We start from the raw sequence: 54,038 nt of genomic DNA, 5'->3' as shown, positions 1-54,038 counted from the left end.
CAGCGCCTGGAATGCTATGACATCAGCCACTCCAGCGGCGAAGCCACGGTCGCCAGCTGCGTGGTGTTCGGCCCGGAGGGCCCGATCAAGTCGGATTACCGCCGCTTCAACATCGAAGGCGTCACCGCTGGCGACGACTATGCCGCCATGCACCAAGCCCTGACCCGTCGTTATGGGCGGATCAAGGACGGCGAGGGCAAGTTGCCCGATGTGCTGCTGGTGGACGGCGGCAAGGGCCAATTGAACATGGCCCGCGAAGTGATGCAGGAGTTGGCCTTCACCGACCTGACCCTGCTTGGCGTGGCCAAGGGTGTGACCCGCAAGGCCGGCTTCGAGACCCTGTACCTCAACGATGTGGCCCACGAGTTCACCCTCAAGGGCGACAACCCGGCGCTGCACCTGATTCAGCAGATACGCGATGAAGCCCACCGTTTTGCCATCACCGGCCACCGTGCCCGACGTGGCAAGGCCCGCCGCACCTCGAGCCTGGAAGACGTTGCCGGGGTAGGGCCCAAGCGCCGCCGCGACCTGCTGAAACATTTCGGCGGCCTGCAGGAGCTCAACCGCGCCAGCATCGATGAGATCGCCAAAGCCCCCGGCATCAGTAAAAAGCTTGCCGAGTCGATTTATGCCAGCCTGCATAGCGAGTAGAATGCCGGGCTCAACCCGCAGCCAGTCGTACCGATGAATATTCCAAACCTGCTCACCGTTCTACGCGTCCTGCTCATTCCGATCTTCATCCTGCTGTTCTATGTGCCCTACCACTGGAGCTACATGGCCGCCAGCACGGTATTCGCCATCGCCGCCGCCACTGACTGGCTGGACGGCTACCTGGCGCGTCGGCTGCAGCAGAGCACACCCTTCGGCGCCTTCCTCGACCCGGTGGCTGACAAGCTGATGGTGGCCGTGGCCTTGGTGCTGCTGGTGCAGGTGCACGCGAACTTCTGGCTGACCCTGCCGGCGGCGGTAATCATCGGCCGCGAAATCGTCGTGTCGGCGCTGCGCGAGTGGATGGCCGAACTGGGGGCGAGGGCGCACGTGGCAGTGTCCAACCTCGGCAAGTGGAAGACAGCAGCTCAGATGCTGGCGCTGGTGATTCTGCTGGCCAACCCGCCGGTGGTGAGCTTCTGGGTGGTGCTGGGCTACGGCCTGTTGCTGGTGGCGGCTGCGCTGACCCTGTGGTCGATGGTGCACTACCTGGTGGCCGCCTGGCCGCACCTGCGCGAAGGCTCGGAACAAAAATAAAAGTTTTTTGAATCAAGGGGTTGACGCCGTTTCAGATATCGCTAGAATGGCACCCATCACGACGCGGGAATAGCTCAGTTGGTAGAGCACGACCTTGCCAAGGTCGGGGTCGCGAGTTCGAGTCTCGTTTCCCGCTCCAAATTGGCTTTATCGAAGTATTTCGATAGGGCAAGAAAGAAGACCCTTCGGGGTCTTTTTTCGTTTCTGGCTACTACGAAAATTCAGATTTTTCCCCTTCCTTGTAACCCATTTCCCAAAGATTCTCTTGCCCTCTGTGAGCCGACAGGTGTGCCGCCATGCACCCAGGCGCCATAGCAACATGGCAGATTGAGACTATAGTAACGTCTTAAAAACCGGGTCAGTGGGTGCCATGTCTACGATCGATCTGTCGTCCTCGCAAAGTCTTCGCAAACGCGTGTTGTTGGCTGGGGCACTGAATATCGGCTCCATCGTGGCTTCCCAGGTCATTCGCCTGGGCGGCAACCTGATCATCACCCGCTTGCTCCTGCCAGAGATGTTCGGCCTCATGGCCATCGCCACCACAGTGTCGGTGCTGCTGCTGCTGCTGTCCGACGTGGGCCTGCGCCAGAACATCATTCAAAGTCCGCGTGGCGACGAGCCGCTGTTCCTCAACACGATCTGGTCGCTGCAGATCATTCGCGGCCTTGGGCTGTTCGTGGTGATGCAGCTGGTGGCGCTGGCCTCCTGGGTGTCCCAGTACTTCGGCATGTGGCCGGCGCATTCCACCTACGCCGCCCCGGAGCTGCCGGCAGTGCTGGCTGTCACCGGCTTCTTTGCGATCATCTTCGCTTTCCAGTCGACCAAGATCGACGTAGCCATCCGTACTTTCCAGCAGAAGAAAGTCGTGCTGATCGAGCTCATTTCGCAAATTGCCGGCCTGGTGGTGATGCTGGTGATCGGTTATCTCACCCGTTCCATCTGGGCGCTGGTGGCGGCAGGCCTGGTCAGCACCCTGGTCACCACAGTCCTCAGCCATGTGATGTTCCCGGGACACCGGGACCGCCCGCAATGGGACCCCGCAGCGCTGCGCGAGATCGTCAATTACGGCCGTTGGGTGTTCCTGTCTTCAGCGGTTGGCGTGCTGGCCATGCAGGGCGACCGCATCTGGTTCGGCGGCAGCATGACGGTGGCGCAGCTGGGGGTGTATTCGATTGCCGTGGGCATTCTGGCCGCTTTCCAGCTCAGCCTGCAGCGGCTGGCCGGGGCAGTGGCCTTGCCGGCCTTCAGCGAGGCGGCCAGGACGGGTGACATGGATCGCCTGCGCCATCTGTATTTCCGCTTCAGGCTGATCTTCGATGTGCTGACCCTGTTCACCTGCGGCTTCCTGTTCACCGCCAGCCCGCTGATCATTCATTGGCTGTATGACGCTCGCTATCAGGACGCCGGGCAGATGATGGCGATCCTGTCGCTGTCGCTGTTCACCTTGCGCTATGGCCTGACGCAACAGATATGGATGGCCCTGGGGCTGACCAAGTACATGGCCATGGACAACATCATCCGGGTGGTTGCGTTGTTCACCCTGATGCCGTTGCTGCTGGCCATCGGCGGGGTGACCTACGCGCTGTGGGGAGTGGCCCTGCATACGTTCTTCACGCTGTTTCTGGTCTTCAAGGTCAGCCACCAGCTGGGCATGCTGAGCATAAAGCGTGAACTGCTGGTGCTGCCAGTCATGTTGTTTGGCGCCCTGTGTGGCCAGTTCATCAGCCATCTGTTCGCCTTCTGACCGGCTGTTCCAAGGACCTGAACGATGAATGTGATCGACTATTTTGATCGGACTCGAATCATCAATATCCCGTCCAGAACGGACCGCCGCCTAGAAACCGAAGCCGAATTCGCACGTAACGGCTTTCAGATCGATGAGCAAAAAATCGGCTTTTTCCCGGCTGTGACGCCCGCCGCGCAGGAGGGTTTCCCCAGTGCTGGCGTGCGCGGCTGCTTCATGAGCCACATGCAGATACTGGAAGAAGCCATGCACCTGAATGTGAAAAACATTCTGATCATGGAAGACGACATCCAGTTTTCCAGGCGCATTGGCCCATTCGGCAAAAAAGCTATTGAAGCCCTGCAAGGCTTGGACTGGGACATTGCCTACCTGGGGCATTCATGCGAAGGCGACTCGGGCACACCCCGTTGGGCGCTGGTTGACCGGCCCATTCACCTGGCGCATTTCTACGCGGTGAACGGCAAGAGCGTGGGCAAGCTGCGGGACTTTCTTGCGCAAATCCTGCAGCGCCCGCCCGGGCACCCGGACGGCGGGCCGATGCACTACGACGCGGCCCTCAACACGCTGATCCACACCGACAAGAACATCCAGGCCTACTACTTCACCTGGAACCTGGGTTACCAGCGGCCTTCGCGCACCGACCTGCATGCCCTGTCGATCTTTGACCGGGTGGCCATGCTGCGGCCGGTGATGGCTTTGTATCGGCGCTTGAAGGCAGAAAAACTCAGGAGAACCCGATAGCGCTGGTACTGCGCGACCCTGCTAGCGCGTAGGGAAGTGCGCGCGCAATTGAAGTCGGTAGGGTGACTGGACACAAAACTGTCATGACCCACCGCTAGCCTGCCTCGACACAAATTTCCAAGCGTTACGGAGCAGGCGATGCACGAAGCACCCGGTCAAGACATCGAAGCTGAGCATGACGAAGAACCCACCCGCGGCCCCACACGGCGTGGGTTCCTGGGTGGCCTGGCGCTGTTGGGCGCGGGTGCCAGCCTGGCCGGCTGCAGCCCTGCCAACAGCAGTCCGGCCAACCCTGTCCGCCAGCAGCCCACTGGCGCCGCGCTGGACCGGGCGCTGCGCGAGAAGGTCAAGACCGTGGTGGTGATCTACGCCGAGAACCGCAGCTTCAACAACTTGTTCGCCGATTTCCCCGGGCTGCAGAGCCCGCTCGCCCAGCTGAGCAAAGACGCCTACGCCCAGCGCGACCGTGACGGTGTGCTGTTCGACACGCTGCCACCGATTTTCGGTGGCACCTTGCAGGTCGGCCCCCAGACTGTCGACGGCACGACCTACGAAAAGGACGTCGCATTCCAGACCGGGCTACCCAACGCACCGTTTCCCCTCAAAGGCCCCAAAGGAGAAGACCTGCCGCTGGGCCTGGTGACCCGCGACCTGTGGCATGTGTTCTACCAGAACCAGCTGCAGATCAACGGCGGCAAGAATGACGGCTTTGCCGCCTGGTCCGATGCCGGTGGGCTGACCATGGGCTACTACCCGCAAACCCGTTACAACCTGCGCTTATGGGACCTGGCCCGGCAGTTCGTGCTGTGCGACAACTTCTTCCAGGCGGCCTTTGGTGGCTCGTTCCTCAACCACCAGTACCTGATCGCCGGGCGTGCGCCGTTCTATCCGGATGCAGGCAGTTCGCCTGCGCGCAGTCAGATTGCCCAGCTCCAGAGCGACGACCCGCTGGACATCCGCCTCAAGCCCCTGGCCGGCTCGCCGAACAAGGCCCACGACGGTCCGCCGCAGTTCGGCCCCAGCGCCATCACCCCGGATGGCTACACGGTCAACACGCTGGCCCCACCGTACTGGCCGACCTGGCTGCGTGACCCGGCCCGCCCGGACTATTCCAAACCCGATCTGCCCAACGTGCTGGTGCCGCAGACCCACGAGCATATCGGCGACAAGTTGGCCAAGCGTAATGTCGACTGGGCCTGGTACGCCGGTGCCTGGCAGGCCACGCTGGATGCGTTCAAGGACGCTGGCAGCATCCCCAAGATCCCCAACTTCCAGTACCACCATCAGCCGTTCAACTACTTTGCACAGCAGGGGCCGGAACACCCCGAGGAGCGCCGCAAGCGCCTGCGCGACGGCGGGCTTGGCGAGGACCCGAGTACCAACCGCTTCCTCGCCGACGCGGCTGCCGGGCGCTTGCCGGCGGTGACATTCTACAAGCCCCAGGGCAACCTCAACCTGCATGCCGGCTACGCCGATGTGGCCTCGGGTGACCGGCACATCGAGCGCATCGTCAAGACCCTGATGGAAAGCCCGCAGTGGTCGAACATGGTGGTGGTGATCACCGTCGACGAGAACGGCGGTTGGTGGGACCACGTTGCGCCGCCCCAAGGTGACCGCTTCGGCCCAGGTTCACGGATCCCAGCATTGGTGGTTTCGCCGTTTGCCCGCAAGGGCACGGTTGATCACACGGTTTATGACACCACCTCGATCCTGCGCCTGATCACCCGGGTGTTCGACCTGGAGGCGCTGGAGGGGCTGCAGGCGCGGGACCAGGCAATGGCCGCTCGTGGGCAGGCGTTGCTGGGTGACCTGACCAACGCGCTGGACCTCGGCTAGCGAGAGGCCATCGGCATGGGGGCTTTGCTGGCGGGGTTGAGCGCGGGCGTCACGCGGCTGTAATGAGCGGCTGATAAAGTGCCGTTCCCCTTTCGTGGCACAAGGTGTGCAACACGGTGTATCCCGGCACGACCCGCAAGCAGTTCATGCTGCGCTCCAGCGACATGCGCAGCGATGAGTTCGCCGCCTTGTTCACGCAACTGTACGGCAACCTGTATGCCGACATGCCGCCGCTGGGCGAGGGCGTCGCCATTGGTGGCGTCTACGGCCGCTTCGACGGCATGAGCGTACGGCGCATGCAGTATCAGGGTGACTTCACCATCGTCCTGCCGGCGCCGCAGGACGAAATCACCTTCGTGCTGCCCACTGCGGGCAAGATCATCTTCGACCACCGTGGCGAGTCGATCGGCGGTGCCCAGGTCGGCCTGGCAGTGGACAAGCTCGACATCCGTTCGGTGCGCATCTCAGAGGGCCACGCCCAGTGCGGCATGTCGATCCGCCGAGGGGCGTTTGCCGAGCGGCTTTCGTCCCTCCTCGAACAACCATTGCCTGCGCCGATTCGCTTTGCGCCGCAGGTCGACCTGAACAACTGCGCATTCCAGGGCATTCGGGCCTTGCTCGAACTGGCAACCGGGACCGAGTTCGACCCGCTGATCAACGCCGGCCTGCTACTGCCAGTGCGTTTGCAGGAGATGCTGGTCGACGCGCTGCTCGAAACCTGGCCGCACAACTACAGCGAGGCGTTGCGCCGCCCGGCGCCGGCGATTGCGCCGCGTCATGTGAAACTGGCCATGGCCTACCTGCGCGAGTATCCGGCCAGGCCGGTCAGTGGCAGCGAGCTGGCGGGGTTGGTCAATGTCAGCCTGCGGGCGTTGCAGGATGGCTTTCGGCGCTTTGCCGGGACGTCGATCGTCGGCTATCAGCGGCAGGTGCGGCTGGAGCAGGCGCGTGAGGTGCTGGCGCGCGGGGAGGGCGGGTCGGTGGCGGAAGTTGCCTTGCGCCATGGCTTCAGCAATGCCGGGCGGTTTGCCCAGTACTTCAAGCTCGCATTCGGGGTCAATCCTGCAGATATCCGGCGCGATCACCGACAGTTGGGGCCGCTCTGCGGCCCTTCGCGGGCATGCCCGCTCCCACAGGGATAGCGTCAAGCTTGAGGGGCGCATATACCTGTGGGAGCGGGCGAGCCCGCGAAGGGCCACATAGTGGCCCCATTCAGGCATCAGAAGGCATAGCTGGCCTTGAGGCTGCCACTCACACCATGGCTGTCCCCACCACCCATGGCTGCCACATCGGCCCCTACACTCAGCGCCCCGAGGTTGGCCATCAGGTTCACACCGCCAATGAACTGGTCGCGGTTGTCGAACGCCGCGCGCTGTTCGACATCCAGGCCCAGCAAGTGGCCTTCGCTATCGACCTGATGATCGCCCAGCGCATGCTCGTAACCCACCTCGACCCCAGGCACCAGCTGCCAGCTGCCCATGGCGACCGGCGCGAAGGAGGCCTTGAGGTTGGCCACGGCTGCGCGTCGGGTTTGTTTCAGGTCATCCACCTGCAAGGCCAGTTCGCTGCCTTTTTCGGTGAAGCCGTTCAGGTCCACACGGCTGACCCGCAGCCCCAGGCTCGGCTCCAGCACCATGCTGCCGGTGGGCAGGCGATAACCCAGTGCCAGGCTGCCGCCGGCCAGGGTGCCGTGGCTGTCGCCCTTGGCCGTGCCCAGGCCACCACCCAGTTCGCGCTTGCTTGAGTAGTCGAGCCAGCCGGCGCTGGCATCGGCGTCGATGAACAGGCCTTGCTCCAGACCCTTCGGCGCGAAGCGCGCACCCAGGCTGAGGAAGGTCAGGTCGGTGTCCGCTTCGCCACCGGCCCCGCCGACATTGCCGTTGCTGTAGCCGAAACCGGCATGGGCGCTGAGCTGCTCGGAGAAGCGCTGGGTCATGCCGACCATCAGGCCCTGGCTGTGCTCGTTGCTGCTGGCGGCGTGGGACGAACCATCGGTGCCCAGGTAGCCGGCCAGCGCGGTGCTCCACAGGCGCGACTGGCCGACCTTGAGATCGCTGCCAGCGGCAAAGGGCGCGGCGGCACGGTCGATCATCGCACCCTGGCGCAGCAGGTAGCTGGCTGCGTCGGCATGCACCTGGCCACCCACGGTCGACTCGACCCCACCCAGCGTCCCGGCGTCGATGGCCGACTGCAGGTAGTAGTTGTAGGCGGTGTAGCTACCCGACAACGAGGTGTCCTGCAATTGCCGCAGCAACTGGGCGCCAGCAGCGGCGTTGCCCAGCAGGCCGGCTTCGCCTGGCAGTGTGCCGTAGCGCACCATCTTGCCGCGCAGCACATACAGGGTTTCTTGGGATAGACCAAGGCCTGTTTTCAGGTAATTGTCCATGGTCCCGTACTTTGCGGTGACTTCATCCAGGCCCGCCTGCAGGTAGCTGGCTTCGACCCCGAGCAGCGGCGCATAGATCGCGGCCATGCTCGTTGGCATGGCCGCCAGCGTCGCTGCCACGCGGGCGGCGGTGTAGTCATTGGTGGCCAGGTAGTTGTTCATGATGGTCGCATCGTCGACCCCGGCGATGCTCAGCAGCACGGCCGCAGTCCAGCCTGTGCGGTCCTTGCCGGCGGTGCAGTGGAACAGCGCGGCACCGTCGGCGTTGGCCAGTTCGTTAAACAGCACGCTGAACTGCCCTCGCATGCCGGCATCGCTGACGAAGGCGCGGTTGGTTTCCTGCATCATCGCCCGCGCCTGGGCAGCGCTGGTGAACGAAATGTTGGTGACATTCGAGCCCGAGGTAGTGCTGCCGATGATGTCGATGTTGGAGTAGCTGGCGCCGGCCGGCAGGGTGTCGGGCGTGCTGGCGATTTCGCTGGGAGTGCGCAGGTCGTAGACATCGCTGATTCCCAAGCCGTTGAGGATGGCGAGGTCGGCCGTCGTCGGGGTCAGGGCGTTGGAACGGTAAAACACCCCCGCACGCATCTCGCCATCATGTGCGGTGGTGTAGGCGCTGGTGGTGCCGGCGATATCACGGAAATTGTCTATGCCGGCCAGGCGCGGCGTGTCGAGCGCGTCGGCGGCATGGGCAGCAGAAATGGCCAGGGTAAGCAGGGATACGGAGCAGAACAGACGTTGCAACACGGAAGTAGCCTCGATCGGATGCGTTGGGCTGGCTACTGTCGGTGGGTAAGATGAAACTCAATGTTACAACTTGCAGCGCGGCACAAATGGCTGCGCGTTCTGTCTGCTGAGTGCGCTTTCTGTCTCGACCGTCTTGGTGACAGCGGCTCAGCTTCATCTGATCCGCTTTTTTTCCTCGAACCTGAATCTGTAACCGTATCAGCCTGAAGCCGACAATGCTCTTCATCCCGCTATCACACTGAAGAGGTTCCGATGGGCAAGCTCGCGCTGTTTCTGGGTGGCTTTTTGCTGTTGACGATTCTGATCGGTCTGCTCGGCACCATTCCGCCAAGCTGATTCATTTCCCCGCACCCTCCGGCCCGTCTATCCCGCTAGATGGGCCAGATTGCTGCCTGATTCTGGCAGATCCCCCCGGCTGTACCGCTGGACGAGTAATCGGTGCAAGTCGTTCTCAAGTGTAGCGTCCTCATGTAGTCTCCCGGTGCGTCATAATGGGTCGTATCCAACGGACCCGTTTTTTTTGCTTTTGGGGAGTCAGTACATAGATGGAATGCAAGAAGGGCACTTCAGCCATGCTGGAGTGGCGTAGCCGTTATCTCAGCGAAGGCATACTTGAAGAGGAGCAATACGATCAGGCGCTGCGTTGTGCCGAGTCTTTGGAACAGTCCGGGGTGATCAGCGCGCAGGAATGGATCGAGCTGATCAAGGCGGCGAATGCCGCGCTGCTGAGTGTGCGATAAGTCCTTCATTGCTTGGGGAAATCTGTCCACAAAAAACGTGGGTAGGTCTGTGGATAAAGTGCTGTAAGCCAGGATTTTTGCGGGCTCTGTTAAATTGAGCAGAATTTGAACAGCGCTCAACCTGCTCATTCAGCGGCGGCTTCGCCAGCTTGGCGCAATGCCAGCAGCAACTCACGCACCCGGGCGGGCAGCTCGCCGGAGGGGTACACCGCATGCATTTGCGGGTCCTGGCCGGTGCTTGAGGTCAGCCGGTAATCCGCGCACACCCGTACTAGGCGTCCAGCCTTCACCTGAGCTTCTGCCACCCAGTCGGCAAGCCGCGCGATACCGGCACCGGCCAGGGTGCTGTGGTAAATCGCGTCGCCAGAGCCCAGGCGCAATCGTGGGTGCGGTCGCAGGCTGGCGATCTGGCCGTCGCGGCTGAAGTGCCAGGCTTTGAGAATGCGCGGGGCGGTATGCAGGATCAGCGCGTGCCGGTCCAGTTGCTCGGGCCGCTCGGGCATGCCGAAGCGAGCGACATAAGCCGGGCTGGCATACAGATGGCGCTGGTAGCGCCACAGTGGATAACCAATCAGTTCGCTGGATTGGGGAAAGGCACCGCGTATCACGAAATCGAACTTGCCCTGCAACGGGTCGAGGGCCGCGTCGCTGTACTGCACATCGAGGGTCACTTGCGGGTGGCGCTGGCTGAAGCTGGCCAGCACGCCGGGCAAAACGTGTTCGCCGAGCAGTTGCGGCGCGGCAAAGCGCACCCAGCCTTGCGCGCTGCCGGTGAGCGCGGCCAGTTCGTCGGTGGCGTCCCGTTGCACATCCAGCAAGCGCTCTGCGTGTGGCAACAGGCGCTCACCGGCTTCGGTGAGGGTCACGGCGTTGGCGTTGCGGTTGAGCAGCTTGCACCCGCAGTTGTCTTCCAGGGTTTGCACCGCGCGCGTTACTGCGCTGGGTGAGCGGCCCAGAGCGCGTGCGGCGGCGACAAAGCTGCGCTTGTGCGCAACACTGACGAAGGCCTGGATTTCGCGCAGCATGTTCAACGCCATGGCAGGTTCCTGATTGCAGTTTTCGCAATATGGCATTTCAACACAAGTGGGCTGCTTTGATTAGCCTTGCAGTTTGTCTCCACTGCCTGGAACCGCGCCATGATGGATATCGCCGTACTTTCCCTGTTCGCTTTCGCTGCCGGCTTGATCGATGCCGCCGTCGGCGGCGGCGGGTTGATTCAGATCCCGGCGCTGTTCAACGTGCTGCCCACTGCGCAACCGGCAGCGCTGCTGGGCAGCAACAAGCTGGCTTCAGTGTGCGGCACGGCCTTTGCCGCACGCTCGTTCATTCGCAAGGTGACCCTGGACTGGGGGCTGATCGTACCGGCGGCGGTCAGCGCCTTCGTCATGTCGTTCGCGGGGGCGGCCACGGTTTCGCTGGTGCCACCCAGCGTGATGCGCCCGGCGGTGCTGGTGCTGATCGTGCTGATGGCGATCTACACGTTCTGCAAGAAAGACTTCGGCACCTTGCACAAGCCGGCCAAGATCGGCCGCCGCGAGCAGTGCCTGGCGGTGCTCATCGGCGGGGCGATCGGCTTCTATGACGGTTTGTTCGGGCCGGGGACCGGCAGCTTCCTGATCTTTCTGTTCATCCGCTTCTTCGCCCTCGACTTCCTGCATGCCTCGGCGTCGGCGAAGGTGGTCAACATCGCCACCAACCTGGCGGCGCTGGTGTTTTTCGTGCCATCGGGCAATGTGCTGTACGCCATCGCCCTGCCAATGGCCGCCTGCAACATCCTCGGTGCCCTGACCGGGACCTGGCTGGCGGTGCGCAAGGGCGCAGGCTTTGTGCGCGGGCTGTTCCTGATCCTGCTGTGCGTACTGATCGCCAAGCTGTCCTGGGACCTGCTGATGGGCTGAGTCAAATCACCTGGCGCTGCGGTTCGGCCTGTTCGACGCGGTTGCGGCCATGGGCCTTGGCCCGGTACAGCGCCTGATCGGCGCGTGCCAGCAGTTCGTCCAGGCTCGGGGCGAATTCGTCCGCAGCGCAGCCGGCCAGGCCAATGCTGACGGTGATCTTCAGGCGCGCATCGCCCTGGGCCGTATGCAGGTCCTGTACCGCGCGGCGCAGGCGTTCGGCCGTGAACTTGGCCTGTTCCGGTGCCTGCCCCGGGAGCACGATCACGAACTCTTCACCCCCCAGGCGCGCCAGCAGTTCTTCGTCGTGCAACTGGTCCTGCAGGGTGCGGGCGAACTGGCGTAAAACCTGGTCGCCCACTGCGTGGCCATGGCGGTCGTTGATCAACTTGAAATGATCGATGTCGAGCATCATCAAGGTCAGCGGCAACGCATGCTGTTGCCGGCTGTCGAGCAGTGCATGGGCGCGGCGCGTGAAGGCGCTGCGGCTTAGCAGGCCGGTGAGGTGGTCGATGGTGGCCTGTCGCGCCAGGCGCGCCAGCAGGCTGCGATTGGCCTGGCTGACGCAGGCCACCACCAAAGGCCCGAGGACGAGCATGGCGATACCCAGGCGTGCCGACATCAGGGTGGTGACCCCGGGTTCGCTCTGCGGCACGCTGAAGTGCATCAGGTTCTGAGCGACCGCCACGATCAGTGTGCTGCCGGCGGTGAGGGTCAGCAACGACACCAGGAACGGCGAGTAGGTCCAGGCACACCACAGTAGCGCGGCAATTGGAAAGGCGATGGCGCCAGGCCCACCGAAAGCGATGCTGAACGCCAGAGATGCCAGCAATACCAGCAAGGGCGCCAGGCGGATGGCCTGCGCGCCGCTGCGTACCAAGGCGCGGGCCGAAGGGGCGGTGAGCAGAATCGGCAGCACCAGCACGCTGGTGGAGAACTGTTCGCTGAACCAGGCCAGCCAGGTGGCCTGTAATGATTTTTCGAACCATGGCGCGGCCATCACACAGGCCATGCTGGCGGCCACCACGGCACCCGCTGCACAGGCGCCGAAGACACTGAGCACGCCATGCGGGGTACGCATGCGCCGGTGCAGGCGGGGCAGGCGCGACAGCAACCACCACACCGTCACCACCACACCAAGGTTGCACAGGTTGAACCACAGGGCAGGTGCCCAGGTACTGCCGCAGGCGAGGTCGGCTGCGACCATCGCCAGCCATACCAGAGCAAGACCGAGGAGGTTGGCCTGCCGTGGATAGCGCAGCAGGGCGCCGGCCAATACCGCGTTGACCGGCCAGAACAGGGAAAGGGATTCGATCGGCCTGGCCAGGATCCCGCCGAGGGTCAGGGCAAAGGTGAGTCCGAACAGGGCGATGTAGGGCAAAAAACGCGATTGTGCTGGAAAAACCATAGGCTCGACCGACAAGCGGAAACGAAATCCAGGACAACGGCAATAAGCACCTGGGGCATTGACGCGTCAGTGTGTTGGCACCGGGTGCTTGATGTCAATCTGCCGTAATCGAGCAAGTTAATGTCAATTAGCTTCTATTCCTTGCCAGATTGCCTAAAGACCGAAGAACCACGGCACCATCAGCACGGTGACCAGCATCACCAGCAAGGTAAAGGGCACGCCGACTTTGACGAAGTCGCCGAAGCGGTACTGGCCTGGCCCGAGCACCAGCGTGTTGACCGGTGACGACACCGGGGTCATGAAGGCCGCCGATGCCGCCAGGGCCACGGTCATGGCGAACGGGTAGGGCGACATGCCCAGTTGCGTTGCCGTGCTGATCGCCACCGGTGCCATCAGCACGGCGGTGGCGGTGTTGGATATGAACAGGCCGATAACTGCTGTCACGATGAACAGGCAGGCCAGCATGGCCAGCGGACCGGCGCCGCCCAGCAGGCTGACCAGCCCGCCCACGGCCAGGTCGATGCCGCCGGTTTTCTGCAGCGCCTGGGCGAACGGCAGCATGCCGACGATCAGTACCAGGCTCTGCCAGTGAATGGCCCGGTAGGCGCTGTTCATGTCGATGCAGCGCCCGGCGCCCATGAGCAGGCAGCCGATCAGTGCGGCGATGACATTGGGCACGGCGCCGCTGACCATCAGCCCGACCATCACCGCCAGGCTGACCAAGGCATGCGGTGCTTTGGCGCGGGCCGGCGCGACCTGATCGATTTCGGCAGGCAGGCTCAAGACCAGGAAGTCCTTTGGCTGGCTTTGCAGCTGGCGCACGGCCTTCCACGGGCCGACCACCAGCAGCGTATCGCCCAGGCGCAGTTTCTCTTCCACCAATTGCTCTTCGATGGCCGCCTGCTCGCGGCGCAGGCCGACCACGTTGAGGTCGTAACGGCTGCGGAAGGCCAGCTCCAGAATGCTCTTGCCGATCAGTTGCGAGCCCGGGGGTAGCGACACCTCCGCCATGCCCAGTTCCTGGGACTGGTCGATGAAATAGGCTGCCTTGAAGTGCAGCGGTTCCAGCTGCATGGTCTGGCACAGGGTGCGCAGGTCGTCGCGGTTGGCGAACAGGTCGAGCAGCAGCACATCGCCCTGGTGCAGCACCGTGTTCGAGTCGGCGGTGATCACCCGGGTGGTGAACTTGTGCTGGCGTTCGATGCCGATCACGTTGGCGCCGTGTTTGGTGCGCAGTTCCAGTTCGCCCAGGGTATGGCCGATCAGCGGCGACTGCGGGCGGATACGCAGGCGCCGTTCACGGCCGTTGAGTTTGTAGTCGAGTACCAGGTCGAGCAGCGTGCGACGGCTTTCCACGCGGCCGTCCTTGCGCACCTCGCCATTGAGCCAGTGGCGGGTCAGCAGCATGTAGCCGATGCCCAGCACCAGCACCACCAGGCCGAACGGGGTGAAGCTGAAGAAGCTGAAGCCGGGCATGCCATGGCGTACCAGTTCGCTGTGCACCACCACGTTGGGAGGCGTGGCCACGAGGCTGAGCATGCCGCTGATCAGGCCGGCGAAGCTCAGCGGCATCATCAGCCGGCTGGGCGGCAGCTTCAAGCGTGCGGCGATGCTCAGCACCACCGGGATGAAGATCGCCACCACGCCGGTCGAGCTCATCACCGAGCCCAGTCCGGCCACAGAAACCATCAGCAAGACCAGCAGGCGAGCCTCGCTGTTACCGGCCCGCTCGCTCATCCATTCACCGATGCGGTAGGCAATGCCGGTGCGCACCAGCCCTTCACCGATCACGAACAAGGCGGCGATCAGCACCACGTTGGGGTCGCTGAAGCCGGCCAGGGCCTGTTCCACGGTGAGGATGCCCGACAGCGGCAGGGCGAGGATTACCAGCAAGGCGACCACGTCCATGCGCGGGCGGTTGATGACGAAGAGGATGACGACGGCAGCCAGCAGGCCGAGGACCCAGAGCAGTTCCTGGTTCATGGTGCGGGGGTGTTCCTTCACTCAAGGGGGCACGAAAGACAGTAGCAGTCAGTGTGGCAGCTTGTGGTGAAGGGGGTGTTGATGTGCTGCAGGGTTTGCACACATGGCGCCAATGAAAAGGGCCGCATCATGCGGCCCTGTTCAGGTTCATCACTCAGTGACGGCGGTGATGGTGGTGCTTCTTGCTGCTACCACCGTTGTCGCCCAGGTGGTTGCCCAGGGCGCCACCGGCCGCGCCGCCCAGGCCGGCACCGACGGTCGAGCCGGTCCTGCCGCCGACCGCGCCGCCCAGCAGCGAGCCGCCGGCCGAGCCCAAGCCACCGCCGATGGCGGCTTCGGTACGGTTGCCTTTCTTCGCCGCTACCGCACTGCCGGCAGCACCGCCGACACCGGCGCCGATGGCTGCGCCGGTACGGCCGCCCATTTGTTGGCCGACAACGTTGCCCAGGACACCACCCAGGCCGCCGCCAATGGCGGCAGTACCGTCACCGGCGAAAGCGCCCTGGCACAGCAGCAGGCCGAGGGCAATGGAAGGCAGAGTCAGACGCATGATATGAACCTCAGAGGAATCATCAAGTTAGGGTGCCGCACGGTGGGGCGGCAGGTCAGGGAAGGGGAGACGCTTCAGCGGTCATAACGGTCACCGCGCCATTGGCGGTCGTCGTCATCGTCGCGATCGTGTCGGTGGTGGTGACGGTGGCCGCGGTCGTCATCGCGCCAGCCGCCGTCATCACGGTAGTGATCGTGATAGCAGCCCGACAACATCAGGAAGGCGGCGATCAGCGAAAAGCATGCAAAGCGGGTCATCACAGTATAGGTCCTTGATCCGCATAGGTTTACGGGACACTTACTGAGACTGGGATCGATCCATTTGGTTTCCTTGACCCGCAAAATTTTGCCGTCCGAGCGATGAGCGGCTCAGGACGCCGGGTGGATGGCCAGCACGACGCCATTGGTGATCTGTATCAGCACATAGTGGTCGCCCATGCGTACCCAATGGCTCTCCTTTTCTGGCGCAGGCAGGCCCTTGGCTTTCCAGTCGCTGACGGTCTCGTCGTCGCGTTTGTACTGGTCAGGGGCCTTGTCTCCGACCTTCAGTTCGCGGTTGTGGGTTTCCGGGGCCTTGATGCTTTCTTCGGCTGACGGGGCGGCCAGCGTCACCATTGGTAGCGCGGCGAAGAGCAATGCAGGGAGCAGGTGCTTGGCTTTCATGTTTGTCTCCTGGGTGGGTGTGTACTAGTTGCGACAGCTACCCGCTTGGGACAATTCATTTGCAGTGCTAGAGTCGCTTTCTTTTTTGCCCCGAGGATGGAACATGCGAGCAATTCTACCGATGGCTGCGGCGCTGGTGTTGGTCGGTTGCGCGAGCGCGACCATGGATGCGGCGCGGGGCGGCAAGCCGACGGCTCAGCTCGATTCGCGCAAGGCGCCGGAGCTGGTAGCCCAGTGCATCCAGTTCAGCTGGCAGAAAGAGGATGTGTTCGGCGACGACGCCAGTGGCTACCTGGAGCCACGCAAGCAGGGCGGGCTGACTGTCTATACCCGCGAGGCGGAGTCGTTCGTCGATGTGTATCCGCAGGCGGGCGGTACGCGGGTGGATTATTACGCGCAGAAGAATGACGGCATGGCCCTGCAGCGCCGGGCGGCGGCGGCCACCTGTTTGTAAAGGGGTTGCAGTTCCGGCCTCTTCGCGGGCAAGCCCGCGAAGAGGCCGGCAAGCCGTCATCAGGACAGGAACCCACCATCCACATTCAATGCGGTACCGGTGGTATAGCTGGAAGCATCGCTGGCCAGGTACAGCACGGCGCCGGCCATTTCCTTGGGGTCGGCCACGCGCTTGAGCGGAATCTGCTGCAGCGCGGCATTGAGGATGGCGTCGTTCTTCACCAGGGCCGAGGCGAACTTTGTGTCAGTCAGGCCCGGCAGCAGGGCGTTGCAGCGAATGCCGAATTGCGCACACTCCTTGGCGAACACCTTGGTCATGTTGATCACCGCCGCTTTGGTCACCGAATAGATGCCCTGGAACAGGCCTGGTGAAACGCCGTTGATCGACGCCACGTTGATGATGCTGCCGCCACCGTTTTCGCGCATCAGCTTGCCGGCTTCCACCGACATGAAGAAGTAGCCACGGATGTTCACGTCGACCGTCTTCTGGAAGGCGCTTGGGTCGGTGTCCAGCACGTTGCAGAACTGCGGGTTGGTGGCCGCGTTGTTGACCAGAATATCCAGGCGCCCGAACTGTTCACGGATACTGGCGAACACCTGCTGGATCTGCTCCAGTTCGCCGATATGGCAGGCGACCGGCGTGGCCTTGCCGCCTGCCGCGACGATGGCGTCGGCCACCTGCTGGCAGCCTTCCAGCTTGCGGCTGGAGACGATCACGTGGGCACCCTGCTGGGCCAGCAGATGGGCAATGGCTTCGCCGATGCCGCGGCTGGCGCCAGAGACGAAAGCGATCTTGCCGTCGAGGTCGAACAGTTGGGTCTTGGACATGCTGTTTTCCTTGTTGTCTGGCGTCAGAGCGTGGACTGGCCGATGACCTGCAGGCTCATCTGCTCCAGCAGCCGGTTCATGTGAATGAACTGGGCGAAGCGTTTGTCCTGGGTCTGGCCGTGGTAGTAGCGGTAGTAGATCTGCTGGACGATGCCGGCCAGGCGGAACAGGCCATAGCAATAGTAGTAATCGAAGTTGTCCAGGCGAATGCCGGCGCGCTCGGCGTAGTAGTCGACGAACTGGCGACGGCTGAGCATACCCGGGGCATTGCTCGGCTGGCGGCGCATCAGCTGCACTGGCGCCGGGTCGCTGGCTTCGATCCAGTACGCGAGGCTGTTGCCCAAGTCCATCAGCGGGTCGCCGAGGGTGGCCATCTCCCAGTCCAGCACACCGATGATGCGCATGGGGTTGTCGGCGTCGAGGATCACGTTGTCGAAGCGGTAGTCGTTGTGCACGATACCTGGGCGCGGGTGGTCGGCGGGCATCTTCTCGTGCAGCCAGGCGATCACTTTTTCCCAGCGTGGCGCATCCGGGGTCAGGGCTTTTGCGTAGCGGCTGGTCCAACCTTCGATCTGACGCTGCACATAGCCTTCCGGCTTGCCCAGGTCAGCCAGGCCACAGGCGCGGTAGTCCACTTGATGCAGCTCGACCAGGCGGTCGATAAAGCTTTTGCACAGGGCTTCGGTGCGGCTGGCATCCAGCCCCAGTTCGGCCGGGATGTCCGACCGCAAAATCACCCCCTTGACCCTTTCCATCACGTAGAACTCACCACCGATCAGCGACGCGTCGGTGCAGTGGGCGTAGGCTTTGGGGCAGTACGGGAAACCGCTGTTGAGCTGGTTGAGAATGCGGAACTCGCGGCCCATGTCATGGGCCGATTTGGCCTTCTGGCCGAACGGTGGGCGGCGCAGTACGAATTCCTTGCCCGGGTAGCTGACCAGGTAGGTGAGGTTGGACGCGCCGCCAGGGAACTGGCTGATGCTGGGAGTGCCCTCGAGGCCGGCAATGTGGCTCTTGAGATAAGGATCGATGACGGCCGCATCGAGTTCTTCGCCGGGGCGTACCTGGGTGGACTGGTCGGTGAGCGTCATGCGTTTTCCTTATTATCTGGCGCAAGGACTATTGGCTAATCTAATGGCCTGGCGACGGTGGAACAAGCGTGCCAGGAGCCATATAGGCGAGGGTGTTGCTGGTCGATCACTGCACCGAATGCCGGGCAAAAAAAAACCGAAGCCGGTCAGGCTTCGGTTTTCTCATCGTGCGTTGTGCCCATCACTTAGGAAGGGAACAGCTCGCTGAGCTTCATCGACAGCATCATGTCGCCTTCGACGCGCAGCTTGCCGCCCATGAAAGCCTGCATGCCGTCGGTTTCACCGCTGACGATGCCCTTAAGGGTTTCGCTGTCCAGTACCAGAGTGCAGTTGGCATCCGGGTTTTCACCTTCCTGGATGTCGCAGGTGCCATCTTTGACGATCAGCGCGTATTGCTTGTTTTCGTCGGTGATGTTGAAGCCGAACACCAGGTCCAGGCCTTCAGCAGCCGCTGGGTTGAATTTTGCCTTCATCGCCTCGACGGCTTTAGCTACATCGCTCATGGTGTTTTCCTTGTTAAGTGATATTCGCGTCCGCAAGGACACAACGGGCCGGGCTCAACGGTAGGTGATGAGCTCCGGCGCCCTCAACAGCTGTACATGTGCTTGGCTGTTGAAGGAAGCCAGTGCCACGTCGCGGCCGCGAAACTTCAGCTGGCTGAGCGACGTGTTGATGATCTGCCAGTTCAGCGCAAAGGCCTGGCTGGGGGTGATTCGGGTAACCAGGTGGAGCAGGGCGGCGATGGTGCCACCGGAGGTGAACACGGCGATGTTGTCACCACTGTTGGCGCTGTCGAGCAACCGCTGCAGGCCGGCGTCGACCCGCGCGGTGAACGCCTGCCAGCTCTCCAGGCCGTCATCGGCATGTTCACCTGCGTGCCAGCGCTGCACCATCAGGGCGAACAGGCGCTGAAACTCGCTGCGGTTCTGTGCACCATTGCGCAGGACGTCCCGGGCGTGCGGCTCATCGGCCAGCAGGCGGGGCAGCAGGGCGCGAATCACACCGTCGGCATCGAACTCATTGAAGGCCGGGTCTGTCTCAATGGCCGGTACCGCACCACCGTCAGCGTTCAATGCGTGCAGCGTGTGCCGGGCAGTATCCTGCTGACGCCGCAGATTGCCGGCCACGCAGCGGTCCAGGCGCAGGCCGAGCTGGGCAAGGTGTTCGCCCAGGGCCTGGCTCTGGCGCACCCCGACGGGCGAGAGGACGTCGTAGTCATCGGCACCGAAGGAAGCTTGGCCATGTCGGATCAGGTAGAGATTGCCCACTGGGGTATCCGGCGTTGAAGGTTGCTGCGAGGTTAGGATGCGCCACACAGGCTGTCAACGAAAAAACATACAAGCGTTTGAAAAGGTTGTTTGAACTGTGTTGCCAGCGTTTACCTCGGCTGGCGAGGGCACGATCGCAACGGTATGCTTGCATCAGTTTCGCGCCGATCTGGCGCAGGTTCATAAGGAGTCAACGTGGAGTTTCTTGCCGAATACGCAAGCTTTCTCGCCAAAACCGCCACCCTGGTGATTGCCATTCTGGTGGTGTTGTCCGCCATCGCCGGTTTGCGCGGCAAGGGGCGGCGCAAGGCCGGTGGGCAGTTACAGGTCACCCGCCTCAACGAATTCTATAAAGAGCTGCGCGAGCGCCTGGAAAGCGGCCTGCTCGACAAAGCGCAGCTCAAGGCCCTGCGCAAGCAGCAAGCAAAAGCGGACAAAAAGCAGAAGAAGGGCAAGGCCGAAGAGAAGGGCCGGGTGTTCGTGCTCGACTTCGATGGCGACATCAAGGCCTCTGCCACCGAAAGCCTGCGTAACGAGATCACCGCACTGCTGACCCTCGCCACCCCACGCGATGAAGTGGTGCTGCGCCTGGAAAGCGGCGGTGGCCTGGTGCACAGTTATGGCCTGGCGGCCTCGCAACTGGCACGCATTCGCCAGGCCGGCATCCCGCTCACCGTGTGCATTGACAAGGTCGCGGCGAGCGGCGGCTACATGATGGCCTGCATTGGCGAGAAAATTGTCAGTGCACCGTTCGCCGTGCTGGGCTCGATCGGTGTGGTGGCGCAGTTGCCCAACGTCAACCGCCTGCTGAAAAAGCACGACATCGATTTCGAAGTACTCACCGCTGGCGAGTACAAGCGTACGTTGACCGTGTTTGGCGAAAACACCGAGAAGGGCCGCGAGAAGTTCCAGGAAGACCTGGACATCACCCACCAGCTGTTCAAGGACTTCGTCGCCCGTTACCGGCCGCAGCTGCACATCGACGAGGTCGCCACCGGCGAAGTCTGGCTCGGTGTTGCTGCACTGAACCGCAAGCTGGTCGATGAATTACAGACCAGCGACGAATACCTCAGTGACCGCGCCCGCACGGCCAACCTGTTCCACCTGCACTATGCCGAGCGCAAGAGCTTGCAGGAGCGTATCGGCATGGCGGCCAGCGGTAGCGTGGAGAACGCAGTGGTGGGGTTGTGGAGCAAACTCGGCCGCTTGCGCTAACACCTTGAACCCACTGAAATTTTTTTCTGTTCAGGGGGTTGCAAGGTTGAAGGAATGCAGACATAATGGCGCCCATCGAAACGCAGCAAACCTTGAAAAGGTGCGGTGTTTCAAGGAGATAGCGAAGCGCAAGCCGCTAGATCCGAACTTTGAGGCCGAGTAGCAAAGTGGTTATGCTCCGGATTGCAAATCCGTCTACGCCGGTTCGATTCCGACCTCGGCCTCCACCATTCGAAAACCCCGCAGATGAAAATTTGCGGGGTTTTTCTTTGTCCGCGCTTATGTTTTGTACTGAATGGTATAAGAGGCATCCGACCTCGGCTCTACCATCACAGGCATGCCGAACAGCTTGCCTTGGCATTCGCTCACGATGCAGCGGTTGACGGCACCCTGCTTAAGCTGGTCCCACAGCCCTTCGTCATGAATCACGATCCGCACGACCTGATTCTCAAGGCTTTGGGCATTCTGAGCAATGTGGTGATCCAGGTCGCAGCCGAAGTCTGCAATAGGTATGTCTATGTCATACCCGATGACAACCCCATGCCGTTTCAGGTCATCCCTGATTCGCTCGATCACGTCTTCTGCTTCTTGTTTGATCATGATGGGTATCTCGCGATTGTTACTCCATCTGAACTTTAGTCGATTCTGGAAGCATTCGTCGTTGATTGGCGCCGCCGACCTCGACACCCACCGCTTCAAAGGCCCCGCCAATAAGGCAGCGGGGCTTTTGAATTGGCTCAAGACTCAGCCATGACTCAGCGACAGATCGCTGATGATGCACACCGAACCATCAGTGGCCGGCGTCGCATCGGTGTAGTCGACCTGGTTGTAGACCCCGCCGTGAAACTCGAACAGGCGCGTGTCCCAGCTGTCATCGAGCTGCAGTCCACTCGATGATCTGGAGACACCGTTGCACCTGGCAGTCACCGTGACCACACCCTCGGAGGTGGCGTGAATGATCACGTCGAATTTCGTACCCAGCGGCACCCCTTGCAGTAAGGCGCTATTCACCGGGTCGGTCTGGTTATAGGACTGGCGAAAGCCCATGGTGATATTGCCCTTGTTCCAGAACACCTTTACCGGCGGGCTGTCATCCCCCCTGACGTGCATCTGGCTGATGACCACCTTCTGCGCGGAATTGACCTTGGTCAGGGTCATCTCCTGGCGGTTCCAGTGGTCCGGGGCGCTGCCCAGCGTCCAGTTTTTGCTTTCCGACCATTCGCAGCGGGTTCTACGGGTGCTCTTGCTCGAAGCGCCCTTGGTCGGTGCCGAGAACTGCACCGACCCATCGCTGAGTACCTGCACGACACTCGGGAACTGAGCAATTGCTTGCGCACCATTGAGCTCAAGCGCGACGGGGTTCGTTGAAGAGACTGCCACTGGGGTAGCGATCGTTAGATTGCTGATGTTTACGGTCATAAATACTCCTGACGATAAAATCATTGGCCTGGCACGATTGCCTTCCATCCGTGATGCGTTCCTCCGCATCCGGCTGGGCACTCGTGAATGCACAGGCGGATGGTTTGGAATTTCAAATTGACTGTATGGATATACAGTAATCCAGAGTTGGTTTTTATCAACCCCTTCGACTGCGTAAAGCGTCATGACAGGTAAGAAGATGGCACAGGTCAGGGGTGATGGACGGGGTAGCTCGAGGGTTTCCTGTGGAGAAGGGCGCTCGTCGGCATGCGAACAGGCAACGAATGCGACAACCTTTCGTACAGGTTTCCAGTGCGGAAAAAGAAAAACCCGCCAACCAGTGGCGGGTCTAAAGAACGTACGGAGCAGGGTCAGAATGCCCAAGTGCTTGTCATGAATTCGTGAAGTTGTCGTAGACGGCGTGTCCACATCCGTCATATGCAAAAAAAAGCCCGCCATGAAGGCGGGCAACGAACGTTTTGAAGGGAGAGATTGCAGCCTGAGGCCGGCCGGTTAAGCCAGCATTAACCGCAATCCCGTTGACCACGCCCCACGATGCGCCTATACAGGCGTGCCAGATTTCCAGGAACCACCATGCGCGACGAAGACGACCTGCACGAACCCGAGCACGATCACCTGCTCGATCACGAATTCCTCTATGAAGACGACGTCCCTGAAGCGGACGCCCAAGGCGCCGAGGACGAAGTCGAGGAAGACGAAGAACTGCTGGATGACCTCGATGACGAAGAGCGTGATCACCCAGCCTGGCACGACGACCTGGACGACTGAATCAGCGCCCGTCGACCGAGAAGCGGCCGGGGCCACTGACTGCCAGCGCCAGCAGGCCGCCGCAGATGCTGAGGTTTTTCAGGAACTGAGTCATGTTGGCGGCGCGCTCCGGGTCGACCATGTTCCAGAACGGGTGGCCCAGCAGCGCGGTACCCAATACGAACAAGGCGAACAGGAAGGCCAGCGGGCGCGTGTAGAAGCCCAGGATCAGCAGGATGCCGACAATGAACTCCATGCACACCGCCACCGCTGCCGCCAGCATCGGTGCGGGGGCGCCAAGGGATGTCATGTAGCCGACCGTGCCTTCGAAGCCGGTGAGCTTGGCCCAGCCGGAAAGCACGAAGAGGATCATCAGCAGCACGCGGGCGATCAGCAGAATGAGGTCGCGTTGACCATCGAACAGGGAGTAGCGCATGGCGGCATACCGGTAGCTGGGGACAAGCTCCACTCTAGCAGTTGCCCAGGGGATTGCTGCCGGGCAGCAAAAAGGCGCCGCAAGGGCGCCTTTTCAACGGAGTTTGGTGCGAGTGGCGGGACTCGAACCCGCAAGGCTCACGCCGACAGATTTTAAGTCTGCTGTGTATACCAATTCCACCACACTCGCACGCTTGAAAGGGTCGTATCGGACCGGCGCGCTTCTAGGCAGAAGGGCCTGACAATCAAGTGCGCTTTATAACCCATTGTTATAGTTGAGTCAAATCGCAGCGCCTATGATCAAAGGAATGAGGGCGTCGATCGAACGGGCAATTGACACCTTGCTGTCATTAGGCCACTGTTGCCCGCCTGTTGGATCCAATGAGCGTTATGCCATGTCCCAGGCCACTTCCTCGTCTAATGCCGGGCGCACTGTCCGTCCTCGGTTGTTCTGGCGCCTGTTGTTCGCACAAGTCATGCTGATGGGGGCCTTTCTGTACCTTAGCCTGATCACCCTCGGTGGCTATCTGTTGATGCTCGGTTTTGATGCCGAACACCCGCAACCACAACGCCTGATGGCGCTGGGAGGTGGCGGCCTGATTCTGCTGGTGGGCCTGTGGCTGCTGAAAGTGGCGATGCCGCGACGAGTCAGCCCGGTATTGGTCGAACCCGAGCCTTGATAGTCTGTTACAGCACGCTGTGGCAGATGTTGTTACAGGTGAGTACGCTTGGCTAAGCTGATCAGGTCCCCCTCCCGCAGTGCCTGTGGAGTTTGCATGGTTTCGGCCGACTGTATCGATCACCCTGTCATACCCGCCAGCCGCTACGAGCAGCTGGTGCAATCGGTGGTGGATTACGCCATCTACATGCTCGACCCCACCGGCCATGTGGTGTCCTGGAATGCAGGCGCACAACGGATCAAGGGCTATCGCGCCGAAGAAGTCATCGGTCGGCACTTCTCGTTGTTTTTCACCCCGCAGGATTGCGCCGAAGGGCGCCCGGAGCGTCTGATCAAGCAGGCTCTTGAGCAGGGCGTAGCGCAGGACGAAGGCTGGCGTGTGCGCAAGGATGGCACGCAGTTCTGGGCCTTGGCCGCGCTTGATGTGATCCGCGACGAACAGGGGCAGATCGTCGGCTTGGCCAAGGTCACCCGTGATATCACCGACAGGCGCGAATCGGCACTGCAGCTCGACGCGGTGCGTGCTCAACTGTTCCAGGCGCAGAAGCTCGAAGCCTTGGGCCAGCTCACCGGAGGCCTGGCGCATGATTTCAACAACCTGCTGACCATCATCATCAGCTCGGCACGCCTGGCGCAGGCCAGCCAAGACCCGGCGCGGCTGCAGCGCATGCTCGAGCATATCCTCGATGCCGGGCAGCGCGGCACCGAGCTGACCCAGCAACTGCTCACCTTCGCCCGGCATCGGCAGCTGGATGTCTCGCTCATCGCCCCGGCCAAGCTGTTGGCATCCACCCTGGGGCTGCTGGAACATGCGCTCCCGCGTGAAATCGTGCTGAAGGAGTATGTGCAGCCCGATCTGCCGCTGATCGAGGTGGATATCGGGCAGTTGCAGATGGTGCTGCTGAACCTTGTGTTCAATGCGCGCGATGCGACAGGCGAGCGGGGCACGATCGACCTGGCGGTGCTTGCAGTCGAGTTGGCGGGCGAAGTGGAGGGGCTACACGGTAAGTTCGTGTGCTTCGAAGTGAATGACAACGGTGACGGTATCGACCCGCTGGTGCTGCCGCGCATCTTCGAGCCGTTCTTCACCACCAAGCCGTTCGGCAAGGGCACCGGCCTTGGCCTCAGCCAGGTCTACGGCTTTGCCAAGCAGAGCAATGGCACCATCAGTGTCGAAAGCACGCCGGGCCAGGGCACATGCATGCGCCTTTATCTGCCGGCCTATCAGCCTGATGCAAGGGCACAAGACAGTAGGTAACCACCATGGTGCAAGCACTCAAGCGGTTGGTCACTGGGATCGAAGGCCTCGATGCACTGCTCAGGGGCGGCTTGGTTGCGGGCGCTTCCTACATCGTTCAAGGCCCCCCGGGAGCGGGCAAGACCATCCTGGCCAACCAGTTGGCCTGCAACCACGTGCGGGGTGGTGGCAGGGTGCTGGTGGCGACCTTGCTCAGTGAATCCCATGAGCGCCTGTTCCAGTACCTGGCAACGCTCGAGTTTTTCGACCCGACCCTGGTCGGTGACCAGATCCAGTTCGTCAGCGCCTTCGATGCCCTCGAACAGGAAGGGCTGGATGCGGTGGTCAAGTTGCTGCGTCAGGAGATCGTCAGGCAGCAAGCGACCCTGCTGATCGTCGATGGGATGCTCAATGCCCGGGTGCGAGCGGAAACGTCACTGGACACCAAGAAGTTCGTTTCGGAGCTGCAAGGGCACGCGGCATTCGCCGGCTGTACCGTGCTGCTGTTGACCAGCGCGCGGCTCGATGAAGGCAGCCCTGAGCACACCATGGTCGATGGCGTGATCGAGTTGGGCGAGCAACTGGTAGGCAGCCGTGCAGTGCGCCATGTACAGCTGCGCAAGACGCGGGGCAGCGGGGCGCTGTCCGGGCGTCACGAGTGCCTGATCGATGCGGCGGGGATGCATGTCTACCCGCGCCTGGAATCACTCCACAGCCATCCCAGCAAGCTCGGTTCGGCCAGCTTGAACCGCATTTCAACGGGCGTTCCGACACTGGATGAGATGCTTGATGGCGGTTTGGCGACGGGCTCGGTCAGCTTGTTGATGGGCCCCTCGGGGATCGGCAAGACTTCGCTGGGCCTGGCGTTTCTGTCGGCAGCCAGCGCCGAGCAGCCGGCACTGCATTTCGGCTTTTACGAAACGCCCGCCAGGTTGCGCCTGAAGGCTGCGTCGCTGGACTACGATTTCGACGCCCTCGAGCGTTCGGGCGCCTTGCACCTGTGCTGGCAACCGACCACTGAAGGTTTGTTGGACCAGGTGGGTGCGCGCCTGCTCGAACGTGTCGAGCAGCAGGGCAGCAAGCGCGTACTGATCGACAGCTTGGGTGCGTTCAGTCGCCTGGCCACCGACCCCGCGCGGCTCAATGCCTTTTTCCGTGCGCTGGCTGGCGAGCTGCGGGCGCGGGATATCAGCGTGATGCTCACGTGGGAGATGCGCGATATCTTCGGCTCGGAAATCACCGCCCCGGCGCCGGACCTGTCGAGCATCGTCGACAACCTCATGCTGATGCGCTTCGTCGAACTGGATTCGCGGTTGCGGCGCATGCTGTCGATCCTGAAGGTACGCGACAGCCATCACGACCCTGCGTTGCACGCGCTGCACATCGGGCCGCAGGGCATCAGTTTGCACAAGGCGTTCGAGGGCGCCAGTGGCGTGCTTTCGGGCTCGCCGGTGCCCCAAGGGCAGGGCTGACGGGGCCTGTCGATGAACACCATCCTGATCGTCGATGACGAGTACTTGATTGCCGATATCCTCGGCTATGCCCTGGAGGACGAAGGCTTTCTCGTGGAAAAAGCGAGCAACGGGCGCAAGGCCCTGGAGGCATTGAAGGAAAAGCGCGTGGAACTGGTGATCACCGACTACATGATGCCAGTGCTCAATGGTGAGGAGCTGGTGCGGGCAATTCGCGACGAACTGAAGCTGCCTGACCTGCCGGTGATCCTCATGAGCGGTGCCCAGGCCAGCCAAGGGCGCCCGGAACTCTTCGCTGCGGTCTTCGACAAGCCATTCGACATGGACAGGATGATCGCGAAGGTGCGCGAGCTGCTCGGCACCTGAGGTTCAGGTTGCGGCGTGCGCCGACCATTCGATCAAGCGCGTCCGTGCGGCTTGAAGCGAGTTGCCAGGTCAGTGTTGATCGTCGTGCTTTTCCGGAGCCGGGCTGCCGGCCTGGATGCGCTTGAAGATTTCTTCACGGTGCACCTGGACATCCTTGGGTGCATCGATGCCAATCCTCACCTGCATCCCTTTTACGCCCAGAATGGTGACTTTGATGTCATCGTTGATGACGATACTTTCGCCAACCTTACGGGTGAGTATCAGCATGTAGTTCTCCTTGGTGATGTAGAAATCCGACAGGCCATTGGGCCGCATCGGTGGGAGCTGGTCCCTCTTCCTTCTCATTAAAGACGCTTTCGGCGGATAGTAATTCCCCGAAAGACAAATTCTGTTGCGTGTCTTTAGTCGCAGGTGCCGAGGTTAATGCTGTCAAGCGATTCGGCGAAGGTGCTCGACGGCAAGAATAGGGGGCTTCGGCCTTTATGGGAAATTTCTCTGCATGATGGGCTAAATAGTCCAGCTCAATCATCGTCTGTTGTTTCCAGGGCTTGCAGAAACAGCAGCAAGGCCACCTCGTCGGCATCCAGCCCCTTGCGTACCCGGCGCCCGGGCAAGTCGGCCAAGCGCCCAAGGGCGTAATGCTCGAGTACGGCGGGGTGGATGTAGCAGCGCCGGCACACCGCCGGGGTGTTGCCCAGGCGTGCGGCCACCTGTTTGACGATGCCGGCAACCTGGCGCCGGGCTTCGCTTTCCGGCTCCCAGGCCAGCGGCCTGAGCAGGCTCAGGGCCAGGCTGCTGCCAGCCCAGGTGCGGTAGTCCTTGGCGGTAAAGTCGGCGCCGGTTAACTGTTGCAGGAACTGGTTGACCTCGCTGGAGCCGATGCTGTGCCGCTGGCCGTCGTCGTCCAGGTACTGAAACAACGCCTGCCCGGGCAGTTCCATGCAGCGCTTGAGCAGGTTGGCCAGGCGCCGGTCACGCAGCGTCACATTGTGCTCCACGCCACGCTTGCCGCGGAACTGGAAGCGCACGGTGCTGCCCTTGACCTGCACGTGTCGGTTGCGCAGGGTGGTTAGCCCATAGGACTGGTTGTCGCGCAAATACCGTTGGTTGCCGATGCGAATCAGGGTGTGATCAAGCAGGCTTACGACCAGCGCCATGACCTTTTCCCGGTCAAGCCCCGGGCGGGCCAAATGCGCTTCGAGCTGTGCGCGCAACTTCGGCAGGGCATGGGCGAAGGCCAGCATGCGACTGTACTTGTGCTGGTCGCGCAGCTCGCGCCATTGCGGGTGATAGCGGTATTGCTTGCGTCCACGGGCATCGACGCCGGTGGCCTGCAGGTGACCCTGTGGGTCGGCGCAAATCCACACATCGGTGTAGGCCGGCGGGATCACCAGCGCAGCGATGCGCGCCAGGGTTTCGCTGTCGCGAATGCGCTGCCCCTGGGCGTCGAGGTAGATGAAACGGTCGCGCCAGCGGCGTCGGGTCAGGCCCGGCTGGCTGTCGTCGACGTAGTGCAGGCTGGGTGGCAGAGGGCATTCAAGCATCGGCGGCAGGTCTCGATCAGGTCACTGATCAATGGACAACAGCCGCTTCGATGATGCTCAGCCCAACAGTGCCACTGACTTGATCTGCGCGAACAGCGCCTGGCCCGGGTGCAGGCCGAGTTGGTCTGCCGAGTACCGGGTGATGCGCGCCAGCAAGGCATTGCCACCGGCATCCAGGCTAACCAGCACGTGCGCCGGGTTGTCCGCCGGGCGCGTTTCGCGCACCCGCACCGGCAGGCGATTGAGGATGCTCGAGGTACTGTCGGCACGCAGCGCCAGGCTCACATCCCGGGCCTGGACCTTGACCCGCAAGGTGCTGCCCATGCTGTGCGCCGGGTGGGCGATGCGCAGCAACAGCGCGTCGCTGCCGGACAGCCGCAGGTCAAGCAGGTCGTAGTGCGGATCGTGGCCGACGACCATGCCCTCGAATACCACCCCGGCGTCCTCACCCTGGGCCAGTGACAGGTCGAGGCGCGCCAAGGTCTCGCCGATCGGCCCGCTGGCCATGGCCCGGCCTTGCTCCAGCAGCACCAGGTGGTCGGCCAGGCGTGCCACTTCGTCCTGGGCATGGCTGACATACACCAGCGGGATGTCCAGTTGCTCGTGCAGGCGTTCGAGGTACGGCAGGATCTCGCGCTTGCGTGGCCCGTCCAATGCGGCCAACGGTTCGTCCATCAACAACAGCCGCGGGCTGCTGAGCAATGCGCGGGCAATGCCGACCCGTTGTGCTTCGCCGCCCGACAACGTGGCCGGTTTGCGGGCGAGCAGGTGGCCGATGCCCAGGAGTTCGGTCGCTTGGTCGAGGCTCACCTTACGCTCGGCCGCAGCGACGCGCCGCCAGCCAAATTCCAGGTTGCCGCGCACCGACAGGTGCGCGAACAGGCTGGCCTCCTGGAATACGTAGCCCACCGGGCGCAAATGGGGTGCCAGGAAGTGGCCACGGGCGCTGTCTTCCCAGACCTCGCCGTTGATCTCGATATACGCGCTGGCCGCCCGCTCCAGGCCGGCCAGGCAACGCAGGCACGAGGTCTTGCCCGAGCCTGAGTGGCCGAACAGCGCGCTGATACCGCGGCCAGGCAGGTTGAGGTCGACGTCCAGGGTGAAGTCGTCGCGCGCCAGCTTCAGGCGCACCACAATCGATCCGCTCATGTCAGCTCCAGCCAGCTTTGCTACGGCGCCCGGCGTAGAGCAGGAGCAGTACCAGGAACGCAAACACCAGCATGGCGCCAGCCAGCCAGTGGGCTTGCGAATATGCCATGGCTTCGACGTGATCGAAGATCTGCACCGAGACCACGCGGGTCTTGTCGGGGATGTTGCCACCGATCATCAGCACCACGCCGAACTCGCCCACAGTATGGGCAAAGCCGAGGATGCTGGCAGTAACGAAGCCGGGGCGAGCCAGCGGCAGCACTACGTGGACGAAGGTGTCCCAGGGGCTGGCGCGCAGGGTCGCGGCCACCTCCAGGGGGCGCTGGCCGATGGCGCCGAAGGCGTTCTGCAGCGGCTGCACCACGAAGGGCATGGAATACACCACCGAGCCGATCACCAGGCCCGTGAAACTGAACACCACGGTACCCAGGCCCATGGCCTGGGTAGCCTGGCCGAGCCAGCCGTGCGGGCCCAGGGCGATCAGCAGGTAAAAGCCGATCACCGTCGGTGGCAACACCAGTGGCAACGCCACCACCGCGCCCACCGGCCCGCGCAGCCACGAGCGCGTGCGCGCCAGCCACCAGGCGATGGGCGTTCCGACGATCAGCAGGATCAGCGTGGTCAGGCTGGCCAGTTTGATGGTCAGCCAGACCGCGCCGAGGTCACTGGCGTCCAGTGGCATCAGATTTCATAACCGTAGGACTTGATCACCGCTGCGGCTTTCGGGCCTTTCAGGTAGTCGACAAGCGCTTTGGCAGCCGGGTTGTCCTTGCCTTTGTTGAGGATGACCGCATCCTGCAGGATCGGCTCGTGCAAGTTGGCCGGAACGATCCAGGCCGAACCGCTTTCGACCTTGCCGTCCTTGTAGATCTGCGACAGGGCGACGAAGCCCAGTTCGGCGTTGCCGGTGGAGACGAACTGGTAGGCCTGGGTGATGTTCTGGCCTTCGACGATCTTGGCCTTGGTGGCCTCGGTCAGCTTCAGGTTGTCCAGCACCTGGGTGGCGGCCAGGCCGTAAGGGGCGGCTTTCGGGTTGGCGATGGACAGGTGCTGGAACTGGTTGTTCTTCAGCACTTCACCCTTGTCATCCACATAGCCCGGCTTGGCCGACCACAGGGCCAGGGTGCCGGTGGCGTAGGTGAAGCGCGAGCCCGGGACGATTTCCTTTTCCTCTTCCAGCTTTTTCGGGGTGCTGTCATCGGCAGCGAGGAACACTTCAAACGGCGCGCCGTTCTTGATCTGCGCGTAGAACTGCCCGGTGGCGCCATAGGCGGCGACCAGCTTGTAGCCGGTGTCTTTCTCGAAGTCCTTGGCAATGGCCTGGATGGGCGCTGTGAAGTTCGCCGCGACCGCCACCTGCACCTCGTCGGCCCAGGCGCTGTTGAAGGAGATCAGGCTCGCCAGGGCAGTGGCGGCCAGGTGGGACAGGCGAATACGCATGAAGACAGCTCCTTGAGGTGGTTATCGTTATGGTGTGAACTATATAGCGATAGGCCATTTGTCGGGAAGGGGCTGAAGGAAGGGTTATGGCCTGAGGAAATTATGTTGGCTGTGCAGGCCTCTTCGCGGGCAAGCCCGCTCCCACAGGAATTTCACAGGCCTCAAGGCATGCACAGCACCTGTGGGAGCGGGCATGCCCGCGAAGAAGCAGACGCGGATTCAAGACCCTAACGGGTGATCCGCGCCAGGGCCTTTTCGGCAATCTCCCGGGTCAGCTGCTCAGCCGGCATAGGCCGCCCCAGGCGCAACGCCTGCCCCGACCACAGGTTGCTGAAATCACTGTTGCCCTGCGCATCGGTAATTGCCCGCAGCGGCATCAAGGCCCCACCGGCCAAGGGAAAGCGTGGGGCCAGATCGCTCATCGGCCCCAGCTCGCGCATGATGCGGTTGTTGATGCCGCGCGCCGGGCGCCCGGTGAACAGGTTGGTCAATGCCGTGTCACTGGCCTGTGCCGTGTCCAATGCACGGCGGTGGGCGGGAGAGACCTTGGCCTCCGGGCAGAACAGGTAGGCCGTGCCGATCTGCACGGCGCTGGCGCCCAGGGCCAGGGCCGCCACCAGGCCGCGGTGGTCGCCGATGCCACCGGCGGCGATCACCGGCAGGTGCACGGCATCGGCAATTTGGGGCACCAGGGCGAAGGTGCCGATCTGGCTGGTGATGTCGTCGCTGAGGAACATGCCGCGATGGCCGCCGGCTTCATAGCCCATAGCGATGATCGCATCGCAGCCATTGGCTTCGAGCCACAGTGCTTCCTCCACCGTGGTGGCACTGGATAGCACCTTGGCACCGCTGGCCTTGACCCGCTGCAGCAGTGCAGCTTGCGGCAGGCCAAAGTGGAAACTCACCACGTCCGGGCGCATCTGCTCGACCAGCACGCAGCTCTGTTCATCGAAGGGTGCACGGTTGGAAACCGGCGTAGGTGCTGCGAAGTCGGCGCCCACTTCGGCGTAGTACGCTTCAAGTGCCTGCTTCCAGCGGGCATCGCGCTCGGGGTCGGGCGCTGGCGGCTGGTGGCAGAAGAAGTTCAAGTTCAGCGGCTGGCCAGGGCAGGCCGTGCGGAACGCTTCGATCTCGCCACGCACCTGGTCGCCCGTGAGCATGGCGCAGGGCAGGGCGCCCAGCCCACCCGCCCTGGCCACCGCTATCGCCATGGCCGAGCCGCTGGCGCCGGCCATTGGCGCCTGGAGAATGGGCAACTCGATGCCCAGCAGATCGAGAATACGACGGTCGGGCCAGTTGCTCATGCGCTGCTCCTTGTCGCGGGTGCCTTACAGTGCTTTGCTCACCTGGATGTCGGTGACCTTCTCAGCGTCTTCGCCGTGGATCTTGCGCAAGGCTTCGATGGCCTGTTCGTGCGAGGCGTCGGCCATCACTGCGAAGTCCCAGCGGCGCTGGCCGTCGAGTTTGTACTTGATGACGTATTTGATGTTCTGGGTCATGACAGTTTTATCTGAGTTTTGAAGATGAACGGCGGATGATCTTGATCTTGTGGCTCAAGGTCGGCTTGCGTGTCACCGAGATCGGCCGTGTGGTCACGGTATCGATGGTGATGTTCCAGAAACCCGTGCTCGGCACGGTAATCTTGGCCGGGAAGTCTACGAACTGGCCACCGTGGTAGGTGTGCCGGCCGCCGTTTTTGAAGCTGCGGAAGTTGGCGTCGTTCATCAGGCGGATGTTGCAGCGCTGGGAGCACTCGATGACGACGATATCGTCCTCGTTGAGGTGCTCGCGCTGGTGTACGAATTTCATGGGGTGCTCCGCAAAGATTGGTTCTGCAAAGGCGAACGATACCACGATGTCGGCATGCGCTGCCGCGCCTGATGGCACTTGGCAGATAAAGCGGCACAAGCGCGGAGCAAAACCGCTTGGCTGTTGTCCTACGCTTTCTTGTCATTCGAGGTGCGTCAAATGAAGTGGATGGTGGCGGCGTTGTTCCTGACGCTGGGCGGTTGTGTCAGCGTTGCGGAACTTGAGCAATCCCATGAAACCATGGATGTCATGTCTGGCAAGACGCCCCGTGAGTATGCCGATTGCATCAAGGCTCACCTGGCCAAGAGCCGTGACCCGCTGGTGGAGGAACAGCGCGATGACGGTTTGCGTCTGATTGTGCCGCAAAAACTCACGGCAGGTGCCGGGCCGGCAGCGTTGCTCGACATCCACAAGCGTGGCAGCGGCAGCAGCATCAAGCTGCATGAACGTTTGAACAACTTCCCGCTGCGCCCGGGTGATGTACGCGAGGCGACGACCGAGTGCATCTCGGGTAGTTGATCTGGCTCAAGGGATGGGCGGTTAAAAGGCCAATTGCCATCCCCTGGTCGGCCAGGGCGTTGTTACGAATTCCCTGACGGGTCTAGTATCCATTTGCTTATGTTTTTTAAGTCTAAGCTTATAACAAAAGAAATGGAGATTCGTGATGAAACCGTTGAGTCGCGTCGTGATCAGCAGCCTGCTGATCCTGGCCTGGCCCGCGGCGCATGCCGCCGATGGCCAGAAAATCTTTACCCAGGGCGGGGCCAACCCCGCCGCCATGGCCTGCCTGGGCTGCCATGGCCCGGATGGCAAGGGCGTTGCCGCCGCAGGGTTCCCCCGCCTGGCTGGCCTGCCGGCAGGTTACCTGAGCAAGCAGCTGCATGACTGGCGCACGGGTAGCCGTCAGCAGCCGGTCATGGCGCCATTGGCCAAAGCCCTGAGTGTCGATGAGATCGAGGCCGTCAGCCATTACCTGGCCGGCCTGCCGCATGATCCTGCCCCAGACCTGCGTCGCCAGCAGATGGCCAGCAACCCCACCGAACGCCTGGCCCTTTATGGTGACTGGAGCCGGCAGATCCCCGGTTGCGTGCAGTGCCATGGTCCAGGCGGCAGTGGCGTTGGCGAGCACTTCCCGCCACTGGCCGGGCAGCCCGCCGCCTACTTGGTGGCGCAACTCAACGCCTGGCGCGACGGCAGCCGCAGCAATGACCCCAACCAGTTGATGGTCGGCGTGGCCAAGGCCATGACCGACGCCGAGGTCAAGGCGATTGCCGAGTACTTCGCCCTGCTCGCCAGCCCGGAGGTCAAGCCATGAAAACACTGTTGCCAACGTTGCTGTTGCTGGGCATGGGCAATGCCATGGCCAGCCCGACGCCCATCGCCATGGAAGACCAGTCGCAGCTCAAGGTCTCCGATCCCCAGGCCGCGCCACAGTTCGCACCGCCCGCCGAGAGTGAGCTGCCGGACAATGCCTTTGGCAAGATGGTCCGCGAGGGGTACGCGCTGTTCGTCGATACCCGCCGGCTGATGCCCGACGCAGTGGGCAATGGCATGAACTGCAGCAACTGCCACCTCGACCAGGGCCGCCTGGCGCATTCCGCGCCGCTGTGGGGCGCCTATCCGATGTACCCGGCCTACCGCAAGAAGAACGACAAGGTGAACACCTTTGCCGAGCGCATCCAGGGCTGCTTCCAGTTCAGCATGAACGGCAAGCCACCCGCCGCCGACAGCCCGCAGATGACAGCGCTTGCGGTGTATTCGTACTGGCTTTCGACCAAGGCCCCTACGGGCGTGGAAATTGCCGGCCGCGGCTACCCCGAGGTGCCACAGCCTAAAGGCGGCTACGACTTCAAGCGCGGCCAGCAGGTCTACGGCGAACAGTGCGCCATCTGCCACGGTGACAACGGCGAGGGGCAGAAGGTGGCGGGCGAATATGTGATGCCGCCACTGTGGGGCAAGGACTCCTACAACTGGGGCGCCGGCATGCACCGGATCAATACTGCGGCGTCGTTCATCAAGTACAACATGCCACTGGGCAAGCCGGGCAGCCTGAGCGACCAGCAGGCCTGGGACGTGGCCGCCTGGGTCAATCGCCATGAGCGTCCCCAGGACCCACGGCTGGTGGACGGCTCCATCGAGAAGACACGGCTGAAGTTCCACGCCAACGATGGCGTCAACCTGTATGGCCAACAGGTCGACGGGGTGCTGATCGGGCAGGGCAGCGGTCGCTGATCCCGCCGTTGCACCGGCCCTTTCGCGCTTGCCCCGAAGGGGCCGGATGACGGGATTTTCACGAACTTTCTGGAACTATCTACACTGGGTTGTCTCTATGATGACAGCGGTCGTCACAGGCAAGGCATTGTAAGCTGCATGCCGCCTGATTAGACTGCGCCGAATTCCACAGGCTTCGCCTATGTTTAAGGATGTTTATGATCAAGAAATGCTTGTTCCCGGCAGCCGGCTACGGCACGCGCTTCCTGCCTGCTACCAAAGCCATGCCCAAGGAAATGCTGCCGGTGGTCAACAAGCCACTGATCCAGTATGGCGTTGAAGAAGCATTGGATGCTGGCCTGAACGAGATTTCCATCGTCACCGGCCGCGGCAAGCGCGCGCTGGAAGACCACTTCGACATTAGCTACGAGCTGGAAAACCAGATCAAGGGCACTGACAAGGAGAAGTACCTGGTCGGTATCCGTCGCCTGCTCGACGAGTGCTCGTTCTCCTACACCCGCCAGACCGAAATGAAAGGCCTGGGTCACGCCATCCTGACCGGCCGCCCGCTGATCGGTGACGAGCCGTTCGCCGTGGTGCTGGCGGACGACCTGTGCGTCAACCTGGAAGGCGACGGCGTGCTGGCGCAGATGGTCGCGCTGTACAAGAAATACCGCTGCTCGATTGTCGCCATTCAGGAAGTCGACCCGCAGGAAACCAACAAGTACGGCGTCATTGCCGGTGAAGAGATCAAGGACGGCATCTTCCGCGTCGACTCGATGGTCGAGAAGCCGAAGCCGGAAGATGCACCTTCCAACCTGGCGATCATCGGTCGCTACATCCTGACCCCGGACATCTTCGAGAAGATCGAACAGACCGAGCCGGGCAAAGGTGGCGAGATCCAGATCACCGACGCGCTGATGAAACAGGCTGCCGAAGGCAACGTGATCGCCTACAAGTTCAAGGGCAAGCGTTTCGACTGCGGTGGCGCTGAAGGCTACATCGAGGCGACCAACTTCTGCTTCGAGCATTTCTACAAGGCCGGCAAGGCGTACTGATACGCCAATGCAGGTTAAAGGAGCCACCCTTCGGGGTGGCTTTTTTGTTTGCGGCGGCTATCGGCGGTATGCTGAGCGCCAGCCAAGGAGACTGAATACATGGCCTACGATTTTGATCTGTTCGTGATTGGCGCCGGGTCCGGCGGTGTGCGTGCGGCGCGCTTCGCTGCGGGCTTTGGGGCAAAAGTGGCAGTGGCCGAGAGCCGCTACCTGGGTGGCACCTGCGTCAACGTCGGCTGCGTGCCGAAAAAGTTGCTGGTCTACGGCGCCCACGTCGCCGATGAGCTGGAACAGGCTGCCGGCTTCGGCTGGACCCTGGAAGAGGGCCACTTCGACTGGGGCACGCTGATCGCCAACAAGAACCGCGAGATCGAGCGCCTCAACGGCATCTATCGCAACCTGCTGGTGAACAGCGGCGTGACCTTGCTGGAAGGCCATGCACGCATCACCGGTGCCAACGAAGTGGAGCTGGACGGCCAGCGCTACAGCGCCGAGCACATCCTGATTGCCACCGGCGGCTGGCCGCAGGTGCCGGACATCCCCGGCAAGGAGCTGGCGATCACCTCCAACGAGGCGTTCTACCTGAAGGACCTGCCGCGCCGCGTGCTGGTGGTTGGCGGTGGCTACATTGCCGTCGAGTTCGCCGGCATCTTCCAGGGCCTGGGCGCCGACACCACCTTGCTCTATCGCGGTGACCTGTTCCTGCGTGGCTTCGACGGCTCGGTGCGTACCCACCTCAAGGAAGAGCTGGAAAAGCGCGGCCTGAACCTGCAGTTCAACGCCGACATCCAGCGCATCGACAAGCTGGACGATGGCAGCCTGAAAGCCACCCTCAAGGATGGCCGCGAGCTGATCGCCGATTGCGTATTCTACGCCACCGGTCGCCGCCCGATGCTCGACAACCTGGGCCTGGAAAACACCGGCGTTGAGCTGGACAGCCGCGGCTTCATTCGCGTCGACGAGCAGTACCAGACCACCGCACCCTCGATCCTTGCCATTGGCGATGTGATCGGCCGCGTGCAGCTCACCCCGGTGGCCCTGGCCGAAGGCATGGCGGTGGCGCGGCGCCTGTTCAAGCCTGAGCAGTACCGCCCGGTGGATTATCAGAACATCCCGACTGCGGTGTTCAGCCAGCCACCGATCGGCACCGTCGGCCTCACCGAAGAGCAGGCGCTGGAAGCCGGGCACAAGGTGCAGATCTTCGAGAGCCGCTTCCGCGCCATGAAGCTGACCCTCACTGACATTCAGGAAAAGACCCTGATGAAGTTGGTGGTCGACGCCGAGACCGACAAGGTACTGGGCTGCCACATGGTTGGCCCGGATGCCGGCGAGATCATCCAGGGCCTGGGCGTGGCGCTGAAGGCCGGTGCGACCAAGCTGCAGTTCGACGAGACCATCGGCGTGCACCCGACTGCCGCCGAAGAGTTTGTCACCATGCGTACAGTCACCCGCTGATGCCACCGGCCTGATCGGCGGCTTGCCGACGATCAGGCCGCTGACTACCCCCGCAATCCTTTGCTCAGCCCATTCCCTTCTATTAATTATCTGCGGTTATAGCCAAAACCAATCACAAGTATGAGCTTTGCCAATGAGCCTTTGTCGGGGCCAGCGGTTAGGATTCTCTCCATCAACTGATTCCAACCCCATGAAGGAGCGTCTCTCATGCCAATCATCAACAGCCAGGTCAAACCGTTCAACGCCACCGCCTACCACAAGGGCGAGTTCGTTCAGGTCAGCGAAGCCGACCTGAAAGGCAAGTGGTCCGTCGTGTTCTTCTACCCGGCCGACTTCACCTTCGTCTGCCCGACCGAGCTGGGTGACCTCGCCGACAACTACGCCGAGTTCCAGAAGCTGGGCGTCGAGATCTACGGCGTGTCGACCGACACCCACTTCACCCACAAAGCCTGGCACGACACTTCGGAAACCATCGGCAAGATCCAGTACCCGCTGATCGGTGACCCGACCCACGTCATCTCGCGCAACTTCGACGTGCTGATCGAAGAAGCCGGCCTGGCCGATCGCGGTACCTTCGTGATCAACCCGGAAGGCCAGATCAAGATCGTCGAACTGAACGACGGTGGTGTTGGCCGCGACGCAGCCGAGCTGCTGCGCAAGGTCAAGGCTGCCCAGTACGTTGCCGCTCACCCAGGCGAAGTGTGCCCGGCCAAGTGGAAAGAAGGCGAGGCTACCCTGGCGCCATCGCTGGACCTGGTCGGCAAGATCTAAGTCGATGTGCACCCCGCGGGCGGTAGCCAGCCGCCAAAGCTGAAGTAGTCACCGCCCCGTAAGAACGCCCGGGCGATCTCGCCTGGGCGTTTTTGTATCCGAGTTTTGAAAAAAGGAATCGCCCGTATGTTGGACGCCACGCTTAAATCGCAACTGAAAACCTACCTGGAGCGGGTCACCCAGCCGATCGAGATCGTTGCCTCCCTCGACGACGGCGCGAAGTCCCGCGAATTGCACGACCTGCTGGTGGAGATTGCCAGCCTGTCGACCCTTATTACCTTCAGCGCGGACGGCAGCGATGCCCGTCGCCCTTCGTTCTCGCTGAACCGCCCGGGTGCCGACATTAGCCTGCGCTTTGCCGGTATCCCCATGGGCCACGAATTCACCTCCCTGGTGCTGGCGCTGCTGCAAGTCGGCGGCCACCCGTCCAAGGCCAGTGCCGAAGTGATTGAGCAGATCCAGGCACTGGACGGCGAGTTCACCTTCGAAACCTACTTCTCGCTGTCGTGCCAGAACTGCCCGGACGTGGTCCAGGCGCTGAACCTGATGGCCGTGCTCAACCCCAACGTGCGCCACGTGGCCATCGACGGTGCGTTGTTCCAGGATGAAGTCGAATCGCGCAAGATCATGGCGGTGCCGAGCATCTACCTGAACGGCGAACTGTTCGGCCAGGGCCGCATGGGCCTGGAAGAAATCCTCGGTAAGATCGACACCAATGCCGGTGCACGCCAGGCCGAGAAGATCAACGCCAAGGACGCTTTCGACGTGCTGGTGGTCGGTGGTGGCCCCGCTGGCGCTGCTGCGGCCATCTATGCCGCCCGTAAAGGCATCCGCACCGGTGTTGCCGCCGAGCGTTTCGGTGGCCAGGTGCTCGATACCCTGGCCATCGAGAACTTCATTTCGGTGCAGGAAACCGAAGGGCCGAAGCTTGCCACGGCGCTGGAAGAACACGTCAAGCAGTACGACGTCGACATCATGAACCTGCAGCGCGGCGAAGCGCTGATCCCGGCCACCGATGGCGGACTGCATGAAGTGCGCCTGGCCGGCGGTGCCTCGCTCAAGGCCAAGACCGTGATCCTCGCCACCGGCGCCCGCTGGCGCGAAATGAACGTGCCGGGTGAGCAGGAATACCGCGCCCGTGGCGTCGCCTACTGCCCGCACTGCGACGGCCCGCTGTTCAAGGGCAAGCGCGTGGCGGTGATCGGCGGCGGGAACTCGGGTGTGGAAGCGGCCATCGACCTGGCCGGTATCGTTGCCCAGGTGACGCTGATCGAATTTGACAGCCAGCTGCGTGCCGACGCGGTCCTGCAGCGCAAGCTGCACAGCCTGCCGAACGTCAAGGTGATCACCAGCGCCCTGACCACCGAAGTGGTCGGCAATGGCGAGAAAGTGACGGGCTTGCGTTACAAGGATCGCAGCACCGATGAGGTGCATGACCTGGCGCTGGAAGGCATCTTCGTGCAGATCGGCCTGTTGCCGAACACCGATTGGCTCAAGGGCACTGTCGAGTTGTCGCCGCGTGGCGAGATCATTGTCGACGCCAAGGGCCAGACCAGTGTGCCGGGTGTGTTTGCCGCGGGTGACGTGACCACCGTGCCGTACAAGCAGATCGTGATTGCGGTAGGCGAGGGCGCCAAAGCCTCGCTGGCAGCGTTCGATCACCTGATCCGCACTTCCGCGCCGGCGTAACCCTTTACCGGCCACTTCGCGGGGCAAGCCCGCTCCTACAAGGGTCGCGTACCCCCTGTAGGCGCGGGCTTGTCCCGCGAAAAGGCCGTAACTGACAAAGCAAAACCTGAGGGTGGCTATGCTTAGCGCAGACACCCTCAGGAGCGTCACCATGACCCTGATCAGCCGCGAACCCTGGTGGCTAGTCCCCCCCAAGCCCGGGCAGAAAGAGCAGGACCTGCACTGGGGCTACTTGGAAATCTACGCCGACGGCCGCACCGTGTTCGTCGACCAGCGCCCCAGTGACCGGGAGCTGGCCGAGCGCAAGAGCTGTCGCAACTTCCCCGACCCTGAAACATAGGCCGCTCAGCCTTCGAGCTCGGCCAGGCGTGCCTCCAGCGCCGCGATCCGCGCCTCCAGGGCTTCAATACGTTCTTCCGACACGCTGGCGCCACTGCTGCGAGCACCACCATCCTGCTGTCGCGCTGCCAGAATGGCTTCGATTTCCGCCGGGTCACCGAGGGCATGGGTATAGCGGTCTTCCCGCTGGCCGGCCTGGCGTGGCAGATGCAGGACCAAGTCGCGCGAAATCAGGCGCTCCAGCTGATGCTGGATCTGCTCGATGTCGTCAAAATCGTGCAGGCGGTTGCTGCGGGTCAGCAGTTCGTTGACGGTCTGCGGACCGCGCAGGAACAGCAGGCCCATCAACACCAGCTGCGCCGGTACCAGTTCCAGCGCCTTGTCCACCCGCTGTTCCCAGCGGTCGGCGCGGCTGCCCATCTGCAGGCGGGTCATGTCCTGGCCTTCGAGGGCGCGCAGGGCCTGGCCGACCTGGCCCTGGGTGAGGTTCATGACCGGTTCCCGGCTGGTCTTCTGGTTACAGGCCAGGACCAGGGCGTTGAGGGTCAGCGGGTAGCTTTCCGGGCTGGTGGCCTGCTTCTCGATCAGCGCACCGAGAATACGGATCTCGATGCTGCTGAAGCGGCCTTCGCCTGCGGTTTCGTGTTCTGACATGGCCCTGTCTCATTGCTGGGGAAAGGCCACTAGCGTAGGTAATGCCGCGGTGTAAGGCAATCGGGACCGCTTTGCGGCCCCGGCAATCTCAGCTGTTGCGCCGTTCTTCAGCCAGGCACGCGGCCGCCGTAAACAGCACATCAGTCGATGAATTCAGCGCCGTCTCCGCCGAATCCTGCAGCACCCCAATGATGAAGCCCACCGCCACCACTTGCATGGCGATCTCGCTAGGGATGCCGAACAGGCTGCACGCCAGTGGAATCAGTAACAGTGACCCGCCGGCCACACCCGAAGCGCCACAGGCACAGATTGCCGCCACCACGCTGAGCAGCACCGCGGTCGGCAAGTCGACCGGAATGCCCAAGGTATGCACCGCCGCCAGGGTCAGCACGGTGATGGTGATCGCCGCGCCCGCCATGTTGATGGTCGCCCCCAGCGGGATCGACACCGAGTACGTATCCTCATGCAGCCCCAGGCGCTCCGACAGCGCCAGGTTGACCGGAATGTTGGCCGCCGAGCTGCGGGTGAAGAACGCGGTAATGCCGCTTTCGCGCAGGCACAGCAAGGTCAGCGGGTAAGGGTTGCGGCGGATCTTCCAGAACACGATCAGCGGATTCATCACCAGCGCCACGAACAGCATGCAGCCGATCAGCACGCCGAGCAGGTGCAGGTAGCCGAGCAGGGCGCCGAGGCCGGACTGGGCCAGGGTTGAGCTGACCAGGCCGAAGATGCCCAGTGGGGCGAAGCGGATGACCACACGCACGATCAGGGTCACGCCATTGGACAGGTCTTCGACCACGGTGCGGGTGGTTTCGCCGGCGTGGCGCAGGGCCACACCCAGGCCGATGGCCCAGGTCAGCACGCCGATGAAGTTGGCGTTGATCAAAGCGTTGATCGGGTTGTCGACCGCGCTCAGCAGTAAGTTCTGCATCACCTCGGTAATGCCGCCCGGCGCGCTCAGGGTCGCCTCGCCCGTGCTCAGGGCCAGATGCGAAGGGAACAGCATGCTGGCGACCACGGCCACCACGGCAGCGGCGAAGGTGCCCAGCAAGTACAGCCAGAGGATCGGGCGGATGTGGGTTTCCTGGCCGTGGCGGTGGTTGGCAATCGATGCCATGACCAGGATGAACACCAGCACCGGCGCGACGGCCTTGAGGGCGCTGACGAACACCTTGCCGAGGAAGGCCAGGTCGCGGGCGAGGGCAGGTGCCAGCAGGGCCAGGGCGATGCCGGCGACCAGGCCGATGACGATCTGGGTCACCAGACTGGTGCGGTTGAGGAGGCGGAAAACAGGCGTCATGTGCAGCGGCATCTCGGCATTTTCAAAAAGGGCGCGACTTTACCATAGACCTTTGCAGGGCGAAGCCGGCGAACTCACCAATGAAACAGTTCTCGCCGCGCACCCTCGGTAATCGCCACGATCCCCGGATGCTTGACCTTGCGGTCCACCGAAATGGCATAGAACGACTCATGCACCGCCTCGGTCTGGCCAATCAGCTCCACGCCATACTGCCGGCACACTTCCTCGGCTATCACACTGGGCGCAACGAAAACCCCGCTGCCCGACTGCCCGAACGCCTGCATCAGTGCACTGTCATCGAACTCGCCAACGATCCTGGGCTGCACCTGCTGCTCGCTCAGCCAACGTAACAGGCGGCTGCGCACCACGGTTTCCGGGCCGGGAATCAGCAGCGGGGCATCCTGCAGGCAGGCGGGGAAGGGGCCGCCATGCTGCCGGGCGAGGGCCGGGGTGGCGAAGAAGCTCAGGCCACATTCGCCAAGCTTCTGGCTGTAACCCTTGATATCCAGGTGGCTGGGCATCGGGCTGTCGGAAATCACCAGATCCAGGCGCTGGATGGCCAGGTCCGCCAGCAGCCGTTCGAGCTTGTCTTCACGGCAGTTGATGCGCAGTACTTCGTCCAGCTCCATGGTCGGTGCCAGCAGGCGATAGACGATCGACTTCGGCACCACGTCGGCCACCCCCACGCGGAACAGGATCTGCTCCTGCGGGCCGGCCCGGAGCATGGCCTCCAGCTCGCTGCCGATCTGGAACATCTGCTCGGCGTAGACCAAGGTTTGACGACCGGTCTCGGTCAGCTCCAGTTGCCGGCCGACCCGCTGGAACAGTTCCAGCCCGTAGGTCTGCTCGAACAGGCTGATCTGCCCGCTGATGGTCTGTGGCGTCAGGTTCAGCTGTTCGCTGGCGCGGGTGACGCTGCCGGTCTTGGCCACGGCCCAGAAGTAGTGGAGTTGGCGGTAGTTGAGCACGCACGCGGGTCCCGATTCGTAAAAACCGAAGTATACACACTGGAAATACGAATTTTCCTGAAGTATTGGCGTCTTTAGAATGCGACCCCATCAGGCGCTTCGCGCCGTCGGGACTTTTCAAGCGAGGACACCATGCTGCATCTCAAATCCATTGGCACTCCGCTGGTGCTGGCCCTGGCGCTGTTCAGCCTGGCCGGTTGCGACCAGGCCGAGAAGTCTGCCCAGCAGATGCTCGACCAGGCTGCCCAGTCAGCCAAGCAGGCCATCGACGATACCAACAAGGCTGCCCAGCAGGCGTTGAGCGATGCCATCGGTCACGAGGGCCAGAAGCCCAAGGACGCCGAGAAGAACGCACAGACCCAAGAAATCTGACCCAACCGCCTTTCAGGATATGAACAATGGAATACTTGCTGGAACTCGCCGCTAGTCCTACCGCCTGGGTCGCCCTGGCAACCCTGGTGGCCATGGAGGTGGTGCTGGGCATCGACAACCTGATCTTCATCTCGATCCTGACCAACAAACTGCCCGTGGAGTACCGCTCCAAGGCACGCCGTATCGGTATCAGCATGGCGCTGGTCATGCGCCTGGCCCTGCTCAGCACCGTGGCCTGGATCGTGCAGTTGACCGACCCGGTGTTCGAAGTATTCGGCAACGCCTTCTCCTGGAAGGACGTGATCCTGATCGCCGGCGGCCTGTTCCTGCTGTGGAAGGCCACCAAGGAGATTCACGAAAACGTCGACCCGCACGGCGCCAAGGAAGAAGCCAAGGTCTCTAATACGGTCACCTTGGGCTTTGCGGCCGCGATCTTCCAGATCCTGTTGCTGGACATCGTCTTCTCGGTCGACAGCATCATCACCGCCGTGGGCATGACCGAGCACTTGCCGATCATGATCATTGCCGTGATCACCGCCGTCGTTGTCATGATGGTGGCCGCCGACCCGCTGGCCAACTTCATCAATGACAACCCGACCGTGGTGATGCTGGCCTTGGGCTTCCTGATCATGATCGGCATGACGCTGATCGCCGAAGGTTTTGGTGCCCATGTACCGAAGGGGTATGTGTATGCGGCGATGGCCTTCTCGACGGTGATCGAGATGCTCAACATCCTGGCTCGCCGGGCGCGGATCAAGCGCGACGCCGCAGAAGGTTGATGCAAAAAAAACGGGGCGCTTGGCGCCCCGTTCGCATTCAGGTGAAAACGCTTCAGTGTACCCCGGCATGCCGCCGTGCCCTGTGCACAGGCTGCGCCTTGGCCGGGGCCTGCGGTGGCAGGTGATGCTGCGGGGAATGACGCCGCACGATACGCAGAACGCCCCACAGCATGGCGGCCGCGACGCTCAGCCACATACCCACCAGCATGAGGATTGCCATTGTCAGGCTCATGTGTGCCTCCTTCTCTTGGGCCAACCCGCGGTTTGCCCTCCAGACACTCCTTTAGTCTAGCTGCCCGGCCGTGACGTTCCATTGACCTAAGGTCGATTGCTTAAGCCGATTGGTTCCGTTTTCTTGTCAGACTATACCCGCGCAACGCGGCGCCCTATGATCGGTGGCCAGAGCCGGGCGCTGCCTGCCTGGCACCGGAACAAGCGAGTGTCCATGGAGCAACATTCCTGCAAAAGCTGGGTGGTCGTCCCACGCCGTCTGTTGGCCGTCTGCCTGGTGGCCGCGACCCTGGGCGGCTGCGCCAGCGCACCGCCTGCAAGCCTCAAGGGCATGCCGCAGCGGGTCGAAATCAGCAGCGTGCCGTTCTACCGCGGCAATGCCAACCACAGTGGGGCGATGGCCCTGGCCGCGCTGCTCTCCCAGCAAGGTGCGCCGATCACCCCGGGGCTGCTGGACAAGCCGTTGAACCTGCCCAAGGGCGCCGATGCGCTGGACACCAGCATCCCGCGCGTGGCGCGTGAGTACGGCATGGTCGTGTACCCGCTGGACAAGCAGCTGGATGCCTTGCTGACGCAGGTGGCCGCTGGCAACCCGGTGCTGTTGCGCTACGAGGAAGGTTCGGCGTGGTGGAGCGAGCCGCGTTACGCGGTGCTGATCGGCTACGACAGCTTCAAGAAGCGCGTGCTGCTGCGTTCAGGCATGCATCGGCGCCAGTTGATGGCGTTCGACGACTTTGCCTCGGCGTGGGCGAAGGAGGGGAGTTGGGCGGTGCTGGTGCAGCCCCCGCGCCAGCTGCCGGCCCAGGTAGACCGCCAGCGTTGGCTGCAGGCTGCCGACGAACTGGCCCGGGCGGGCCAGGAGGTTGCGGCAAAACAGGCTGTGCGCAGCCTGAATAAATAGAGTTACCTGCGCCGGCCCCTTCGCGGGTAAACCCGCTCCCTCAGATACTGCACTGGTTTCAAACCTTGTGCGGTCCCTGTGGGAGCGGGTTTACCCGCGAAGAGGCCAGGCCTGCTTACAGCATCAGAAGCCCAGACGATCGCGCAGGCTGTAGTACCAGGCACCCAGGGCGCTGAACGGTACGCGCAGCATCTGGCCACCCGGGAACGGGTAGTGCGGCAGGCCGGCGAAGGCGTCGAAACGCTCGGCCTGGCCACGCAGGGCCTCGGCCAGCACCTTGCCCGCCAGGTGGGTGTAGGTCACGCCGTGGCCCGAGCAACCCTGCGAGTAGTAGATGTTGTCGCCGATGCGGCCGACCTGTGGCAGGCGCGACAGGGTCAGCAGGAAGTTGCCAGTCCAGGCGTAGTCGATCTTGACGTTCTTCAGCTGCGGGAAGGCCTTGAGCATTTTCGGGCGAATGATCGCTTCGATGTTGGCCGGGTCGCGCGCACCGTACACCACGCCACCGCCGAAGATCAGGCGCTTGTCGCTGGTCAGGCGGTAGTAGTCGAGCAGGTAGTTGCAGTCTTCCACGCAGTAGTCCTGCGGCAGCAGGGTACGGGCCAGTTCTTCGCCCAGCGGCTCGGTGGTGATCACCTGGGTGCCGCACGGCATCGACTTGGCCGCCAGCTCCGGTACCAGGTTGCCCAGGTAGGCGTTGCCGGCAACGATGATGAACTTGGCGCGGATCTTACCTTGCGGGGTGTGCACCACCGGGTTGGCACCACGCTCGATGCGGATGGCCGGGGTCTGCTCATAAATGATGCCGCCCAGCGATTCGACCGCGGCCGCTTCGCCCAGGGCCAGGTTCAGCGGGTGGATGTGGCCGCCGCTCATGTCGAGCATGCCGCCGATATAGCTGTCGCAGGCAACCACTTCGCGGATGCGCTTCTGGTCCATCAGCTCCAGCTGATTGTGGCCAAAACGTTCCCACAGGCGCTTTTGCGACTCCAGGTGGCCCATCTGCTTGCTGGTCAGGGCGGCGAATACGCCACCGTCCTTCAGGTCGCACTGGATGTTGTATTTGGCCACGCGCTCACGGATGATGCGGCCGCCTTCGAAGGCCATTTGGCCCAGCAGTTGTGCTTCCTTGGGGCCGACGGTGCGTTCGATGACGTCGATATCGCGGCTGTAGCTGTTGACGATCTGGCCACCGTTGCGGCCCGAAGCGCCGAAGCCGACCTTGGCCGCTTCGACGATGCTCACCTTGAAGCCGTTTTCCAGCAGGAACAGCGCGCTGGACAGGCCGGTGTAGCCGGCACCGATGATGCAGATATCGGTTTCCACCTCACCCTGCAGCGCCGGACGTGGCGGCACCGGGTTGGCCGAGGCGGCGTAGTAGGACTGGGGGTAGGGGGTGTTAGCCATGCTGCAGGAACCTCTGTGTTTTATATTTTTAACGAATGTACCGATGCTATCAATAATAATAAACACCCGCTAGTCGTCCGTTGAAAATCCTTTACTGGCCCAGAGTCGGCCCTTCTCTATAAACAGTTTAAGATTCAGTGAGTTAGCGCGAAAAAAAGTGTTGACAGGGTTTTTGGATTGCGTAGAATGCGCACCACACGACAGGCACATAGCTCAGTTGGTTAGAGCACCACCTTGACATGGTGGGGGTCGTTGGTTCGAGTCCAATTGTGCCTACCAAACAAAGCCACGGTTCGCCGGGCATCGAAAAGGGCGATCCGCAAGGGTCGCCCTTTTTGCATTATGGGCGCATTCGCTTTGCTGGCGACTGGCGGCTGTAGGTTTCTGAAAGTTTTTGATTTTTTTGAAAAAAACGCTTTACAGGTACGCATCCGATCTCTAATATGCGCACCACACGACAGGCACATAGCTCAGTTGGTTAGAGCACCACCTTGACATGGTGGGGGTCGTTGGTTCGAGTCCAATTGTGCCTACCAAATAAAGTCCCGGTCTCCGGGCATCGAGAAGGGCGATCCGAAAGGGTCGCCCTTTTTGCATTCCATGCTTCTCTCGCGAAAATCCTCCCTCGAAGCAGCGTGTAACCTTTGGTCGCGGGCGGTGCTCTGGGCGCCATGGTAGAATCCGCCCCTTCGAATCTGGAGGTACACGCGTGCGCAAACTGGCAGTGGTATTGGCAGTGCTGGCCCTGGCGGGCTGTGAGAACGAGGTCGAGGGTGTGCACAAACAGGTTGCCGAGCACCTGAGCAACCCCAAGACCGCCAAGTTCGGCAACGTGCGGATCGACACCAAGGGCACCATTTGCGGCCAGGTGCGTGGCAAGGACGATGCCGGCCAGTACGAGGCCTACCGCAGCTACGTGGCAATCAAGGGTGCCGATGGCCAATACGAAATCATCGTCGATGACGGCGGCAACAACCTGCGTATTCGCGAGTACTGCGGTGGTGCCGACCTGCAGCGCCGCGCCGAAGCGCTGGCCGATCAGCCGGCCCCTGAAGGTTGGGATGTCGAAGTGATCCAGGGCGCCAACATGGGTGCGCTGACCGATATGACTGCACGCCTGATCGAGAAAGGCATCCCGTCCTCGGTCGAATACCGAGACGGCAAACCGGTGGTGCTGATGGGGCCGTTCCCCAGCAAGGCCGAAGCCGAAGCACGCAGGGCCGAGGTGATGGCCAAGCTGGGTACCGATTCAATCGTTATCCAGCACGGTGCGCAGCGTTAACTGTTATCTGTAGTCTTCCCCGGCTATGATTGGCCTGAGACAAGCCAAACAGGGAGGGCCTCCATGTCTACGCTGGAGCGGGCCATTGCCGTGGCCGCCAGGGCACATGAAGGGCAATACGACAAGGGTGGGGCGGCTTATATCCTCCACCCGTTGCGGGTGATGATGCGGGTTAGCACGCCAGAACAGCGCATCGTCGCCGTGCTGCACGACGTCATCGAAGACACGTCGCTGACGCTTTCCGACTTGGCCCGAGAGGGCTTCAACCTGAAAATTCTTGCCGCCTTGCTGTCGCTGAGCCGGAACAAGGGCGAAACCTATCAGGACTTCGTCGTGCGCCTGGGCAGTGACCCTTTGGCGCGCACCGTCAAGCTGGCCGACCTGGCCGACAACAGTGATCTCTCGCGTATTCCCATACCTGGCCCTGCCGACCTGGCGCGGCTGGCCCGTTATCGCGAGGCCAGTGCCTACCTGCAGGCGCTGGCCTGAGCCTCAGTCTTCTTTCGGCACGGTCCAGAAGATCTGCACGCCACCATCGTCCCGGTGGGCGAGGGTGACGTTGTCGTTCTCGGCGATTTCCTCGAGCAGGGTTTCCCAGTCATCGGGCGACTCGTGCTCCAGGCGGAAGATCAGCGCGGCGCGGCTGCGCTGGGCGAGGGGGTTGTTGATGATCTTCTGGATGCGCAGGCCCAGTTGTTGGTAGCTGCTTGCGATAGCTTCGGCGGTGTTGGCCACGGAGGCGATTCCTTGTTGTGCTGTATGTGCGTACAGTATTTCAAGGCAAGGCATTTCGCAACTAGGTCGGTGCTGGATTCTTCGCGGTAAACCCGCTCCCGCAGGGTCATGCGGTACCTGCAGGAGCGGCTTTAGCCGCGAAAGGGCCGGTGCAAGCAATGCACCAGCCCACGTCATAGCAAAATCAATACTCCCAGAAAATCCGCTGCAGCTCCTTGCTGTCCTGGGTCTTGGTCATCGCCACCATCGCCAGAATCCGCGCCTTCTGCGGGTTCAGGTCATGCGCCACCACCCAGTCATACTTGTCATCCGGCTGCTCGGCATTGCGCAGCACGAAACCGCCCTGGTTGACGTGGGACGAGCGAATGATCTGCACACCGTTCTTGTGCAGCTCCTGAAGGGCCGGCACCACCCGCGACGACACCGAGCCATTGCCCGTACCGGCATGGATGATCGCCTTCGCGCCGCTCTGCGCCAGCGCCTTGTACGCGGTGTCGCTGACGTTGCCGTAGCTGTAGGCAATGTCCACCTGCGGCAGGCTGCTGATCTGCTTGATGTCGAATTCCGACTGGGTGGTATGGCGCTTGGCCGGCAGGCGGAACCAGTACGATTTGCCTTCTACGACCATGCCCATCGGGCCCCAGGCGCTCTTGAACGCTTCGGTCTTGATGTTCACTGACTTGCTCACGTCGCGACCCGACTGGATCTCGTCGTTCATGGTCACCAGCACGCCCTTGCCGCGCGATTGCTTGTCGCTGGCCACTGCCACGGCGTTATACAGGTTGAGCATGCCGTCGGCAGACATCGCCGTGCCCGGGCGCATGGAGCCGACCACCACGATCGGCTTGTCGGTCTTCTCCACCAGGTTGAGGAAGTAGGCGGTTTCTTCCAGGGTGTCGGTGCCGTGGGTGATGACAATGCCGTCGACGTCTTTGCTGTCGGCAAGCTCGGCGACGCGCTTGGCCAGTTTCAGCAAGTCGTCGTTGGTGATGCTCTCGGAGGCGATCTGCATCACCTGCTCACCGCTTACATTGGCCAGGTCGGCCAGTTCCGGCACGCCGGCAATCAGTTTGTCGACGCCAAGCTTGGCAGCCTGGTAAGTGGCGCTGTTGGCAGCGCTGGCACCGGCACCGGCAATGGTGCCGCCGGTGGCGAGAATGACCACGTTGGCCAGTTTCTGCTGGGTTTCGGCTTCCTTGGCCGAGGCAGTGGTGGGCAGGATCAGCAGCAGCGCCAGGGCGCTGGGGGCAAAGGACTTCAGTGCAGCATTCATAATTATTGTTCTCTCTCTTCCTGATGAGGTGGTTGCTGTGTCGCACAGGTTGACAGGCAGATTCCGTACCAGCCGTGCGCGGTCAGGTGTGTAGGAGCGGCCTTGGGTCGCGAAAGGGGTGCGAAGCGCCCCCGGGATCTCAGCTTCACCGAGCAATTGCCGGGGTTGCTGCGCAGCCCTTTCGCGACACAAGGCCGCTCCTACAGGGGTGTATTCCATTCGGAACCCCGAACAAGCATAGGAAAAGGTGTTCGGTTTTTCGGAAAAATTCCGGATAATCAGCGCCAGCAGCGTCTTGACCCCGACAGCGAAACGGATTTGACAAAACCAGGTCTTGTTTCCATAGTCACTCAACGCAAACGTTTGCGATCCGATAAAAAACACAAGATTCGGAGTCATCTCCCATGAAGCTGCCGTTCCCCGGTCGTCTGCTGGCGCTCGCCGTCATCTCCTCGCTGTCCCTCGCCATGCCGCTCTCTGCGGCCCACGCAGAGGAAAAACCCAAGGTCGCACTGGTCATGAAGTCGCTGGCCAACGAATTCTTCCGCACCATGGAAGACGGCGCCAAGAACTACCAGAAAGAGCACCCTGGTGATTTCGAGCTGGTTGCCAACGGCATCAAGAACGAAACCGATACCGGTGAACAGATCCGCATCGTCGAGCAGATGGTCAATTCCGGTGCCAAGGCCCTGGTGATTGCGCCAGCCGACTCCAAGGCGCTGGTCTCGGCAGTGAAGAAGGCCATGGACCAGGGCGTCATCGTCATCAACATCGACAACCGCCTGGACCCTGAACTGCTCAAGAGCAAAGGCATCAGCGTGCCCTTCGTCGGCCCTGACAACCGCAAAGGCGCGCGCCTGGTCGGCGACTACCTGGCCCAGCAGAAGCTCAAGGCCGGTGACCAGGTCGGCATCATCGAAGGCGTGCCGACCACCACCAATGCCCAGCAGCGTACCGCCGGCTTCAAGGACGCCATGGAAGCCGCGAACATGAAGATCGTCTCGGTGCAGTCCGGCAACTGGGAAATCGACAAGGGCAACGCCGTCGCCGCCTCCATGCTCAACGAATACCCCGACCTCAAGGCGCTGCTGGCTGGCAACGACAGTATGGCCTTGGGCGCCGTTTCGGCCGTGCGCGCCGCCGGCAAGACCGGCCAGGTGCAAGTGGTGGGCTACGACAACATCAACGCCATCAAGCCGATGCTCAAGGATGGCCGCGTGCTCGCCACCCTCGACCAGGCCGCCAGCCAACAGGCGGTGTTCGGCATCCAGGCGGCGTTGAAAGTGCTCAAGGGTGAGAAACCGGACGTGGACGCCGACAACGTCATCCAGACCCCGGTTGAACTGATCACCAAGCCCTGACCCCTGCAGGAGAGATGGCCATGCCCGCATCGGCCAATGAAGTGGTGCTTGCCGCCAGCGCGCTGGGCAAAACTTACGCACAGCCGGTGCTGGCCGAGGTCAGCCTGGCCCTGCGCGCCGGTGAAGTGCTGGCGCTGACCGGCGAGAACGGCGCGGGCAAGAGCACCCTGTCCAAGCTCATCTGTGGCCTGGAAACCCCCACCACCGGGCACATGACCTACCGCGGCCAGGCCTACGCGCCAGCCAGCCGCAGTGAGGCCGAGCGCCTCGGTGTGCGCATGGTCATGCAGGAACTCAACCTGCTGCCGACCCTGACCGTGGCGGAAAACCTGTTCCTCGACAACCTGCCCAGCCGCTTTGGCTGGATCAGCCACAAGCGCCTGCGCCAGCTGGCCACGGCCGCCATGGCCCAGGTCGGCCTGGATGCCATCGACCCCGACACGCCTGTCGGCGAGCTGGGCATCGGCCATCAGCAGATGGTCGAGATTGCCCGCAACCTGATCGGCGATTGCCGTGTACTGATCTTCGACGAACCCACGGCGATGCTCACCGCCCGCGAAGTGGAGCTGCTGTTCACCCAGATCGAGCGCCTGCGCCAGCGCGGCGTGGCCATCGTCTATATCTCCCACCGCCTTGAAGAGTTGCAGCGCGTGGCCCAGCGCATCGTCGTGCTGCGCGACGGCCAGTTGATGTGCGACGAGCCGATCCAGCGTTACAGCAGCGCCGAGCTGGTCAACCTGATGGTCGGCCGCGAACTGGGCGAGCATATCGACCTGGGCCGGCGCACGATCGGTGCGCCGTTGCTCAAGGTCGATAAGCTGTGCCGCGGCGACAAGGTGCGCGAGGTGTCGCTGCAGGTCAGGGCAGGGGAGATCTTCGGTGTCTCCGGGCTGATCGGCGCCGGGCGCACCGAGCTGCTGCGGCTGATCTACGGCGCCGACCGCGCCGACAGCGGCAGCATCGAGGTCGGCCAGCCGCTCAAGGCGGTCACCATCGATTCACCCAAGGCAGCGGTAAAGGCCGGCATTGCCCTGATCACCGAGGACCGCAAAGGCGAAGGCCTGCTGCTGACGCAATCGATCAGCGCCAACATCGCCCTCGGCAACCTGCCCGCCGTGTCCCGCGCCGGGGTCCTCGACCGCGAGGCAGAACAGGCCCTGGCCGAACGCCAGATCAGCGCCATGCGCATCCGCAGCGCCAGCCCGGCCCAGGCGGTCGGCGAGTTGTCCGGTGGCAACCAGCAGAAGGTGGTGATCGGCCGCTGGCTGGAGCGCGACTGCCAGGTGCTGCTGTTCGACGAGCCCACCCGCGGCATCGACGTCGGCGCCAAGTTCGACATCTATGGCCTGCTGGCCGAGCTGGCGCGCCAGGGCAAGGCCTTGGTGGTGGTGTCCAGCGACCTGCGCGAGCTGATGCTGATCTGCGACCGCATCGCCGTGCTCTCCGCCGGCCGCCTGATCGACACCTTCGACCGCGAGCACTGGAGCCAGGACCAACTGCTGGCCGCCGCCTTCGCCGGTTACCAGAAACGTGATGCCCTGCTGCACGAAGCAGCGCCCAGGATGGATGCATGAAAACCACACCCCTCGATACCCCGAGCGGCGCAACGGTGCGTCGCAGCGGCACTTACTTCGGCCTCGGCACCTACCTGGGCCTGGCTGGCGCCTTGCTGGCGATGATCGTGCTGTTCTCGTTCCTGAGCAGCCACTTCTGGTCGTACGCCACGTTCAGCACCCTGGCCAACCAAATTCCCGACCTGATGGTGCTGGCGGTGGGCATGACCTTCGTGCTGATCATCGGCGGCATCGACCTGTCGGTCGGCTCGGTACTGGCGCTGGCGGCCTCCACGGTCAGTGTGGCGATCCTCAGCTGGGGCTGGGGCATGCTGCCTGCGGCCCTGCTCGGCATGGCCGTCGCCGCCCTGGCCGGCAGCATCACCGGCGGCGTCACCGTGGCCTGGCGCATCCCGTCGTTCATCGTCTCGCTCGGCGTGCTGGAAATGGCCCGCGGCCTGGCCTACCAGTTCACCGACTCGCGCACCGCCTACATCGGCGATGCCTACGCCTGGTTCTCCGACCCGGTCGCCTTCGGCATCTCGCCGGCTTTCATCATCGCCTTGCTGGTGATCGTGCTGGCCCAGCT

General features: G+C 62.5%; 60 protein-coding genes and 5 tRNA genes (2 of these 65 running past the window's edge). 35 read left to right on the top strand and 30 right to left on the bottom strand.

Annotated elements, in window-relative coordinates; translation table 11 throughout:
- The 7 genes from uvrC to APH28_RS27165 all read left to right on the top strand — a co-directional run.
- Positions 1-651: the 3' end of an excinuclease ABC subunit UvrC gene (gene uvrC / locus APH28_RS27195; RefSeq protein ID WP_060513498.1), read on the top strand. Its footprint begins 1,173 nt before the window's first position; only the last 651 of its 1,824 coding nucleotides appear in the window; the start codon falls outside the window, past its left edge; its stop codon occupies positions 649-651.
- Positions 652-684: 33 nt separating this feature from the next.
- Positions 685-1,245 (top strand): CDP-diacylglycerol--glycerol-3-phosphate 3-phosphatidyltransferase, encoded by a 561-nt coding sequence (gene pgsA / locus APH28_RS27190; protein ID WP_028626065.1) that lies wholly within the window; start codon positions 685-687, stop codon positions 1,243-1,245.
- Positions 1,246-1,308: 63 nt separating this feature from the next.
- Positions 1,309-1,384: transfer RNA gene (locus APH28_RS27185), tRNA-Gly, on the top strand.
- Positions 1,385-1,615: 231 nt separating this feature from the next.
- Positions 1,616-2,989 carry an oligosaccharide flippase family protein gene (locus tag APH28_RS27180; protein WP_060513549.1) on the top strand — a complete coding sequence of 458 codons (1,374 nt, stop codon included), beginning with the start codon at positions 1,616-1,618 and terminating at the stop codon, positions 2,987-2,989.
- Between the two features lie 24 nt (positions 2,990-3,013).
- Complete coding sequence (locus tag APH28_RS27175) at positions 3,014-3,730, top strand: glycosyltransferase family 25 protein (protein WP_060513497.1); 717 nt, start codon at positions 3,014-3,016, stop codon at positions 3,728-3,730.
- A 138-nt stretch (positions 3,731-3,868) separates the two neighbouring features.
- Positions 3,869-5,566 (top strand): acid phosphatase, encoded by a 1,698-nt coding sequence (gene acpA / locus APH28_RS27170; protein ID WP_060513496.1) that lies wholly within the window; start codon positions 3,869-3,871, stop codon positions 5,564-5,566.
- Between the two features lie 116 nt (positions 5,567-5,682).
- Positions 5,683-6,708, top strand: a complete 1,026-nt coding sequence (locus tag APH28_RS27165; protein WP_060513495.1) for an AraC family transcriptional regulator — start codon at positions 5,683-5,685, stop codon at positions 6,706-6,708.
- Positions 6,709-6,785: 77 nt separating this feature from the next.
- On the opposite strand, the gene APH28_RS27160 is transcribed toward APH28_RS27165, so the two are convergent.
- Positions 6,786-8,699, bottom strand: a complete 1,914-nt coding sequence (locus tag APH28_RS27160) for a tyrosine-protein phosphatase (protein ID WP_060513494.1) — start codon at positions 8,697-8,699, stop codon at positions 6,786-6,788.
- Between the two features lie 545 nt (positions 8,700-9,244).
- On the opposite strand from APH28_RS27160, the gene APH28_RS27155 reads away from it, so the two are divergent.
- Positions 9,245-9,439, top strand: coding sequence for a hypothetical protein (locus APH28_RS27155; protein ID WP_060513493.1), 195 nt, complete (start codon positions 9,245-9,247; stop codon positions 9,437-9,439).
- A gap of 125 nt (positions 9,440-9,564) precedes the next feature.
- Here the strand turns inward: APH28_RS27155 and APH28_RS27150 are convergent, their stop codons facing one another.
- Positions 9,565-10,476, bottom strand: coding sequence for a LysR family transcriptional regulator (locus APH28_RS27150; RefSeq protein ID WP_060513492.1), 912 nt, complete (start codon positions 10,474-10,476; stop codon positions 9,565-9,567).
- A 99-nt stretch (positions 10,477-10,575) separates the two neighbouring features.
- Here APH28_RS27150 and APH28_RS27145 point away from each other — a divergent pair, with 99 nt between their 5' ends.
- Positions 10,576-11,337, top strand: coding sequence for a TSUP family transporter (locus tag APH28_RS27145; RefSeq protein ID WP_060513491.1), 762 nt, complete (start codon positions 10,576-10,578; stop codon positions 11,335-11,337).
- A 1-nt stretch (position 11,338) separates the two neighbouring features.
- On the opposite strand, the gene APH28_RS27140 is transcribed toward APH28_RS27145, so the two are convergent.
- From APH28_RS27140 to APH28_RS27120, 5 genes are all read right to left on the bottom strand, one after another.
- Entirely contained in the window at positions 11,339-12,757 is a 1,419-nt protein-coding gene (locus tag APH28_RS27140; protein WP_060513490.1) for a GGDEF domain-containing protein, read from the bottom strand.
- Positions 12,758-12,895: 138 nt separating this feature from the next.
- Positions 12,896-14,725 (bottom strand): SLC13 family permease, encoded by a 1,830-nt coding sequence (locus APH28_RS27135; RefSeq protein WP_060513489.1) that lies wholly within the window; start codon positions 14,723-14,725, stop codon positions 12,896-12,898.
- 154 nt (positions 14,726-14,879) lie between these two features.
- Positions 14,880-15,275 carry a glycine zipper domain-containing protein gene (locus APH28_RS27130; protein WP_060513488.1) on the bottom strand — a complete coding sequence of 132 codons (396 nt, stop codon included), beginning with the start codon at positions 15,273-15,275 and terminating at the stop codon, positions 14,880-14,882.
- A 74-nt stretch (positions 15,276-15,349) separates the two neighbouring features.
- Positions 15,350-15,532 carry a hypothetical protein gene (locus APH28_RS27125; protein WP_060513487.1) on the bottom strand — a complete coding sequence of 61 codons (183 nt, stop codon included), beginning with the start codon at positions 15,530-15,532 and terminating at the stop codon, positions 15,350-15,352.
- 111 nt (positions 15,533-15,643) lie between these two features.
- A complete protein-coding gene (locus tag APH28_RS27120) occupies positions 15,644-15,937 on the bottom strand; it encodes an RcnB family protein (RefSeq protein WP_060513486.1) in 294 nt (97 codons plus the stop codon).
- A 103-nt stretch (positions 15,938-16,040) separates the two neighbouring features.
- On the opposite strand from APH28_RS27120, the gene APH28_RS27115 reads away from it, so the two are divergent.
- Positions 16,041-16,391, top strand: a complete 351-nt coding sequence (locus tag APH28_RS27115; protein WP_060513485.1) for a hypothetical protein — start codon at positions 16,041-16,043, stop codon at positions 16,389-16,391.
- Positions 16,392-16,450: 59 nt separating this feature from the next.
- Here APH28_RS27115 and APH28_RS27110 read toward each other — a convergent pair whose 3' ends face one another.
- From APH28_RS27110 to APH28_RS27095, 4 genes are all read right to left on the bottom strand, one after another.
- Positions 16,451-17,218, bottom strand: a complete 768-nt coding sequence (locus APH28_RS27110; protein ID WP_060513484.1) for an SDR family oxidoreductase — start codon at positions 17,216-17,218, stop codon at positions 16,451-16,453.
- Between the two features lie 23 nt (positions 17,219-17,241).
- A complete protein-coding gene (locus APH28_RS27105) occupies positions 17,242-18,309 on the bottom strand; it encodes a phosphotransferase family protein (protein WP_060513483.1) in 1,068 nt (355 codons plus the stop codon).
- Between the two features lie 185 nt (positions 18,310-18,494).
- Entirely contained in the window at positions 18,495-18,812 is a 318-nt protein-coding gene (locus APH28_RS27100) for an SCP2 sterol-binding domain-containing protein (RefSeq protein ID WP_054884931.1), read from the bottom strand.
- Between the two features lie 54 nt (positions 18,813-18,866).
- Entirely contained in the window at positions 18,867-19,577 is a 711-nt protein-coding gene (locus tag APH28_RS27095; protein ID WP_060513482.1) for a histidine phosphatase family protein, read from the bottom strand.
- A 195-nt stretch (positions 19,578-19,772) separates the two neighbouring features.
- Here APH28_RS27095 and sohB point away from each other — a divergent pair, with 195 nt between their 5' ends.
- Together sohB and APH28_RS27085 are read left to right on the top strand one after the other, a co-directional pair.
- The gene (sohB, locus tag APH28_RS27090) at positions 19,773-20,792 is read left to right on the top strand and encodes a protease SohB (protein WP_060513481.1); all 1,020 of its coding nucleotides are present in this window, start codon (positions 19,773-19,775) and stop codon (positions 20,790-20,792) included.
- Between the two features lie 153 nt (positions 20,793-20,945).
- Positions 20,946-21,019 (top strand) — tRNA-Cys (locus APH28_RS27085).
- A 52-nt stretch (positions 21,020-21,071) separates the two neighbouring features.
- On the opposite strand, the gene APH28_RS27080 is transcribed toward APH28_RS27085, so the two are convergent.
- Positions 21,072-21,392, bottom strand: a complete 321-nt coding sequence (locus APH28_RS27080; RefSeq protein ID WP_060513480.1) for a hypothetical protein — start codon at positions 21,390-21,392, stop codon at positions 21,072-21,074.
- A 144-nt stretch (positions 21,393-21,536) separates the two neighbouring features.
- Positions 21,537-22,211 (bottom strand): polysaccharide lyase family 7 protein, encoded by a 675-nt coding sequence (locus APH28_RS27075; RefSeq protein ID WP_060513479.1) that lies wholly within the window; start codon positions 22,209-22,211, stop codon positions 21,537-21,539.
- A 594-nt stretch (positions 22,212-22,805) separates the two neighbouring features.
- Here APH28_RS27075 and APH28_RS27070 point away from each other — a divergent pair.
- On the top strand, positions 22,806-23,000 hold the full coding sequence (locus tag APH28_RS27070) for a hypothetical protein (protein WP_060513478.1): 195 nt from the start codon (positions 22,806-22,808) through the stop codon (positions 22,998-23,000).
- Position 23,001: 1 nt separating this feature from the next.
- Here the strand turns inward: APH28_RS27070 and APH28_RS27065 are convergent, their stop codons facing one another.
- Both APH28_RS27065 and APH28_RS27060 read right to left on the bottom strand, forming a co-directional pair.
- Entirely contained in the window at positions 23,002-23,415 is a 414-nt protein-coding gene (locus tag APH28_RS27065; protein ID WP_060513477.1) for a DoxX family protein, read from the bottom strand.
- Between the two features lie 104 nt (positions 23,416-23,519).
- Positions 23,520-23,604, bottom strand: a tRNA-Leu gene (locus APH28_RS27060).
- A 205-nt stretch (positions 23,605-23,809) separates the two neighbouring features.
- Here APH28_RS27060 and APH28_RS27055 point away from each other — a divergent pair.
- From APH28_RS27055 to APH28_RS27040, 4 genes are all read left to right on the top strand, one after another.
- Entirely contained in the window at positions 23,810-24,094 is a 285-nt protein-coding gene (locus APH28_RS27055; protein ID WP_060513476.1) for a hypothetical protein, read from the top strand.
- Between the two features lie 96 nt (positions 24,095-24,190).
- Positions 24,191-25,351, top strand: a complete 1,161-nt coding sequence (locus APH28_RS27050; RefSeq protein WP_060513475.1) for a nitrogen regulation protein NR(II) — start codon at positions 24,191-24,193, stop codon at positions 25,349-25,351.
- Between the two features lie 5 nt (positions 25,352-25,356).
- Positions 25,357-26,802, top strand: coding sequence for an ATPase domain-containing protein (locus tag APH28_RS27045; RefSeq protein WP_060513474.1), 1,446 nt, complete (start codon positions 25,357-25,359; stop codon positions 26,800-26,802).
- Positions 26,803-26,814: 12 nt separating this feature from the next.
- Positions 26,815-27,168: a response regulator gene (locus APH28_RS27040; RefSeq protein ID WP_060513473.1), complete on the top strand. Its 354-nt coding sequence runs from the start codon at positions 26,815-26,817 to the stop codon at positions 27,166-27,168.
- Between the two features lie 69 nt (positions 27,169-27,237).
- Here the strand turns inward: APH28_RS27040 and csrA are convergent, their stop codons facing one another.
- The 8 genes from csrA to APH28_RS27005 form a co-directional block, all read right to left on the bottom strand.
- A complete protein-coding gene (gene csrA, locus APH28_RS27035; RefSeq protein WP_012315047.1) occupies positions 27,238-27,435 on the bottom strand; it encodes a carbon storage regulator CsrA in 198 nt (65 codons plus the stop codon).
- Positions 27,436-27,689: 254 nt separating this feature from the next.
- Complete coding sequence (locus tag APH28_RS27030; protein ID WP_060513472.1) at positions 27,690-28,712, bottom strand: DNA topoisomerase IB; 1,023 nt, start codon at positions 28,710-28,712, stop codon at positions 27,690-27,692.
- 57 nt (positions 28,713-28,769) lie between these two features.
- Complete coding sequence (gene modC / locus APH28_RS27025) at positions 28,770-29,861, bottom strand: molybdenum ABC transporter ATP-binding protein (RefSeq protein ID WP_060513471.1); 1,092 nt, start codon at positions 29,859-29,861, stop codon at positions 28,770-28,772.
- A 1-nt stretch (position 29,862) separates the two neighbouring features.
- Positions 29,863-30,543, bottom strand: coding sequence for a molybdate ABC transporter permease subunit (gene modB / locus APH28_RS27020; RefSeq protein WP_060513470.1), 681 nt, complete (start codon positions 30,541-30,543; stop codon positions 29,863-29,865).
- On the bottom strand, positions 30,543-31,301 hold the full coding sequence (modA, locus tag APH28_RS27015; RefSeq protein WP_060513469.1) for a molybdate ABC transporter substrate-binding protein: 759 nt from the start codon (positions 31,299-31,301) through the stop codon (positions 30,543-30,545). The genes modB and modA overlap by 1 nt, the downstream gene beginning before the upstream one ends.
- Before the next feature lie 227 nt (positions 31,302-31,528).
- Positions 31,529-32,605 carry a nitronate monooxygenase family protein gene (locus APH28_RS27010; RefSeq protein WP_060513468.1) on the bottom strand — a complete coding sequence of 359 codons (1,077 nt, stop codon included), beginning with the start codon at positions 32,603-32,605 and terminating at the stop codon, positions 31,529-31,531.
- Between the two features lie 24 nt (positions 32,606-32,629).
- Positions 32,630-32,800, bottom strand: coding sequence for a hypothetical protein (locus APH28_RS28955; protein WP_177334305.1), 171 nt, complete (start codon positions 32,798-32,800; stop codon positions 32,630-32,632).
- Between the two features lie 7 nt (positions 32,801-32,807).
- Positions 32,808-33,110, bottom strand: a complete 303-nt coding sequence (locus APH28_RS27005) for a DUF1883 domain-containing protein (RefSeq protein WP_016487931.1) — start codon at positions 33,108-33,110, stop codon at positions 32,808-32,810.
- Between the two features lie 159 nt (positions 33,111-33,269).
- On the opposite strand from APH28_RS27005, the gene APH28_RS27000 reads away from it, so the two are divergent.
- From APH28_RS27000 to APH28_RS26965, 8 genes are all read left to right on the top strand, one after another.
- Positions 33,270-33,629, top strand: coding sequence for a hypothetical protein (locus APH28_RS27000; RefSeq protein ID WP_060513467.1), 360 nt, complete (start codon positions 33,270-33,272; stop codon positions 33,627-33,629).
- Positions 33,630-33,774: 145 nt separating this feature from the next.
- Positions 33,775-34,425 carry a cytochrome c gene (locus APH28_RS26995; RefSeq protein WP_060513466.1) on the top strand — a complete coding sequence of 217 codons (651 nt, stop codon included), beginning with the start codon at positions 33,775-33,777 and terminating at the stop codon, positions 34,423-34,425.
- On the top strand, positions 34,422-35,342 hold the full coding sequence (locus tag APH28_RS26990) for a c-type cytochrome (RefSeq protein WP_060513465.1): 921 nt from the start codon (positions 34,422-34,424) through the stop codon (positions 35,340-35,342). The genes APH28_RS26995 and APH28_RS26990 overlap by 4 nt, the downstream gene beginning before the upstream one ends.
- 197 nt (positions 35,343-35,539) lie before the next feature.
- A complete protein-coding gene (gene galU / locus APH28_RS26985; protein WP_060513464.1) occupies positions 35,540-36,379 on the top strand; it encodes a UTP--glucose-1-phosphate uridylyltransferase GalU in 840 nt (279 codons plus the stop codon).
- A gap of 99 nt (positions 36,380-36,478) precedes the next feature.
- Positions 36,479-37,834: a glutathione-disulfide reductase gene (gorA, locus tag APH28_RS26980; protein WP_060513463.1), complete on the top strand. Its 1,356-nt coding sequence runs from the start codon at positions 36,479-36,481 to the stop codon at positions 37,832-37,834.
- Positions 37,835-38,041: 207 nt separating this feature from the next.
- Positions 38,042-38,605: an alkyl hydroperoxide reductase subunit C gene (ahpC, locus tag APH28_RS26975; RefSeq protein ID WP_054884952.1), complete on the top strand. Its 564-nt coding sequence runs from the start codon at positions 38,042-38,044 to the stop codon at positions 38,603-38,605.
- A 126-nt stretch (positions 38,606-38,731) separates the two neighbouring features.
- Positions 38,732-40,294, top strand: coding sequence for an alkyl hydroperoxide reductase subunit F (gene ahpF, locus APH28_RS26970; protein ID WP_060513462.1), 1,563 nt, complete (start codon positions 38,732-38,734; stop codon positions 40,292-40,294).
- A gap of 151 nt (positions 40,295-40,445) precedes the next feature.
- Complete coding sequence (locus APH28_RS26965; RefSeq protein WP_060513461.1) at positions 40,446-40,634, top strand: hypothetical protein; 189 nt, start codon at positions 40,446-40,448, stop codon at positions 40,632-40,634.
- A 5-nt stretch (positions 40,635-40,639) separates the two neighbouring features.
- Here APH28_RS26965 and APH28_RS26960 read toward each other — a convergent pair whose 3' ends face one another.
- The 3 genes from APH28_RS26960 to nhaR form a co-directional block, all read right to left on the bottom strand.
- Complete coding sequence (locus APH28_RS26960) at positions 40,640-41,287, bottom strand: YceH family protein (protein ID WP_060513460.1); 648 nt, start codon at positions 41,285-41,287, stop codon at positions 40,640-40,642.
- Positions 41,288-41,375: 88 nt separating this feature from the next.
- Positions 41,376-42,587, bottom strand: coding sequence for a serine/threonine transporter SstT (gene sstT, locus APH28_RS26955; protein ID WP_060513548.1), 1,212 nt, complete (start codon positions 42,585-42,587; stop codon positions 41,376-41,378).
- Positions 42,588-42,661: 74 nt separating this feature from the next.
- Entirely contained in the window at positions 42,662-43,555 is an 894-nt protein-coding gene (nhaR, locus tag APH28_RS26950) for a transcriptional activator NhaR (protein ID WP_060513459.1), read from the bottom strand.
- Positions 43,556-43,687: 132 nt separating this feature from the next.
- Between nhaR and APH28_RS26945 the strand changes: the two genes are divergently transcribed.
- Both APH28_RS26945 and APH28_RS26940 read left to right on the top strand, forming a co-directional pair.
- Complete coding sequence (locus tag APH28_RS26945) at positions 43,688-43,927, top strand: hypothetical protein (protein ID WP_060513458.1); 240 nt, start codon at positions 43,688-43,690, stop codon at positions 43,925-43,927.
- A 26-nt stretch (positions 43,928-43,953) separates the two neighbouring features.
- The gene (locus tag APH28_RS26940) at positions 43,954-44,706 is read left to right on the top strand and encodes a TerC family protein (RefSeq protein ID WP_060513457.1); all 753 of its coding nucleotides are present in this window, start codon (positions 43,954-43,956) and stop codon (positions 44,704-44,706) included.
- A gap of 52 nt (positions 44,707-44,758) precedes the next feature.
- On the opposite strand, the gene APH28_RS26935 is transcribed toward APH28_RS26940, so the two are convergent.
- Complete coding sequence (locus tag APH28_RS26935) at positions 44,759-44,938, bottom strand: hypothetical protein (protein ID WP_060513456.1); 180 nt, start codon at positions 44,936-44,938, stop codon at positions 44,759-44,761.
- A gap of 156 nt (positions 44,939-45,094) precedes the next feature.
- Between APH28_RS26935 and APH28_RS26930 the strand changes: the two genes are divergently transcribed.
- Positions 45,095-45,838, top strand: coding sequence for a peptidase C39 family protein (locus APH28_RS26930; RefSeq protein ID WP_060513455.1), 744 nt, complete (start codon positions 45,095-45,097; stop codon positions 45,836-45,838).
- Between the two features lie 123 nt (positions 45,839-45,961).
- Here the strand turns inward: APH28_RS26930 and APH28_RS26925 are convergent, their stop codons facing one another.
- Positions 45,962-47,245, bottom strand: coding sequence for an FAD-binding oxidoreductase (locus tag APH28_RS26925; RefSeq protein WP_060513454.1), 1,284 nt, complete (start codon positions 47,243-47,245; stop codon positions 45,962-45,964).
- Between the two features lie 202 nt (positions 47,246-47,447).
- Here APH28_RS26925 and APH28_RS26920 point away from each other — a divergent pair.
- The 4 genes from APH28_RS26920 to APH28_RS26905 all read left to right on the top strand — a co-directional run bounded on the left by APH28_RS26920 (position 47,448) and on the right by APH28_RS26905 (position 49,016).
- A tRNA-Val gene (locus tag APH28_RS26920) sits at positions 47,448-47,524 on the top strand.
- 180 nt (positions 47,525-47,704) lie between these two features.
- Positions 47,705-47,781 (top strand) — tRNA-Val (locus APH28_RS26915).
- 173 nt (positions 47,782-47,954) lie between these two features.
- Positions 47,955-48,527 carry an SPOR domain-containing protein gene (locus tag APH28_RS26910; RefSeq protein ID WP_060513453.1) on the top strand — a complete coding sequence of 191 codons (573 nt, stop codon included), beginning with the start codon at positions 47,955-47,957 and terminating at the stop codon, positions 48,525-48,527.
- Between the two features lie 63 nt (positions 48,528-48,590).
- Positions 48,591-49,016, top strand: a complete 426-nt coding sequence (locus APH28_RS26905) for a GTP pyrophosphokinase (protein WP_060513452.1) — start codon at positions 48,591-48,593, stop codon at positions 49,014-49,016.
- A 3-nt stretch (positions 49,017-49,019) separates the two neighbouring features.
- On the opposite strand, the gene APH28_RS26900 is transcribed toward APH28_RS26905, so the two are convergent.
- Positions 49,020-49,262 (bottom strand): DUF1654 domain-containing protein, encoded by a 243-nt coding sequence (locus tag APH28_RS26900; RefSeq protein ID WP_060513451.1) that lies wholly within the window; start codon positions 49,260-49,262, stop codon positions 49,020-49,022.
- Positions 49,263-49,446: 184 nt separating this feature from the next.
- Positions 49,447-50,535 carry an asparaginase gene (locus APH28_RS26895; RefSeq protein WP_060513450.1) on the bottom strand — a complete coding sequence of 363 codons (1,089 nt, stop codon included), beginning with the start codon at positions 50,533-50,535 and terminating at the stop codon, positions 49,447-49,449.
- A 404-nt stretch (positions 50,536-50,939) separates the two neighbouring features.
- On the opposite strand from APH28_RS26895, the gene APH28_RS26890 reads away from it, so the two are divergent.
- The 3 genes in view from APH28_RS26890 to APH28_RS26880 are tightly spaced (at most 20 nt apart) and all read left to right on the top strand, a layout consistent with a single transcriptional unit that may run on beyond the window.
- Positions 50,940-51,896, top strand: a complete 957-nt coding sequence (locus APH28_RS26890; protein ID WP_060513449.1) for a sugar ABC transporter substrate-binding protein — start codon at positions 50,940-50,942, stop codon at positions 51,894-51,896.
- Positions 51,897-51,916: 20 nt separating this feature from the next.
- Positions 51,917-53,470, top strand: coding sequence for a sugar ABC transporter ATP-binding protein (locus tag APH28_RS26885; RefSeq protein ID WP_060513448.1), 1,554 nt, complete (start codon positions 51,917-51,919; stop codon positions 53,468-53,470).
- Positions 53,467-54,038: the 5' portion of an ABC transporter permease gene (locus APH28_RS26880; RefSeq protein ID WP_060513447.1), read on the top strand. 424 nt of this gene lie beyond the right edge of the window; the window shows 572 of its 996 coding nt (coding positions 1-572); its start codon is at positions 53,467-53,469; the stop codon falls past the right edge of the window. The genes APH28_RS26885 and APH28_RS26880 overlap by 4 nt, the downstream gene beginning before the upstream one ends.

Source organism: Pseudomonas sp. NBRC 111124 (assembly GCF_001320245.1).
In the GTDB taxonomy this organism is placed as follows: Bacteria; Pseudomonadota; Gammaproteobacteria; order Pseudomonadales; family Pseudomonadaceae; genus Aquipseudomonas.
This window is presented reverse-complemented; position numbering and strand designations above follow the sequence as displayed.

What these genes read in the sequence shown, in the direction of transcription:
- pgsA (WP_028626065.1), top strand. Translation starts at nt 685, where the DNA reads ATGAATATTCCAAACCTGCTCACCGTTCTACGCGTCCTGCTCATTCCG.
- APH28_RS27180 (WP_060513549.1), top strand. Translation starts at nt 1,616, where the DNA reads ATGTCTACGATCGATCTGTCGTCCTCGCAAAGTCTTCGCAAACGCGTG.
- APH28_RS27175 (WP_060513497.1), top strand. Translation starts at nt 3,014, where the DNA reads ATGAATGTGATCGACTATTTTGATCGGACTCGAATCATCAATATCCCG.
- acpA (WP_060513496.1), top strand. Translation starts at nt 3,869, where the DNA reads ATGCACGAAGCACCCGGTCAAGACATCGAAGCTGAGCATGACGAAGAA.
- APH28_RS27155 (WP_060513493.1), top strand. Translation starts at nt 9,245, where the DNA reads ATGGAATGCAAGAAGGGCACTTCAGCCATGCTGGAGTGGCGTAGCCGT.
- APH28_RS27150 (WP_060513492.1), bottom strand. Translation starts at nt 10,476, where the DNA reads ATGGCGTTGAACATGCTGCGCGAAATCCAGGCCTTCGTCAGTGTTGCG.
- APH28_RS27145 (WP_060513491.1), top strand. Translation starts at nt 10,576, where the DNA reads ATGATGGATATCGCCGTACTTTCCCTGTTCGCTTTCGCTGCCGGCTTG.
- APH28_RS27135 (WP_060513489.1), bottom strand. Translation starts at nt 14,725, where the DNA reads ATGAACCAGGAACTGCTCTGGGTCCTCGGCCTGCTGGCTGCCGTCGTC.
- APH28_RS27130 (WP_060513488.1), bottom strand. Translation starts at nt 15,275, where the DNA reads ATGCGTCTGACTCTGCCTTCCATTGCCCTCGGCCTGCTGCTGTGCCAG.
- APH28_RS27125 (WP_060513487.1), bottom strand. Translation starts at nt 15,532, where the DNA reads ATGACCCGCTTTGCATGCTTTTCGCTGATCGCCGCCTTCCTGATGTTG.
- APH28_RS27120 (WP_060513486.1), bottom strand. Translation starts at nt 15,937, where the DNA reads ATGAAAGCCAAGCACCTGCTCCCTGCATTGCTCTTCGCCGCGCTACCA.
- APH28_RS27115 (WP_060513485.1), top strand. Translation starts at nt 16,041, where the DNA reads ATGCGAGCAATTCTACCGATGGCTGCGGCGCTGGTGTTGGTCGGTTGC.
- APH28_RS27110 (WP_060513484.1), bottom strand. Translation starts at nt 17,218, where the DNA reads ATGTCCAAGACCCAACTGTTCGACCTCGACGGCAAGATCGCTTTCGTC.
- APH28_RS27105 (WP_060513483.1), bottom strand. Translation starts at nt 18,309, where the DNA reads ATGACGCTCACCGACCAGTCCACCCAGGTACGCCCCGGCGAAGAACTC.
- APH28_RS27100 (WP_054884931.1), bottom strand. Translation starts at nt 18,812, where the DNA reads ATGAGCGATGTAGCTAAAGCCGTCGAGGCGATGAAGGCAAAATTCAAC.
- APH28_RS27080 (WP_060513480.1), bottom strand. Translation starts at nt 21,392, where the DNA reads ATGATCAAACAAGAAGCAGAAGACGTGATCGAGCGAATCAGGGATGAC.
- APH28_RS27075 (WP_060513479.1), bottom strand. Translation starts at nt 22,211, where the DNA reads ATGACCGTAAACATCAGCAATCTAACGATCGCTACCCCAGTGGCAGTC.
- APH28_RS27070 (WP_060513478.1), top strand. Translation starts at nt 22,806, where the DNA reads ATGCGCGACGAAGACGACCTGCACGAACCCGAGCACGATCACCTGCTC.
- APH28_RS27065 (WP_060513477.1), bottom strand. Translation starts at nt 23,415, where the DNA reads ATGCGCTACTCCCTGTTCGATGGTCAACGCGACCTCATTCTGCTGATC.
- APH28_RS27055 (WP_060513476.1), top strand. Translation starts at nt 23,810, where the DNA reads ATGTCCCAGGCCACTTCCTCGTCTAATGCCGGGCGCACTGTCCGTCCT.
- APH28_RS27050 (WP_060513475.1), top strand. Translation starts at nt 24,191, where the DNA reads ATGGTTTCGGCCGACTGTATCGATCACCCTGTCATACCCGCCAGCCGC.
- APH28_RS27045 (WP_060513474.1), top strand. Translation starts at nt 25,357, where the DNA reads ATGGTGCAAGCACTCAAGCGGTTGGTCACTGGGATCGAAGGCCTCGAT.
- APH28_RS27040 (WP_060513473.1), top strand. Translation starts at nt 26,815, where the DNA reads ATGAACACCATCCTGATCGTCGATGACGAGTACTTGATTGCCGATATC.
- csrA (WP_012315047.1), bottom strand. Translation starts at nt 27,435, where the DNA reads ATGCTGATACTCACCCGTAAGGTTGGCGAAAGTATCGTCATCAACGAT.
- APH28_RS27030 (WP_060513472.1), bottom strand. Translation starts at nt 28,712, where the DNA reads ATGCTTGAATGCCCTCTGCCACCCAGCCTGCACTACGTCGACGACAGC.
- modC (WP_060513471.1), bottom strand. Translation starts at nt 29,861, where the DNA reads ATGAGCGGATCGATTGTGGTGCGCCTGAAGCTGGCGCGCGACGACTTC.
- modB (WP_060513470.1), bottom strand. Translation starts at nt 30,543, where the DNA reads ATGCCACTGGACGCCAGTGACCTCGGCGCGGTCTGGCTGACCATCAAA.
- modA (WP_060513469.1), bottom strand. Translation starts at nt 31,301, where the DNA reads ATGCGTATTCGCCTGTCCCACCTGGCCGCCACTGCCCTGGCGAGCCTG.
- APH28_RS27010 (WP_060513468.1), bottom strand. Translation starts at nt 32,605, where the DNA reads ATGAGCAACTGGCCCGACCGTCGTATTCTCGATCTGCTGGGCATCGAG.
- APH28_RS28955 (WP_177334305.1), bottom strand. Translation starts at nt 32,800, where the DNA reads ATGACCCAGAACATCAAATACGTCATCAAGTACAAACTCGACGGCCAG.
- APH28_RS27005 (WP_016487931.1), bottom strand. Translation starts at nt 33,110, where the DNA reads ATGAAATTCGTACACCAGCGCGAGCACCTCAACGAGGACGATATCGTC.
- APH28_RS27000 (WP_060513467.1), top strand. Translation starts at nt 33,270, where the DNA reads ATGAAGTGGATGGTGGCGGCGTTGTTCCTGACGCTGGGCGGTTGTGTC.
- APH28_RS26995 (WP_060513466.1), top strand. Translation starts at nt 33,775, where the DNA reads ATGAAACCGTTGAGTCGCGTCGTGATCAGCAGCCTGCTGATCCTGGCC.
- APH28_RS26990 (WP_060513465.1), top strand. Translation starts at nt 34,422, where the DNA reads ATGAAAACACTGTTGCCAACGTTGCTGTTGCTGGGCATGGGCAATGCC.
- galU (WP_060513464.1), top strand. Translation starts at nt 35,540, where the DNA reads ATGATCAAGAAATGCTTGTTCCCGGCAGCCGGCTACGGCACGCGCTTC.
- gorA (WP_060513463.1), top strand. Translation starts at nt 36,479, where the DNA reads ATGGCCTACGATTTTGATCTGTTCGTGATTGGCGCCGGGTCCGGCGGT.
- ahpC (WP_054884952.1), top strand. Translation starts at nt 38,042, where the DNA reads ATGCCAATCATCAACAGCCAGGTCAAACCGTTCAACGCCACCGCCTAC.
- ahpF (WP_060513462.1), top strand. Translation starts at nt 38,732, where the DNA reads ATGTTGGACGCCACGCTTAAATCGCAACTGAAAACCTACCTGGAGCGG.
- APH28_RS26965 (WP_060513461.1), top strand. Translation starts at nt 40,446, where the DNA reads ATGACCCTGATCAGCCGCGAACCCTGGTGGCTAGTCCCCCCCAAGCCC.
- APH28_RS26960 (WP_060513460.1), bottom strand. Translation starts at nt 41,287, where the DNA reads ATGTCAGAACACGAAACCGCAGGCGAAGGCCGCTTCAGCAGCATCGAG.
- sstT (WP_060513548.1), bottom strand. Translation starts at nt 42,587, where the DNA reads ATGACGCCTGTTTTCCGCCTCCTCAACCGCACCAGTCTGGTGACCCAG.
- APH28_RS26945 (WP_060513458.1), top strand. Translation starts at nt 43,688, where the DNA reads ATGCTGCATCTCAAATCCATTGGCACTCCGCTGGTGCTGGCCCTGGCG.
- APH28_RS26940 (WP_060513457.1), top strand. Translation starts at nt 43,954, where the DNA reads ATGGAATACTTGCTGGAACTCGCCGCTAGTCCTACCGCCTGGGTCGCC.
- APH28_RS26935 (WP_060513456.1), bottom strand. Translation starts at nt 44,938, where the DNA reads ATGAGCCTGACAATGGCAATCCTCATGCTGGTGGGTATGTGGCTGAGC.
- APH28_RS26930 (WP_060513455.1), top strand. Translation starts at nt 45,095, where the DNA reads ATGATCGGTGGCCAGAGCCGGGCGCTGCCTGCCTGGCACCGGAACAAG.
- APH28_RS26925 (WP_060513454.1), bottom strand. Translation starts at nt 47,245, where the DNA reads ATGGCTAACACCCCCTACCCCCAGTCCTACTACGCCGCCTCGGCCAAC.
- APH28_RS26905 (WP_060513452.1), top strand. Translation starts at nt 48,591, where the DNA reads ATGTCTACGCTGGAGCGGGCCATTGCCGTGGCCGCCAGGGCACATGAA.
- APH28_RS26895 (WP_060513450.1), bottom strand. Translation starts at nt 50,535, where the DNA reads ATGAATGCTGCACTGAAGTCCTTTGCCCCCAGCGCCCTGGCGCTGCTG.
- APH28_RS26890 (WP_060513449.1), top strand. Translation starts at nt 50,940, where the DNA reads ATGAAGCTGCCGTTCCCCGGTCGTCTGCTGGCGCTCGCCGTCATCTCC.
- APH28_RS26885 (WP_060513448.1), top strand. Translation starts at nt 51,917, where the DNA reads ATGCCCGCATCGGCCAATGAAGTGGTGCTTGCCGCCAGCGCGCTGGGC.